The organism is Aromatoleum toluolicum (assembly GCF_012911005.2).
GTDB lineage: Bacteria > Pseudomonadota > Gammaproteobacteria > Burkholderiales > Rhodocyclaceae > Aromatoleum > Aromatoleum toluolicum.
The window spans coordinates 1-53,033 of sequence record NZ_WTVS01000041.1 but is presented as its reverse complement, the minus strand read 5'-3'; the positions used below and the strand labels follow the sequence as shown (position 1 = coordinate 53,033).

53 protein-coding genes and 3 pseudogenes are annotated in these 53,033 nt (G+C 64.3%); 28 read left to right on the top strand and 28 right to left on the bottom strand.

Features of this window, described 5'->3' with window-relative positions:
• The 4 genes from GPA27_RS18175 to GPA27_RS18160 form a co-directional block, all read right to left on the bottom strand.
• Positions 1-1,486: efflux RND transporter periplasmic adaptor subunit (locus tag GPA27_RS18175; RefSeq protein WP_169141901.1), on the bottom strand; the 1,486-nt coding region annotated here is incomplete at its 3' end.
• Between the two features lie 16 nt (positions 1,487-1,502).
• Positions 1,503-2,828 (bottom strand): TolC family protein, encoded by a 1,326-nt coding sequence (locus GPA27_RS18170; protein ID WP_169141904.1) that lies wholly within the window; start codon positions 2,826-2,828, stop codon positions 1,503-1,505.
• A 164-nt stretch (positions 2,829-2,992) separates the two neighbouring features.
• Positions 2,993-3,355 carry a hypothetical protein gene (locus GPA27_RS18165; RefSeq protein ID WP_169141900.1) on the bottom strand — a complete coding sequence of 121 codons (363 nt, stop codon included), beginning with the start codon at positions 3,353-3,355 and terminating at the stop codon, positions 2,993-2,995.
• Between the two features lie 162 nt (positions 3,356-3,517).
• Entirely contained in the window at positions 3,518-3,856 is a 339-nt protein-coding gene (locus GPA27_RS18160) for a DUF4148 domain-containing protein (protein WP_169141899.1), read from the bottom strand.
• A 167-nt stretch (positions 3,857-4,023) separates the two neighbouring features.
• Between GPA27_RS18160 and GPA27_RS18155 the strand changes: the two genes are divergently transcribed.
• The 15 genes from GPA27_RS18155 to GPA27_RS18085 all read left to right on the top strand — a co-directional run bounded on the left by GPA27_RS18155 (position 4,024) and on the right by GPA27_RS18085 (position 18,000).
• The gene (locus GPA27_RS18155; RefSeq protein ID WP_169141898.1) at positions 4,024-4,710 is read left to right on the top strand and encodes a heavy metal response regulator transcription factor; all 687 of its coding nucleotides are present in this window, start codon (positions 4,024-4,026) and stop codon (positions 4,708-4,710) included.
• A 2-nt stretch (positions 4,711-4,712) separates the two neighbouring features.
• Complete coding sequence (locus tag GPA27_RS18150; RefSeq protein WP_169141897.1) at positions 4,713-6,035, top strand: heavy metal sensor histidine kinase; 1,323 nt, start codon at positions 4,713-4,715, stop codon at positions 6,033-6,035.
• A gap of 169 nt (positions 6,036-6,204) precedes the next feature.
• Positions 6,205-6,705 carry a MerR family transcriptional regulator gene (locus GPA27_RS18145; RefSeq protein ID WP_169141896.1) on the top strand — a complete coding sequence of 167 codons (501 nt, stop codon included), beginning with the start codon at positions 6,205-6,207 and terminating at the stop codon, positions 6,703-6,705.
• A 29-nt stretch (positions 6,706-6,734) separates the two neighbouring features.
• A complete protein-coding gene (locus GPA27_RS18140) occupies positions 6,735-7,172 on the top strand; it encodes a hypothetical protein (RefSeq protein ID WP_169141895.1) in 438 nt (145 codons plus the stop codon).
• A gap of 135 nt (positions 7,173-7,307) precedes the next feature.
• Entirely contained in the window at positions 7,308-8,603 is a 1,296-nt protein-coding gene (locus GPA27_RS18135; RefSeq protein WP_169141894.1) for a TolC family protein, read from the top strand.
• A 24-nt stretch (positions 8,604-8,627) separates the two neighbouring features.
• Positions 8,628-10,193 carry an efflux RND transporter periplasmic adaptor subunit gene (locus GPA27_RS18130; protein ID WP_169141893.1) on the top strand — a complete coding sequence of 522 codons (1,566 nt, stop codon included), beginning with the start codon at positions 8,628-8,630 and terminating at the stop codon, positions 10,191-10,193.
• Positions 10,190-13,348: an efflux RND transporter permease subunit gene (locus GPA27_RS18125; protein WP_169141892.1), complete on the top strand. Its 3,159-nt coding sequence runs from the start codon at positions 10,190-10,192 to the stop codon at positions 13,346-13,348. Before GPA27_RS18130 ends, GPA27_RS18125 begins: the two co-directional genes overlap by 4 nt.
• A 56-nt stretch (positions 13,349-13,404) precedes the next feature.
• The gene (locus GPA27_RS18120; RefSeq protein ID WP_169141891.1) at positions 13,405-13,680 is read left to right on the top strand and encodes a CopK family periplasmic copper-binding protein; all 276 of its coding nucleotides are present in this window, start codon (positions 13,405-13,407) and stop codon (positions 13,678-13,680) included.
• 64 nt (positions 13,681-13,744) lie between these two features.
• Complete coding sequence (locus tag GPA27_RS18115) at positions 13,745-14,101, top strand: copper-binding protein (protein ID WP_169141890.1); 357 nt, start codon at positions 13,745-13,747, stop codon at positions 14,099-14,101.
• 69 nt (positions 14,102-14,170) lie between these two features.
• A complete protein-coding gene (locus GPA27_RS18110) occupies positions 14,171-14,875 on the top strand; it encodes a c-type cytochrome (protein ID WP_169141889.1) in 705 nt (234 codons plus the stop codon).
• A 25-nt stretch (positions 14,876-14,900) separates the two neighbouring features.
• Positions 14,901-15,785 carry a F510_1955 family glycosylhydrolase gene (locus tag GPA27_RS18105; protein WP_211165076.1) on the top strand — a complete coding sequence of 295 codons (885 nt, stop codon included), beginning with the start codon at positions 14,901-14,903 and terminating at the stop codon, positions 15,783-15,785.
• Between the two features lie 11 nt (positions 15,786-15,796).
• A complete protein-coding gene (gene petA / locus GPA27_RS18100) occupies positions 15,797-16,402 on the top strand; it encodes a ubiquinol-cytochrome c reductase iron-sulfur subunit (protein WP_169141888.1) in 606 nt (201 codons plus the stop codon).
• A gap of 39 nt (positions 16,403-16,441) precedes the next feature.
• On the top strand, positions 16,442-16,759 hold the full coding sequence (locus GPA27_RS18095) for a hypothetical protein (protein ID WP_169141852.1): 318 nt from the start codon (positions 16,442-16,444) through the stop codon (positions 16,757-16,759).
• A 16-nt stretch (positions 16,760-16,775) separates the two neighbouring features.
• Positions 16,776-17,057, top strand: coding sequence for a hypothetical protein (locus tag GPA27_RS18090; RefSeq protein ID WP_169141887.1), 282 nt, complete (start codon positions 16,776-16,778; stop codon positions 17,055-17,057).
• A gap of 472 nt (positions 17,058-17,529) precedes the next feature.
• Positions 17,530-18,000 (top strand): disulfide oxidoreductase, encoded by a 471-nt coding sequence (locus tag GPA27_RS18085; RefSeq protein WP_169141886.1) that lies wholly within the window; start codon positions 17,530-17,532, stop codon positions 17,998-18,000.
• 29 nt (positions 18,001-18,029) lie between these two features.
• On the opposite strand, the gene GPA27_RS29370 is transcribed toward GPA27_RS18085, so the two are convergent.
• From GPA27_RS29370 to merT, 3 genes are read right to left on the bottom strand one after another with little or no spacing between them, the layout of a single operon-like run.
• Positions 18,030-18,254: a GDCCVxC domain-containing (seleno)protein gene (locus GPA27_RS29370; RefSeq protein ID WP_169141885.1), complete on the bottom strand. Its 225-nt coding sequence runs from the start codon at positions 18,252-18,254 to the stop codon at positions 18,030-18,032.
• Positions 18,251-18,538 (bottom strand): mercury resistance system periplasmic binding protein MerP, encoded by a 288-nt coding sequence (merP, locus tag GPA27_RS18080; protein WP_444541844.1) that lies wholly within the window; start codon positions 18,536-18,538, stop codon positions 18,251-18,253. Before merP ends, GPA27_RS29370 begins: the two co-directional genes overlap by 4 nt.
• Positions 18,539-18,552: 14 nt before the next feature.
• Positions 18,553-18,933, bottom strand: a complete 381-nt coding sequence (gene merT, locus GPA27_RS18075; protein ID WP_169141884.1) for a mercuric ion transporter MerT — start codon at positions 18,931-18,933, stop codon at positions 18,553-18,555.
• A 237-nt stretch (positions 18,934-19,170) separates the two neighbouring features.
• Between merT and GPA27_RS18070 the strand changes: the two genes are divergently transcribed.
• The 3 genes from GPA27_RS18070 (at position 19,171) to GPA27_RS18060 (ending at position 20,999) form a co-directional block, all read left to right on the top strand.
• Entirely contained in the window at positions 19,171-19,977 is an 807-nt protein-coding gene (locus tag GPA27_RS18070) for a transporter (RefSeq protein WP_169141883.1), read from the top strand.
• A gap of 276 nt (positions 19,978-20,253) precedes the next feature.
• The gene (merR, locus tag GPA27_RS18065) at positions 20,254-20,664 is read left to right on the top strand and encodes a mercury resistance transcriptional regulator MerR (protein ID WP_169141882.1); all 411 of its coding nucleotides are present in this window, start codon (positions 20,254-20,256) and stop codon (positions 20,662-20,664) included.
• On the top strand, positions 20,661-20,999 hold the full coding sequence (locus GPA27_RS18060) for a YnfA family protein (RefSeq protein WP_169141881.1): 339 nt from the start codon (positions 20,661-20,663) through the stop codon (positions 20,997-20,999). Before merR ends, GPA27_RS18060 begins: the two co-directional genes overlap by 4 nt.
• Positions 21,000-21,150: 151 nt before the next feature.
• On the opposite strand, the gene GPA27_RS18055 is transcribed toward GPA27_RS18060, so the two are convergent.
• Entirely contained in the window at positions 21,151-21,669 is a 519-nt protein-coding gene (locus GPA27_RS18055; protein ID WP_169141880.1) for a hypothetical protein, read from the bottom strand.
• A gap of 47 nt (positions 21,670-21,716) precedes the next feature.
• Positions 21,717-24,119: a heavy metal translocating P-type ATPase gene (locus GPA27_RS18050; protein WP_169141879.1), complete on the bottom strand. Its 2,403-nt coding sequence runs from the start codon at positions 24,117-24,119 to the stop codon at positions 21,717-21,719.
• 110 nt (positions 24,120-24,229) lie between these two features.
• Between GPA27_RS18050 and cadR the strand changes: the two genes are divergently transcribed.
• Together cadR and GPA27_RS18040 are read left to right on the top strand one after the other, a co-directional pair.
• Entirely contained in the window at positions 24,230-24,700 is a 471-nt protein-coding gene (cadR, locus tag GPA27_RS18045; protein ID WP_169141878.1) for a Cd(II)/Pb(II)-responsive transcriptional regulator, read from the top strand.
• A 122-nt stretch (positions 24,701-24,822) separates the two neighbouring features.
• Positions 24,823-24,954, top strand: a complete 132-nt coding sequence (locus tag GPA27_RS18040; protein WP_256223024.1) for a hypothetical protein — start codon at positions 24,823-24,825, stop codon at positions 24,952-24,954.
• 271 nt (positions 24,955-25,225) lie between these two features.
• On the opposite strand, the gene GPA27_RS18035 is transcribed toward GPA27_RS18040, so the two are convergent.
• A complete protein-coding gene (locus GPA27_RS18035) occupies positions 25,226-25,858 on the bottom strand; it encodes a response regulator (RefSeq protein ID WP_169141877.1) in 633 nt (210 codons plus the stop codon).
• Positions 25,859-27,256: a sensor histidine kinase gene (locus tag GPA27_RS18030; RefSeq protein ID WP_256223023.1), complete on the bottom strand. Its 1,398-nt coding sequence runs from the start codon at positions 27,254-27,256 to the stop codon at positions 25,859-25,861.
• Between the two features lie 182 nt (positions 27,257-27,438).
• Here GPA27_RS18030 and GPA27_RS18025 point away from each other — a divergent pair, with 182 nt between their 5' ends.
• The gene (locus tag GPA27_RS18025) at positions 27,439-29,733 is read left to right on the top strand and encodes a TonB-dependent receptor (protein WP_169141875.1); all 2,295 of its coding nucleotides are present in this window, start codon (positions 27,439-27,441) and stop codon (positions 29,731-29,733) included.
• A gap of 1,368 nt (positions 29,734-31,101) precedes the next feature.
• On the opposite strand, the pseudogene GPA27_RS18020 reads toward GPA27_RS18025, so the two are convergent.
• Positions 31,102-31,404 (bottom strand): annotated as a pseudogene (locus GPA27_RS18020) (integration host factor subunit alpha); the annotation flags it as partial.
• A gap of 597 nt (positions 31,405-32,001) precedes the next feature.
• Here GPA27_RS18020 and sdhC point away from each other — a divergent pair.
• Genes sdhC through GPA27_RS18005 form a run of 3 tightly spaced genes read left to right on the top strand, consistent with a single transcriptional unit; the run spans position 32,002 to position 33,445 of the window.
• Complete coding sequence (sdhC, locus tag GPA27_RS18015) at positions 32,002-32,388, top strand: succinate dehydrogenase, cytochrome b556 subunit (protein ID WP_169141873.1); 387 nt, start codon at positions 32,002-32,004, stop codon at positions 32,386-32,388.
• Positions 32,385-32,729, top strand: coding sequence for a succinate dehydrogenase, hydrophobic membrane anchor protein (gene sdhD / locus GPA27_RS18010; protein WP_169141872.1), 345 nt, complete (start codon positions 32,385-32,387; stop codon positions 32,727-32,729). The genes sdhC and sdhD overlap by 4 nt, the downstream gene beginning before the upstream one ends.
• Positions 32,730-32,749: 20 nt before the next feature.
• The gene (locus tag GPA27_RS18005) at positions 32,750-33,445 is read left to right on the top strand and encodes a succinate dehydrogenase iron-sulfur subunit (RefSeq protein ID WP_169141871.1); all 696 of its coding nucleotides are present in this window, start codon (positions 32,750-32,752) and stop codon (positions 33,443-33,445) included.
• Positions 33,446-33,607: 162 nt separating this feature from the next.
• Here GPA27_RS18005 and GPA27_RS18000 read toward each other — a convergent pair.
• Positions 33,608-33,817: pseudogene (locus tag GPA27_RS18000) on the bottom strand (ferredoxin family protein); the annotation flags it as partial.
• A 224-nt stretch (positions 33,818-34,041) separates the two neighbouring features.
• Here GPA27_RS18000 and GPA27_RS17995 point away from each other — a divergent pair.
• A complete protein-coding gene (locus tag GPA27_RS17995) occupies positions 34,042-34,632 on the top strand; it encodes a hemerythrin domain-containing protein (protein WP_169141870.1) in 591 nt (196 codons plus the stop codon).
• A 351-nt stretch (positions 34,633-34,983) separates the two neighbouring features.
• On the opposite strand, the gene GPA27_RS17990 is transcribed toward GPA27_RS17995, so the two are convergent.
• The 13 genes from GPA27_RS17990 to GPA27_RS17930 all read right to left on the bottom strand — a co-directional run bounded on the left by GPA27_RS17990 (position 34,984) and on the right by GPA27_RS17930 (position 48,764).
• A complete protein-coding gene (locus GPA27_RS17990; protein WP_169141869.1) occupies positions 34,984-36,186 on the bottom strand; it encodes a hypothetical protein in 1,203 nt (400 codons plus the stop codon).
• A gap of 47 nt (positions 36,187-36,233) precedes the next feature.
• The gene (locus tag GPA27_RS17985; RefSeq protein ID WP_169141868.1) at positions 36,234-36,998 is read right to left on the bottom strand and encodes a metallophosphoesterase; all 765 of its coding nucleotides are present in this window, start codon (positions 36,996-36,998) and stop codon (positions 36,234-36,236) included.
• Between the two features lie 7 nt (positions 36,999-37,005).
• Entirely contained in the window at positions 37,006-37,401 is a 396-nt protein-coding gene (locus tag GPA27_RS17980; protein WP_169141867.1) for a c-type cytochrome, read from the bottom strand.
• Complete coding sequence (locus GPA27_RS17975; RefSeq protein ID WP_169141866.1) at positions 37,398-37,985, bottom strand: ferritin-like domain-containing protein; 588 nt, start codon at positions 37,983-37,985, stop codon at positions 37,398-37,400. Before GPA27_RS17975 ends, GPA27_RS17980 begins: the two co-directional genes overlap by 4 nt.
• On the bottom strand, positions 37,982-38,716 hold the full coding sequence (locus GPA27_RS17970; RefSeq protein ID WP_169141865.1) for an RNA polymerase sigma factor: 735 nt from the start codon (positions 38,714-38,716) through the stop codon (positions 37,982-37,984). Before GPA27_RS17970 ends, GPA27_RS17975 begins: the two co-directional genes overlap by 4 nt.
• A 243-nt stretch (positions 38,717-38,959) precedes the next feature.
• A complete protein-coding gene (gene mnhG, locus GPA27_RS17965) occupies positions 38,960-39,343 on the bottom strand; it encodes a monovalent cation/H(+) antiporter subunit G (protein ID WP_169141864.1) in 384 nt (127 codons plus the stop codon).
• Positions 39,340-39,624, bottom strand: coding sequence for a K+/H+ antiporter subunit F (locus tag GPA27_RS17960; protein WP_169141863.1), 285 nt, complete (start codon positions 39,622-39,624; stop codon positions 39,340-39,342). The genes mnhG and GPA27_RS17960 overlap by 4 nt, the downstream gene beginning before the upstream one ends.
• The gene (locus GPA27_RS17955; protein ID WP_169141862.1) at positions 39,621-40,145 is read right to left on the bottom strand and encodes a Na+/H+ antiporter subunit E; all 525 of its coding nucleotides are present in this window, start codon (positions 40,143-40,145) and stop codon (positions 39,621-39,623) included. The genes GPA27_RS17960 and GPA27_RS17955 overlap by 4 nt, the downstream gene beginning before the upstream one ends.
• Positions 40,142-41,776 carry a monovalent cation/H+ antiporter subunit D gene (locus tag GPA27_RS17950; protein WP_169141861.1) on the bottom strand — a complete coding sequence of 545 codons (1,635 nt, stop codon included), beginning with the start codon at positions 41,774-41,776 and terminating at the stop codon, positions 40,142-40,144. The genes GPA27_RS17955 and GPA27_RS17950 overlap by 4 nt, the downstream gene beginning before the upstream one ends.
• On the bottom strand, positions 41,773-42,114 hold the full coding sequence (locus GPA27_RS17945) for a Na+/H+ antiporter subunit C (protein ID WP_169141860.1): 342 nt from the start codon (positions 42,112-42,114) through the stop codon (positions 41,773-41,775). The genes GPA27_RS17950 and GPA27_RS17945 overlap by 4 nt, the downstream gene beginning before the upstream one ends.
• Positions 42,114-45,017: a monovalent cation/H+ antiporter subunit A gene (locus tag GPA27_RS17940; RefSeq protein ID WP_169141859.1), complete on the bottom strand. Its 2,904-nt coding sequence runs from the start codon at positions 45,015-45,017 to the stop codon at positions 42,114-42,116. Before GPA27_RS17940 ends, GPA27_RS17945 begins: the two co-directional genes overlap by 1 nt.
• A gap of 54 nt (positions 45,018-45,071) precedes the next feature.
• Complete coding sequence (locus GPA27_RS17935) at positions 45,072-46,010, bottom strand: universal stress protein (RefSeq protein WP_169141858.1); 939 nt, start codon at positions 46,008-46,010, stop codon at positions 45,072-45,074.
• A 27-nt stretch (positions 46,011-46,037) separates the two neighbouring features.
• A complete protein-coding gene (locus GPA27_RS17930) occupies positions 46,038-48,764 on the bottom strand; it encodes a cation-transporting P-type ATPase (RefSeq protein WP_169141857.1) in 2,727 nt (908 codons plus the stop codon).
• A 188-nt stretch (positions 48,765-48,952) separates the two neighbouring features.
• On the opposite strand from GPA27_RS17930, the gene GPA27_RS17925 reads away from it, so the two are divergent.
• A complete protein-coding gene (locus tag GPA27_RS17925; RefSeq protein ID WP_169141856.1) occupies positions 48,953-49,837 on the top strand; it encodes a universal stress protein in 885 nt (294 codons plus the stop codon).
• A 215-nt stretch (positions 49,838-50,052) separates the two neighbouring features.
• Here GPA27_RS17925 and rnk read toward each other — a convergent pair whose 3' ends face one another.
• Together rnk and GPA27_RS17915 are read right to left on the bottom strand one after the other, a co-directional pair.
• Positions 50,053-50,448: a nucleoside diphosphate kinase regulator gene (rnk, locus tag GPA27_RS17920; protein WP_169141855.1), complete on the bottom strand. Its 396-nt coding sequence runs from the start codon at positions 50,446-50,448 to the stop codon at positions 50,053-50,055.
• 389 nt (positions 50,449-50,837) lie between these two features.
• Positions 50,838-51,044 carry a hypothetical protein gene (locus GPA27_RS17915; RefSeq protein ID WP_169141854.1) on the bottom strand — a complete coding sequence of 69 codons (207 nt, stop codon included), beginning with the start codon at positions 51,042-51,044 and terminating at the stop codon, positions 50,838-50,840.
• 656 nt (positions 51,045-51,700) lie between these two features.
• Between GPA27_RS17915 and GPA27_RS17910 the strand changes: the two genes are divergently transcribed.
• Both GPA27_RS17910 and GPA27_RS17905 read left to right on the top strand, forming a co-directional pair.
• Positions 51,701-52,669, top strand: coding sequence for a universal stress protein (locus GPA27_RS17910; protein WP_169141853.1), 969 nt, complete (start codon positions 51,701-51,703; stop codon positions 52,667-52,669).
• A gap of 88 nt (positions 52,670-52,757) precedes the next feature.
• Positions 52,758-53,033 (top strand): annotated as a pseudogene (locus GPA27_RS17905) (hypothetical protein); the annotation flags it as partial.

Below are 53,033 nucleotides of genomic sequence, written 5' to 3'. Positions count from 1 at the left end.
CCCTGAGCCCGCCCAGGACCTCGACATGACGGCCGTCGCTGCGGCCCAGTTCGAGCGGTCGGGCTTCGAGCGCGTCGTCGTAACGACCGAACACCACCTTCCAGTCGCGCAGATCCTGGATCGCGTCGGCCGATACGGCCACCGGCACCTGCGTTTCGTCCGCCACCACCTCGACGGTGACCGGCAGGCCGGGTCGCCACAGTCCCTTGTCGTTGGTCACAACGATGCGCGCCACCGCGCTGCGCGTCTGCTCGCCCATCAGGGGGCTGACATACGCGATACGCCCCTCGGCTACGGCCTCGAACGCATTCGCCCGCACGGTCGCTTTCTGCCCCGTTGCAACCACTGCCAGATCCTGCACGGAGACGGGGGCTTCGACCCATACCGAGGACAGGTCGGACACGGTGAACAACGCGGCATCCTCCTTCACCGCCTCACCCACCGAGACCCGCTTGTCGGTCACGACGCCATCGATCGGTGCGCGCAACTCATAGCGCGTCAGGCTTCCGTCACCGCCCGGCACGCTGCCCAGCGCGGCCAGCTTCTGCCGCGCACTCAGCGCATCGATTTCGGCTTCCTGCATCGCGGCCCGCGCCTGCAACATGTCCTGTTCCGGGGAGATTTTCTCTTCCCACAAGGTCTTCTCACGTTCGTACGTGGTGCGTGCAAGGGCGAGACGGCGTTGCGCCGCGAGAAGCTCCGTGCGTTGATCGGCCAGAGCCTGGCTGCTCAGCACGGCCAGAACCTGGCCCTTGCGGACGCGGTCGCCGGCGTTGGCGGCCACGGACTCCACCAGCCCGGCCAGGCGGGGCACGACCTGCACGGTGCGGTCGCTGTTGTAGCGAACCTCACCCAGCAGGCGCACGGTGGTGCCGATCGTCGCCGGCCCCGCGGTGGCGAGCTCCACGCCCGCTCCCTGCAACTGCGCATCGGTCATCGCGACGCGGGCTTCCGCCTGTTCGTAGCCGAACTGGTAGGGCTTGCCGTCGTGCACCGCCCGTACCTTTACCGCGAAGGAATGCGGTTCGACCACCACGGCGTCGCCCTTGAGGTAGTCCTTCTCCTTTGCGAATTTGAACAGTTGCGCGGGTTGGCCCAGACGTTCGAGCGTGAGGTCGATCTGGCTCTGGTCGACATCGAGCGGCTTGCCGTCGAGATAGGTATACAGGCGGAACTGCGGCTCGACCCCCGTCTCGAAGATAGTCACTTCGACCGCGTAGCGTCCGTCACGCAACAACTTGCCGCCATGCGGACCTTTGGGCGGTTCGGCAGGCGTCTCAGCGTGCGCCTTGCCGTCTTCTTCGTCGTGCCCGTCGGCATGCTGGCCGCCCTTCTCGTCGTCATGGGTTGCCTCCTCGTGCCCGCCATGCCCGTCGCCGGCCGGGGCGGTTTTCTCGCTGGTCAGGATCGCAGCGCCGAGCAGGAATCCGACGGCGAGAACGGCGACAATCGCCAACATCTGCTTCTTGGGTTTCGGTTCATTCATAAAGATCTCCACGACTTCAACGGGTAGCGGGCGCAGATGCCGCGGGTTCCGCATCTCCGCTTCCCAGGATGCGATCCAGTTCGGCGCGGGCGCGATGGGCATCGGCCATCGCGCGCAGCGCCTGCACGCGCGCCTGCAGCAGGGTCCGCTGGGCGTCCAGAGCCTCAAGAAAACTGAACTTGCCAAGTTCGAATCCCTTGACCGCCGCTTCATAGGCGCTTTGCGCGCCGGGGAGCACCTGTGTGGCGAGCGATCCGACCTGCGTGCGGGCCGACTCCAGCCGTTCGCGCGCCTGCGCGGCATCCGCCGACACCTGCAGTTGCGCGGATCTCAGCTCCTCGCGGGCCTTGTCCTCGCGCTTCAGCGCCTCCAGCAGGTTGCCCTGGTTGCGATCGAACAGCGGCAGCGGGATCGAAACGCCGATGACGGCCTGGTTGCGGCCGAGCGCTTCCTCGCGCTTGGCTCCCAGGCTGACGGTGAGATCCGGGATGCGGCGAGCCTTCTCGAGTTCGGTGAGGGCCATGCGGCGCTCGATCTCCAGTCGCGCCCGCCGCAACGCGGGTGAGTTCTCCAGCTGTCTTTGCAGGTCTTCCAGCGTTGGCGCTGGCGGCAACGCGTCGAGACGGCCGTCGAGCACCCAAGCATGAGGCTGGCCCTGGCCGAGCAGCACAGCCAGTTGCGCCTGCGCACTGCGCCACTCGCTGCGCGCCTGATTCGCCTCCACCTGCACGCCGGCTTCGGCAACCCGCGCCTTGGTTTCCTCGATCGACGCCACCTTGCCGGCTTTCACGCGCAGAGCTGCCGCGCGCGTGGCGCGATCGGCCAATTCAAGGGCTTCGTCTGCCACGCGCACACGTTCCTGTGCGGCGAGGGCATCGAAATAGTTCGTCGTAACGGCTGCGCGCACCGCCAGTCGCCTTGCCACCAGATCCTCGGTGGCGATGGCGTAGCCGCGCTCGGCTGCAGCCAGCCGCGCGCCACGCTTGCCACCCAGTTCGATCGGCTGGTTCAGTTGCAGTGTCGCGGTGCGTGTTGCGCGCTGTGTGTCTTCCTGCAGGTAGGAAATTTCGGGGTTGGGGTATGCACCTGCCTGCTGGCGAATGCCTTCGTTGGCGCCTACTTCGAGGGAGGCGCCCGCAAGATCCGGGTTATGGGTGAGCGCAAGGTCGATGGCCTGATGCAGGGAGAGTCGTTGTGCGCCTGCCGCGGCGCTCGGGCTCGGCGCTTGGGCAGCTGTTGGCACAGACGCAGCCGCTACCGGCTCAAGGTTCGGAGACGCGGTCGCAGGGCGGTCCTGCGCCCATGCGGCGACGGAAAGACACAACGCCACACACAGCGCCACGCCGCTCCTCGGGGGTATTCTTCTCATGAAATCCTCGTCGGGAATGAGGCCGATCCGATCGGGCGACGGGCGCGACGAAACGGATCACGGAAAACCGACGAGGGGGCGTACGCGATCGATCGTCGATCGGCGCGTGAACGACACGGATTACCCTCGCCGGCTTGTCAGGCGAGGGGGCGTTGGGGCGGCCGCAGCAGGTTGTCGCGCGGAGCGTCGGGGACAAAAGCCCCGTAAGGGCTGTCGTCCGTACCGGATGCGAATATCTCGGGCAGGCGCGAGTCCTGAACGATGGCGTGGGTGCAATGGCTGTGCTCGTGGTCGGCACTGCAACTCGCGTCCCACGCCTTGCCTTGCTGCGCCCCTTTCGCTTTCAGGACACTGCTCTGATGCTCACTGTGATGTGCGTGATGACCGATATGCTCCATGGCACCCGGACCTTCTTCGTGCTGGCAATACGCCGCCACAACAGCGGTTCCCCACTGCAGCGGCAGAAACAACACGAAGAAAGCGATCAGGAGATTTCGCACGAGGCCGATTGTAGGGGACAGCAAAGCTTCCGTCACCTCGTGGATGCACGCGCAACGGGACGGAATGGTAAAACATGGGACGGGCGCCACAACTGGTCATCGGCCATGCAAGGTCGAACACCGGGAAGGCCGATGCTCTGTCCCGCCACCGCGGCGAGCCTGTCAATTATCACCATAGAGTTCGTCCATGCGCGCCCGCTCCTCGGGCGTCATGTTCACCAACTCCTTGATCACCTCTTCGCGGGTCTTGCCGGGTCCGACATCGCGGGAAGGCGGGGGCAGGCCGCGCAGCAGGTACGAGTAGCTGCCATCGGCTTTGGCCTCTTCGAGTTCCTTCAGCACTTCGGCACGCGTCTTGGTGCCTGTGGAATGGTCGGGATGAAAGGTGAAACCGGCCTCGTTGTCTGCGGGGTGCCACAGCGAACCGGCCAGGGCCGCGGCCGGCGCGGCGAGGACGGCGGCGAGCAAGGGTACGAGGGTGGCGGTACGGATCTTGGACATGATGGGCTTCCTTTCGTCGATGCAGGGGACGGTTCGGCTCGGGCAACGGCCGTTGCAGTCCGGCCGGACACGGGACGTACTGTAGAAAACCGTCCACGTCGAATCGCGAACAGCCCGATTACGAATTCGTAATGTCGCGGCACTGCGCTCTTCGCGATAATTCGCGCATGAAGATCCTGGTCGTCGAAGACGAGCCGAAGCTGGCCGAATACCTGCGCAAGGCGCTGACCGAGAGCAGCTACATCGTGGATGTCGCACACAGCGGCACCGAGGGTCGCTACCTGGCGGTCGAAGGGGGTTACGACCTCGTCCTGCTCGATGTCATGCTGCCGGGCCTGGACGGCTTCGCCGTCCTGCGCGAACTGCGGCGCGACAAGCACGTACCGGTGCTGATGCTCACCGCGCGGGACAAGGTGGAGGACCGCGTGAAGGGTCTGCAGGCGGGTGCGGACGACTATCTGGTAAAACCTTTCGCCCTGTCCGAGCTGCTCGCCCGCGTACAAGCGCTGTTGCGGCGCGGGGCCATTCCGACGGCCGGTCAGGATCTCACGATCCTCAGGCTGGCCGACCTCGAACTCGATCTGGTGCGCCGCAAGGCGTCGCGCTCCGGGCAGCGGCTCGATCTGACGGCCAAGGAATTCACGTTGCTGACCCTGCTGTTGCGCCGGCACGGGCAGGTGCTGTCGCGCACCACACTGGCCGAGCAGGTGTGGGACATGAACTTCGACAGCAATACGAATGTTGTTGAGGTGGCGGTGCGCCGCTTACGCAGCAAGCTCGATGATCCTTTCGCGAAGAAATTGCTGCACACCGTGCGCGGCATGGGCTACGTCCTCGAAGACCGGGAACCGTGAAGATGCGTAATCCGCGTTCGCTAGGCCGCTGGCTGTCGTGGTGGCTCGCAGTGCAGACCTTCATCGGGCTCGGATTCGTCTGCATCGTTGTGTATGTGGCCACCAACCACAACTTCTCGGCGAAGCAGACTGAGGAGCTGCGGCACAAGCAGGACGTGATCCGCCACCTTGTCCGCGAGATCGCGACGCCGGAGGAACTGCCGAGCCTACGTCACAAACTCGACGATTTTTTCATCGGCCATGCCGACCTCAAACTGCGGCTGACCGAGGACGCCGAGACGCTCCTCTACATGACGCCGCCGGCCCCCGAGCCCGCCGCGAACCTGCGACGGATTGAATTCGAGATCCCTTCGCCGTGGTCAGCCACGTCCGTGCTGCGTGCGGAATTGGCGCTCGACAGCAGTTCCGACGCCCGACTGCTGAGGCATCTGGCGTGGACGCTGCTGGCGAGTGCGCTGGCCGGCGCATTGGTCGTCTCCGCCGGCGGGGCGTGGCTTGTACGGCGCGCGCTGTTGCCCGTTCGCGACCTGGCTCGACAAGCCGCCACGCTGAATCCGGAAAACGTCGGGCAGCCGCTGGATGGCTCCGCGCAGGCGCAGGAACTGCAGCCGCTGGTCGCGCAGTTCAACGCGCTGCTCATGCGGCTGGACAACGCATACCGGCAACTGGAAGGCTTCAATGCGGACGTCGCCCACGAACTGCGCACGCCGCTGGCGACACTGATCGGCGAGACCGAACTCGCGCTGAGCCGCGAACGCGACATTCCCGAGTTGCGGGACGTGCTGGGATCGAACCTCGAGGACCTGCATCGCCTCGCGGGTCTCGTCAATGACATGCTGTTCCTGTCAAAGGCCGATCGCGGCGAGCGGGCGCGCCGAAGCCCTGTCGGCAGCCTCGCCGCCCTTGCGGCCGAGGTCGTCGAATTCCACGATGCAGCGCTACAGGAGGCCGGCGTCAGCGTTCGCGTTTGCGGGGACGGCGGCGGCGACTTCGATGCGGGTTTGTTGCGGCGCGCGATATCGAACCTCCTCGCCAACGCGACGCGATTTGCGGAGCGCGGGTCAATGATCGATCTGGACATCGAACCCGACAAATCTGGCGGCGTACGCTTGTCCGTCAGCAACGTCGGGCCGGAGATTCCTGCGGAACATCTTCCACGCCTGTTCGACCGCTTCTATCGGGAGGACACGGCGCGCGAACACGGGAGCACCAATCACGGACTCGGATTGTCGATCGTCGCAGCGATCGCGCGCATGCACGACGGGCAGACATTTGCGCGGTCGGTGGCCGGTCGGACCTCCATTGGGGTCACGTTGGGGATGTGACTGCTCTGCAGTGCGCGGACGGTAACAATGTGCCAAGTTCGCCTACGTTTGCATTTTCACGATATGCGCTTCCATCCAGCAGGAGAATCATCGCGTTTCCTTCGTAGACAAGTGAATTCGCCCACACTAAACTACGTTGTGTAAAACGGAGTTTAGGTCGGCTTTATTCATGCCCGCACGCGCCTTCACCATTCGCAAGCTTGCTGACGCAGCCGGTGTCGGGGTGGAGGCAGTCCGTTATTACCAGCGGCGCGGGTTGCTTGATGCGCCGCAGCGTGTGGAGGGTGGCTTCAGGGAATATTCGGCCGATGACGTGCAGCGTCTGCGTTTCATCAAGGGGGCACAGGAACTGGGGTTTTCGCTCGATGATGTCGCCGAACTGGTGTCATTGAGCGTCGAACGCGACAAGGTCCAGGTGCGCGAACTGACGAAGCGACGCGTCGCCGAGATTCGCGAGCGCATCGGTCGACTGGAAGCGATGGCTTCCGCGCTGGAGGGACTTGTTTCCTGCTGTGTTCGAGCGCCGCAGTCGCAGCCCTGTCCGATCATCGCCGCTTTGACAACGCCCACCGTCGCGCAAACCCCGAGCCGCGAACCGCGGCGGCCCTCTCGGACGACAGGCGCTGACGACCGCCCCCCTCAAACCGACGCGGTGGGGCATTCAACATGATCCGACGCGTGAAAAGATTGGTGTGCCGGATGTTGATCGGCATCCTGCTGTTCACGCAAATGGCGGTCGCGGCATACGCGTGCCCGCAATTGTTGTCGGCCGGAGTCAGCGATACGTCAGCCATGGCGACCATGGCTTCAAATGGCAGTCCAGTCGTCGGAGATCGTGCGACGGCCGTGACAGGACCAGAGACCGCAATGCCGGTCATGGACGTGATGTCCGGGTGCCCCGAGATGGGCCAGCCGGACCCCGATAATCCCAATCTCTGCGTCGAACACTTTCATTTCGGCCAGCAGAGCGATCAGACGCAGACCCCGACGCTGCCGGCGATCCTGCTGTCGAGCCTCTACACCCTTCCCCTGTTGCCGGAACCGGCGGCGCCGCCCCGGTCCGCCACCGCGTCGGCCGGCCTATTCGCTGCCGCCTCCCCGCCGCACGCCATCCTGCACTGCTGCTTCCGCATTTGATCCTCCAGACGACACTGCGCTGACGACCTGAGCGGTCGTACGGCGCAGCGGTTTTGCTCGTCCGTGCTTGCGGGTTTCGACTCGCCGGCACGCGGATTCATCCCGAGCAGATTCGTTTCCCTGTCTGGAGATCTGATGTTTTCCGACTCATTCCGCTTCACGCGGCGGCGTGTCGTCGCGCACGCCCTCGCCTTGGCCCTCGGCGTCACGACCCTCGCCGCTCATGCCGACAACGTACTGACTTTCGACCAGGCGCTGCGCCTGGCCCAAGACCGTTCGCGCCAACTCGCTGCCCAAGGCGCCGCCGCCACGTCCGCCCGCGAGATGGCGGTGGCGGCCGCCCAGTTGCCTGATCCCGTGCTCAAGGCCGGCATCAACAATCTGCCGATCGACGGCCCGGACCGGTTCAGTCTCGAGCGCGATTTCATGACCATGCGCTCGATCGGCGTGGCGCAGGAATTCACCCGCGAAGACAAGCGCAAGGCGGGGGCAGCGCGCTTCGAGCGCGAAGCCGAGGCCGCCCAGGCCGGTGGTGCGCTGGTGCTGTCCAACCTGCAGCGTGACACGGCACTGGCCTGGATGGAGCGTCACTACCTCGAACGCACGCGCGAGATCCTGCTTGGCCAGCGCGACGAGGCGCGACTGCAGATCGCGGCAGCCGAGGCCGCTTACCGCGGCGGAAAGGGATCGCAGGCCGATGTCTTCGCCGCACGTGCTGCCGTGGCGCAGATCGAAGACCGTATCGCCGAGGCGGAACGACAAGTCGCAACCGCCCGGATCCGGTTGGCGCGCTGGGTCGGCGACGACGCGAACCTGCCCTTGGGCGCGCCCCCGCCGACCGACGCCGTCCGCATGAGTGCCGCGGACCTCGATGCGCGCCTTGCCCACCACCCGCAGATCCTGGCGCTGAGCAAGCAGGAAGAAATCGCCGAGGCCGAGGCCCAACTCGCGCGCGCCAACAAGCAGGCGGACTGGACCGCGGAGCTGATGGTCAACCAGCGCGGTCCGGCCTTCTCCAACATGGTCTCGTTCAATGTCTCGATTCCGCTGCAGTGGGACCAGAAGCATCGCCAAGACCGCGAACTGGCCGCCAGGCTCGCCGTCGCCGAGCAGATGCGCGCCCAGCGCGAAGAAGCGTCGCGCGAACACCTCGCCGAGGCCCGCGCGATGCTGCAGGAGTGGCAGGGCAACCGGGAGCGCCTGACCCGCTACGACGGCGCGCTGATCCCGCTGGCCGCCGAGCGCACCCGTGCGGCCCTGGCCGGCTACCGCGGTGGCACGGTGACCCTCGCCGCCGTGCTCGATGCGCGCCGCAACGAAATCGACACCCGCCTGGACCGCCTGCGTCTCGATTTGGAGACCGCGCGCGTGTGGGCGCAACTCAACTACCTGATCCCGGCCGACCACGATGGGGCGACGTCCCGTCCTTGAGCCCAGCCCATGGAAAACCACCCTATGACACTCAAACCCCTCGTCACCGGCCTCCTCGTCGCCGGCGTGCTCGCTGCCGGCGGCTATGGCCTGTACGCCCTCGGCCTGCAACGCGGCATGGGTCAAGCGAACGGCGCCACAGTCGCCGCGTCCGGCACCGCCGGAGCGGCCGCTCCGATGAAAGCCGGTGACATCGATCCGTCCACCGGCAAGAAGGTGCTGTACTGGCACGACCCGATGGTGCCGGGGCAGAAGTTCGACAAGCCCGGCAAGTCGCCCTTCATGGACATGATGCTGGTGCCGGTCTATGCGGATGGCGATGGTGATGGCGACCAGAGCTGGATAATCGTGAGCCCGCGGGTGCAGCAGAACCTCGGGGTGCGTACCGCCGAAGTCATCCGCGGCACGCTCGCGCCACAGGTGGACGCCACCGGCAGCATCGCTTTCAACGAGCGCGACCAGGCGCTCGTGCAGGCGCGCGCCACCGGCTACATCGAGCGCCTCCACGTGCGCGCCACGCTGGACCGCGTGGGCAAGGGCCAGCCGCTGGCCGATCTCTACGTGCCGGACTGGGTCGCCGCCCAGGAGGAATTCCTGTCGGTGCGCCGTATGCAGGGCAGCGATCTGGCGGGGCTGATCGATGGCGCCCGCCAACGCATGCGCCAGGTTGGCATGAATGACGAGCAAATCCGCGTCGTTGAAACCAGCGGCACGGTGCAGCCGCGCATCACGCTGACGGCGCCCCTCGGCGGGGTCATCGTCGAGTTGCTGGCGCGCGAGGGCATGACGGTGATGCCCGGCGCGACGCTGTTCCGCATCAACGGGCTGTCCACCGTCTGGGCCAACGCCGAAATCCCCGAGAGCCAGGCGGGGCTGCTACGCCTGGGAGCCGGCGTGGAAGCGCGCTCGCCGGCCCTGCCGGGCACCGTGTTCAAGGGCACGGTGCAGGCGATCCTGCCCGAAGTTAACCCGGCCACGCGCACGCTCAAGGCGCGGGTCGAGTTAGTCAACCCCGTGGCCAACCCCGGCGCGCAACTGGCGCCGGGGATGTTCGTCAGCGTGACCGTGGGCGCGCGGACCGAGCAGGGGCTGATGGTGCCGAGCGAGGCCATCATCCAGACCGGCCGGCGCACGGTGGTGATGCTGGCCGAGGCCGACGGCAGGTTCCGCCCGGTCGACGTGGACATCGGCATCGAGGCGGGCGGCCAGACCGGCATTAAACGCGGCCTGGCCGCCGGCCAGCAGGTCGTGGTGTCGGGCCAGTTCCTGGTGGATTCCGAGGCCAGCCTCAAGGCGACGAGCACACGCATGGCGGACGGCGCCCCGGCGCCCGCGGCAACGATCGAGCACCGCGGCGAAGCCAGGATCGAAGCGGTCGGCAAGGACGCCGTGACCCTCTCCCACGGCCCCATTCCGTCGTTGCAGTGGGGCGCGATGACGATGGATTTCGGCGCACCGGCGACCGGTCTGCCGCCGGGATTGACGCCCGGTCAATCGGTGAGATTCGCCTTCACGATGAACCAGGATGGCCTCCCGGTGCTGACCCGCATTGAACCGGCGAACGGGACGGGCATGGAGCAGAAGCCATGATCGCCCGGCTCATTCGCTGGTCCATCGACAACCGCTTCCTGGTGCTGCTGGCCACCGCGATGGTGGCGGCCTGGGGCGTCTGGTCGGTCGGGAAGACCCCGCTCGACGCGCTGCCCGATCTCTCCGACGTGCAGGTCATCATCCGCACGACCTACCCGGGCCAGGCGCCGCAGATCGTCGAGAACCAGATCACCTACCCGCTCACCACCACCATGCTGTCGGTGCCGGGCGCCAAGGCGGTGCGCGGCTTCTCCTTCTTCGGCGACTCCTTCGTCTATGTGCTGTTCGACGACGGCACCGACCTCTACTGGGCGCGCTCGCGCGTCCTCGAATACCTGAACCAGGTGCAGTCGCGCCTGCCGGCCAGCGCCAAGGCCTCGCTCGGGCCGGATGCGACCGGCGTCGGCTGGGTCTACGAGTACGCGCTGGTCGATCGCACCGGCCAGCATGATCTGGCCCAGCTGCGCACTTTGCAGGACTGGTTCCTGAAGTACGAACTCAAGGCCGTGCCCAACGTCGCCGAGGTGGCTTCGATCGGCGGCATGGTCAAGCAGTACCAGGTGGTGCTCGACCCCGACAAGCTGCGTGCCTACAACCTGCCGCACGGCAAGGTCGTGGACGCGATCCAGAAGGCCAACCAGGAGAGCGGCGGCTCGGTGCTGGAACTCGGCGAGGCCGAGTACATGGTGCGCGCCTCGGGCTACCTGCAGTCGCCGGACGATTTCCGCAAGATTCCGCTGCTGAGCACCGATGCCGGCGTGTCGGTGCGCCTGGGCGACCTCGCCCGGGTGCAGGTCGGGCCGGAGATGCGCCGCGGCATCGGCGAGCTCGACGGCGAAGGCGAGGTCGCCGGTGGCGTCATCGTCATGCGCACCGGCAAGAACGCGCTGGAGACGATCAACGCGGTGAAAGCCAGCCTCGGGGCGCTGCAAGCGAGCCTGCCCGCAGGCGTGGAGATCGTGCCGGTCTACGACCGCTCCGGCCTGATCGAGCGCGCGGTGGACAACCTCACGCACAAGCTGGTCGAGGAGTTCATCGTCGTCGCGGTGGTTTGCTTCCTCTTTCTGTTCCACCTGCGGTCGGCCTTCGTCGCCATCGTGTCGCTGCCGCTCGGCATCCTCGCCGCCTTCATCGTCATGCGCTACCAGGGCGTGAACGCCAACATCATGTCGCTGGGCGGCATCGCGATCGCCGTCGGCGCGATGGTGGACGCGGCGGTGGTGATGATCGAGAACGCGCACAAGCATCTCGAGCAGTGGACACACGAACACCCGGGGCAAGAACTGGCTGGCGACGCGCACTGGCGGGTGGTCGGCGACTCGGCCGCCGAAGTCGGTCCGGCGCTGTTCTTCTCGCTGCTGATCATCACCCTGTCCTTCATCCCGGTGTTTACGCTGGAAGCGCAGGAGGGACGGCTGTTCTCGCCGCTGGCCTTCACCAAGACCTACGCCATGGCCGCCGCCGCCGGTTTGGCGGTGACCGTGATCCCGGTGCTGATGGGCTACCTGATCCGCGGCCGCATTCCGGACGAGCGGAGCAACCCGCTCAACCGCTTCCTGATCGCCGCCTATCAGCCGCTGCTGAATGCCGTGCTGCGCGTCCCCAAGACGACCCTGGTGGTTGCCGCACTGCTCCTGGTCGGGAGCCTGTGGCCGCTGCAGCACATCGGCGGCGAATTCATGCCGCCGCTCGACGAAGGGGATCTGCTCTACATGCCCTCGGCGCTGCCGGGGCTGTCGGCGGGCAAGGCGTCGGAGCTCTTGCAGCAGACCGACCGGCTGATCAGGACCGTGCCTGAGGTGGCGAGCGTGTTCGGCAAGGCCGGGCGCGCCGAGACGGCGACCGACCCGGCGCCGCTGGAGATGTTCGAGACCACCATCCAGTTCAAGCCGCGCGAGCAGTGGCGGCCCGGCATGACGCCGGACAAGCTGGTCGAGGAGCTCGACCGTATCGTCAAGGTGCCGGGCCTGGCCAACATCTGGGTGCCGCCGATCCGCAACCGCATCGACATGCTGGCGACCGGCATCAAGAGCCCGGTCGGCGTGAAGGTCGCGGGCACCGATCTGGCCGCGATCGACCGCATCACCGGCGAGATCGAGCGCGTGCTGAAGGACGTGCCCGGCGTCTCTTCGGCGCTCGCCGAGCGGCTCACCGGCGGCCGCTACATCGACGTGCGGATCGACCGCGACGCCGCCGCGCGCTTCGGCATGAACATCGCCGACGTGCAGTCGGTGATCTCTTCGGCCATCGGCGGCGAGAACATCGGTGAGACGGTCGAGGGCCTGTCGCGCTTTCCGATCAATGTGCGCTACCCGCGCGAGATCCGCGATTCGGTCGAGCGCATCCGCGCCTTGCCGATCGTCACCGAGCGCGGCGCACGCATCCTGCTCTCGGACGTGGCGCGGGTCGCGGTGGTGGACGGCCCGCCGATGTTGAAGAGCGAGAACGCGCGCCTGTCGGGCTGGGTGTACGTTGATATCCGCGGGCGCGACCTGCGTTCGGCGGTGCACGCCATGCAGCGGGCGGTCGCCGACCAGGTGAAGCTGCCGCCCGGCTATTCGATCTCCTGGTCCGGCCAGTTCGAGTTCCTGGAGCGCGCGACGGCCAAACTCCAGGTCGTGGTGCCGTTCACGCTGCTCATCATCTTCGTGCTGCTGTATCTGACCTTCAAACGCTTCGACGAAGCGCTGCTGATCATGGCGACGCTGCCCTTCGCGCTGGTCGGCGGCATCTGGCTGCTCTATCTGCTCGGCTACAACCTGTCGGTGGCCGGCGCCGTGGGCTTCATCGCGCTGGCCGGCGTCTCGGCCGAGTTCGGCGTGATCATGCTGCTCTATCTCAAGAATGCCTGGGAGGATGAGGAGAACGTCGACGAGCCCCACACCCGCGCCGCGCTCGAGGAGGCGATCCGCGAAGGCGCGGTGCTGCGCGTGCGGCCCAAGGCGATGACCGTCGCCGTCATTCTCGCCGGCCTGCTCCCCATCATGTGGGGGGGCGGCACGGGTTCCGAAGTCATGCAGCGCATCGCCGCCCCCATGGTGGGCGGCATGATCACCGCGCCGCTGCTGTCGATGTTCGTGATCCCGGCCGCCTATCTGCTGATGCGGCGGCGCCCTCTCAACCGCGAACCGAAAAAGGAGGTGGTCCCGATGTGATCGATCGACGCATGCGAGCACGTGCAATCCCCTGATTAATCGTAAGGAGAATGATCATGCGCAAGTTGCTGATACCGATGCTGCTGTCTCTCTCGCTGTCCGTTTTCGCCGCTGAAGAGCGGGTCCAGGCACAGATCATCGAGCTCAAGGATGGCGGCAAGGTCACCATGCAGAAAGATGGCACGATGGTTCATATCGATGCCGCCGGCAACCGCGTCAAGATGAAGAACGGCGTGAAGATGGAAGGCAAGGACGGGACCCAGTACGTGATGAAAAACGATGCCCTGTGGAAGACGATCACCGAGAAAGGCACCCTGAACCCGAAGTTCTAGCAGGATGGGGCTGCTTCGATCAGCCCCTGCATTTCACCCAAGCCCTTATGAAAGGAAGCAACTCATGAAAAAAACGATTCTGGCATCCCTTCTGGCCACCCTAATGCTGGCAGGCAGTGCCTTCGCGCAGGAGAAGATGGACGACATGAAAGGCATGGACATGAAGAACATGGACATGGGCAAGCCGTCCGCCCCGAGCGCGAAGACCCATAAGGCTGTCGGCGTCGTCAAGGCGCTCGATGCCAAAGCCGGCACCGTCACCGTCGCCCACGAAGCGGTCAAGAGCATGAACTGGCCAGCGATGAACATGACCTTCGCCGTCAAGGACAAGATGCTGTTTGACAAGCTCGCCGAGGGCAAGAAGGTCGAGTTCGACTTTGCTCAGGAGGGCAAGGGATACGTCGTGACGGGCGTGAAATGACCGGCAGGCCGGCGGGCCACCAAGCTGCGCCGGCCGGCTTTTTTAACGGGCGGATCTTGGAGGTCAGCCATGGCAAATGGAATCCGCTTCATCGCCGCAGCCCTGTGCGGCTGGATGCTCGCGGGCGGGAACGTGCCGGCCCGCGCGGAGGGTAATGTCCAGCGCGGCGCGGCGCTATTCGAGCAGTGCGCGGCCTGCCATTCCGTGGAACGCAGTCGCCATATGACCGGGCCGAGCCTGGCCGGCGTCTTTGGACGCAAGGCGGGCGCGGCCGAAGGCTTTCTCCGGTATTCCGATCCCCTCAAGCGCTCCGGCCTCCTCTGGAACGAGCAGAGCCTGGATCGATGGCTGAAAGATCCCCAGGCGCTGGTCCCCGGCAACGGTATGGCGTTCCGGGGCGTCGCCGACCACCGGGCGCGGGCCGATCTCGTCGCCTATCTCAAGGCCGTGTCCGAAGGGAAGGAAGCACCGGTTTCCCGTGGCGGAATGGGCATGATGGCTCAGGGAGCGAAGGCCAACCTGAAGCAAGCCGCCCAGGACAACCTGGTCACCGCAATCCGCTACTGCGGGGACACGTATCGCGCCATCACCGCGTCCGGCAAGACCGTCGCCTTCTGGGAATTCAACTTGCGCTTCAAGACCGACTCCAGCGCCGAGGGTCCGGATCGCGGCAAACCGGTGCTCCTGCCCGCGGGCATGATGGGAGACCGGGCCATCGTCGTGTTCGCAGGGCCGGAGGAGATGGCGACGTTCATCAAGCGGCAGTGCGACTGAGGAGTTTCACGAAGGAGAAACACCCATGAAGAAACTCATCGCAGGACTCGCAATCGTCGGCATGGCGCTTGCGGCGCCGGCGTCCACGGCGGCGGATACCACCCTGCATCACGTCCACGGACTCGCCTTTAGCGCCGACGGGGCCGCGATCTACGTGCCGAGCCATGACGGACTGGCAGTGTATCGGAACGGCAAATGGTCGAAGGCCCCCGGCCCCGAGCACGACTACATGGGCTTCGCGACAACCAAGCGCCACGTCTACAGCAGCGGCCACCCAGCGCGGGGCTCGGGCCTGACCAATCCGTTCGGCCTCATGAAGAGCCTGGACGGCGGAAAGACGTGGCAGCGGCTGGGCATGGAAGGCGAGGCGGACTTCCACCTGCTCGCGGCCGGCTTCGAAACCGATGCCGTGTTTGTGTACAGCGCGGCCCGCAACTCGCGCATGTCCGCGCCGGGGTACTACCACACAACCGACGATGGATTTGCCTGGGCGCGCGCCACGGCGGAAGGCCTGCGGGGCGAGCCCGCGGCCGTGGCCGCGCATCCGCGCGAACCCAGGACCGTGGCCGTCGCTACCCGCGCCGGCGCGTTCGTCTCGCGGGACGCCGGCGAACGCTTCGCACCCGTGGCGGAGGGCCAGAGCGTGTCCGTCTTCTTCGACCTCGAGGGCGCGCATCTATGGGTCGGCGGCTATGCCGGACGGGCCACCCTGACGCGGATTGCGCTGGCCGGCGGCCAGGCCGAGCCGGTCACCATTCCGGCCATCGCGGACGATGCGGTGGCCTACATCGCCCAGAATCCGGTCCGGCGGAGCGAGCTGGCGATCGCGACCTTCAAGCGCGACGTCTATCTCTCCGCCGATGGCGGTCGGACCTGGAAGCCGATCGCGCAGCAGGGCGTCGCACGCTGAAGGAGCGCCTCATGGATGATAAGAAGCCGTGGCCCAAGCCGACAAATCCCACGCGCCGCAAACTGGTCATCGCCACCTCCGCCGTGGGTGGGGTGGCCGCCATGGGGACGGCCATTCCCTTCATTCTCAGCATGTCGCCGAGTGAGCGGGCGCGCGCGGCGGGTGCGCCCGTGGAGGCCGATGTCGCCAAGCTCGGGGCTGGCGAGCTGATGACTGTCGAGTGGCGGGGCAAACCGGTATGGATCCTGCATCGCACGCCCGGGATGATCGAGCGGCTGAAGGCGAACGATCCGCTGCTGAGCGATCCCCGCTCGGAGAGGCCGCAGCAGCCGGAGTACGCCACGAACCCGCTGCGCTCGCGCAAGCCCGAGTACCTGGTGGCGGTCGGCCTCTGCACGCATCTCGGTTGCGTCCCCACCTTCCGCCCGGAAGTGGCCCCGTCCGACCTCGGACCAGCTTGGCCGGGCGGCTTCTACTGCCCCTGCCACGGCTCCCGGTTCGACCTCGCCGGCCGCGTATTCAAGAACGTACCAGCGCCCACGAACCTCGAGATTCCGCCGTATCGGTATCTGGGTGAGTCGGCGCTGCTGATCGGCGCCGATGAGGGCAGTGCCTGAGGATTGCCGTCGGTGTGGAGCACTTGAAGGAGATTAGCGATGGAAAAGTTAGAAACCGCCGGAGCTGATGCGAGGTCCGCGAATCGGAGTGTCTGTCCCTCGTCACATCAACGGCCGGCCGGCACAAAGATCCTGATCGCCGTAGCAATTGTCGGCGCGATTGCGGGCATCGTCCTGAACTGGGGCTGGCTCGTTGCGGCGGGCATCGCGCCCTTGATCCTGGCTGCCGTCCCCTGTCTCGCCATGTGCGCGCTCGGACTCTGCGCCGACAAGTTGCGGAACGGTCAGTCCTGCACTCCGGCGAAGACGGATTCCACGCGAGATCCAGGCGTGCTGCCTGAGCGGCCGAAACCCTGACTGAAAGGAGGAGCACATGGACGGCACGAAGAATACAGGCGCCGAGACGGCAACGCAGCATGGCCAGCGTTTCGCTCCGCAGCGCGGCCGGCTCAGTCTCGCAGGGATTGTCGCTCTGTTCATCGCGGCAGGCGCGGGAGGGGGACTGTACCTGAGCTGGGACTGGCTCGCGGCCACGGGATTGTTGACGGCGGTTCTGATCCTGCTCGCCTGCGGAGCGATGTGCACGACGAGATGGTGGTCCCGCTGGTTCGGCGGGGGGTACTCCGATTCGGGATCCCAAGGCGGTTCGAAATGACATATGAGTCAATGGAGTTATCATGAAAGACCGCAGTCTTCAACGACCTTGCTTCGCTGATGGTGTGAAAGCAGCCCCAACAGCTTCAGCACGCGCTCGAACTCAGTAGTCCTCATCACCGCCTCTCCGCGCCAACGGCTATATAAAAATATAGTTATCGAATGCGGTAGTTCAACACTTAACGGTGACAGAGCCTAAATTTTTGCCGCAAGTCTTGCCCCCTTGCTCAGCATGGGCGATTTGCTTTATTTCCCGTTCAACGTCTGGTTCGAGCCTGCGCACATGGAGTAATCTCCGATTCCTCGACCAAGTGCTCGTGCCGAGCGAGAAATTGCCCGCCGTGGGCAATCGCTGGCACCCTGCGACGTATTTCCACTCGACCGATTTCGTCCGAATCCGATATCGTCATGGCAACGCGAACCCATTCCTCTCCCGTCTGCGTACCTGCTCCTTGCCGCTGAGATCCGAGTCGATGAACATCCATAGACGCTCGACGGAGGAAGACCTCTTTGGTCTTACCTGGGCGCTGATCTTGATGTGCTGGTCGATTGCGGGCCTGTCAGTGATCGGTGCGCTTGCCCTGAGTGAAATGCTGCGCATTGTGCCCTGCGTCATCTGCTGGTACTTGCGCATCTTCATGTTCCCACTGGTCCCGATTCTGATGGTGGGAATCTTCCTGTTCGACCGAAAGGTCGTGTATTACGCACTTCCATTGGCGGGCGTCGGGTGGCTGGTCTCGGTCGTCCACCTTCTGTTGATCACTGCCGCTGCGCCGGGGGAGGCCGCCGCATGCACCCGGATCATGCCGTGCACCGAGACGCAGATCATGTGGTCGGGTTTCGCAGCGATTCCGCTGCTGTGGGTGGCCGCATTTTCGATAATCAATGTGCTCTTGCTCGCGGCGCACTTCAAGCGTCCAAGCGATCCTAAGTATGCTGGCTAGCGTCTGCTCGCGGTAGGGTGTGCATGCACCTATTCCTTCCAACAAGCGCACTGCTTCCCGTGCGCCTGGACCGGCGGACAAGGCACGGTACCGTACGAGCAAAACACGCAGCAGTCACCCGGCCGTGGCCTGAAGACGACGTGGCAATGCTCGCACTCATAGAACCACTGGCAGGCGTCCGTCGGCATCGTTTCGGTCTTGGTGTGACCGCACGCCGGACAGGACAGCGTCGATTCGAGAACGATCCCGCTCATGGCTTGCTGCCGACCAAGGTTGAAGGGTAACCAGCATCCCGCGTAGCCCGGGTCAGCGCCTCGACATTGGTCTTGACGTCGTCGAAGGTGACGGTCGCTTCGCGCCGGTCGAAGTTCACCGTGACCGCCTCAACCCCGGCAAGCTTGCCCAGCGCTTTCTTGACCGTGATCGGGCAGACCGGACAGTCCATCGTCGGCACCGACAACGTGACCGTCGTGGATGCCGCCCAAGTCGGCAGGGTGAACGTTGTCATCCATGCCACCGTCAGCAGATGTGTTCTCACTTTCGAATCTCCTCTCAGTAGAACCAGGGTGCAATGGTTGGGAAGATGAGCGCGATCAGCACCAGCACGGCCACGATCGCGAACAGCACCTCGTACAACCATTTGACCGACGGGACTGCACATCCCGCGCCAGGCGGGCACGTCACGACTGGTCGCCAGATTCGTCGCCAAGCCAGCAACAGCGAAACCACGGCCACCGCGATGAACACCGGGCGATAGGGTTCGAGGGCGGTCAGATTGCCGATCCATGCCCCTGAAAAACCGAGCGCAAGCAGTACCAGCGGCCCCAGGCAGCAGGTTGAAGCGAGGATGGCCGCCACGCCACCAGTGAGCAAGGCGCCGCGCCCATCACGGCGGGCGTGAGGGAAGTTCTCGATCGAGGTCTTCGATTGCATAGTATGAGCTTACTTCCGTACTTAAGTACGGAGTCAAGCGCGATGAAAACCCCATCCGACGGTTTCTCCATCGGTCTGCTGGCCGGTCGGCGTCGGCGTCCGGGTCGCTGTCAGCGCGACTCTTCCCGGCAAAGGCGAAACCAAGGAGAATTTCCGGTTGAAATGAGCAGGGTCGCCTCACGCGCCGCAGCGGTTGGGTGAGGCGCCGATGGATGCAATATCAAGGGAGAAAGACGAATGTCGATTCACCGTTATGCGCTGGCATTGGGCCTCGCCATGGGCCTGCCTGCACAAGCCACGGCCGAAAGCACCAAGAAGATTCAGGACAACTCCTTTCTGGTCGAGGAGGCTTACAACCAGGAGGCCGGGGTGGTGCAGCACATCCAGAGCTTCATGTACCTGCGCCAGTCGAAGGAATGGGCCTATGCCTTCACGCAGGAGTGGCCGCTCGGCGACGAGACCCACCAACTGTCCTATACGGTGCCCGTGGTGCGCATCGGCGATCCGGACCACACAACCGGTGTCGGCGACATCGCGCTCAACTACCGTTACCAGGCCATCGCCAAGGACCGCATCGCCTTTGCGCCCCGACTGTCGATCATCACCCCGACCGGGGATTACAAGAAAGGCCACGGCACCGGCGCCACCGGCATCCAGGTCAATCTGCCCCTAAGCGTCGAGTTGTCCGATTCGTGGGTGACCCACTGGAACCTGGGGGGAACCTTCACGCCGAAATCGAAGGAACCCGGCGGCGCGCGGGCCGACACGGTGGGTTCGAACTATGGCGCCAGCCTCATCTACCTTGCGTCGCCAAACTTCAATCTGATGCTGGAGGTGGCGGGGACGGACTTCGAAGCGGTCCTGCCGGACGGCAGCACGCAGCGCGAGAAGGCGCTGTTCATCAACCCCGGCTTCCGCTATGCGTCCAACTTCGATTCCGGGCTCCAGATCGTTTATGGGTTCTCCCGGCCGATCGGTGTGGGGTCGTCATCGGGAACGCAGGGGGTGTTGCTTTATCTCTCGCTTGAGCACCCCTTCAAATAGCGTTGCGTTCGGCCAATCTTCATGCTCATTGCCCATGCCGGCTCCTGGTTAGCCAGTTTATTCAGGTAGTCCCAGTGCGCATCCTGGTCGCTGCTGCGAAGGGGGATCTCGACTTGAACCTCTTGGCGCGGAAAGAACCTGCAAACCGTGGGTTTGACCAACCGAGACCTTCAAGGCGCTGCGCCCATCACGGCGGGGGCAAGGGAAGTTCTCGATCGAGGTCTTCGATTGCATGGTGTAAGCTTACTTCCGTACTTAAGTACGGAGTCAAGGACCATGAAAACCCCATCCGACGGCTTCTCCATCGGTCTTCTGGCCGAGGCGGCAGGCGTCGGCGTCGAGACCATCCGCTTCTACCAGCGCAAGCGCCTGCTTCCCGAACCTGAGCGTCCGCGCGGCAGCATTCGCCGCTACGCCGACGACGACCTTGCTCGTGTGCGCTTCATCAAGTCGGCACAACGGCTCGGTTTTTCGCTGGATGAAGTGAGCGAATTGCTGAAGCTGGAGGACGGCGCCCATTGTGACGAGGCGCGCAGCCTCGCCGAGCGCAAACTTGAGGACGTGCGGGTGAGACTCGCTGATCTGCTCACCATCGAGTCGGTGCTGAGCCAGCTTGTCGCCCGCTGTGGGGCGACACGCGGTGCGGTGACCTGTCCGCTCATCGCTTCGTTGCAGGGGCGCCCATGATCGAACTGGCAAGACTGAGCGCACTGTTCGCGGTAACGGCGCTGGCCGAGATCATCGGGTGCTATCTGCCCGGGCTGGTGCTTAAGCAGGGCAGGACCGCCCTGCTGTTGCTACCGGCCGCCGCGTCGCTGGCACTTTTCGCCTGGCTGCTGACCCTGCACCCGTCGGCGGCGGGCCGCACTTACGCGGCCTACGGTGGCATGTACATCGTGGTCGCCTTGCTGTGGCTGCGGGTCGTCGATGGCGTGGCGCTGACGCGCTGGGATCTGGCGGGTGCGGCCATTGCGCTGGTCGGAATGGCGGTCATCGCGTTGCAACCGTCCGCGAAAATCTGAGTACAGTCGACAGACCACGCGTCCCTGTGCGTGCAGGCGATAGGGAGGCCAAAGGCCCGGGCAACAGATCCCGTCTTCGGGGGACAAAGCCCAACCGGAAACGATCGGGCTCGAAGCCAAGGCCGGCAGACCTGGTACCGCTCCCGCATCCTCACCGAGGCGGCTGCATCCACATGTAATTCTGATGCTGCATCATGTGATCCATCATCTGCTGCTGCATGCCCATGTACCGATCCATCATGTACTGGCGCTGCTTCATCTGATCCGGGGTGAGTTTCGAGTAGTAATCCCCCATCCCGCGCCACCCCATCATGTGACCGCCCGTCATTCCCCCACCCATCATCGGGCCGCCTGCACAGCAGCCCATCATCCCCGGCCCCCACATGCCGTGCATCATTCCCATGCCGTTCTGCATCGTCGTCCAGTGCTCCTGAAGCAGCTTCTGTCGCTCCTGCGGGTCCTGGGTCTGGCGGATCTTCTCCATTTGCTCCTGCATCCGCTGCATGTTCTGCTGCATCTGCGCCATTTGCTTGTCGAACTCGGCGACGTCGGGCGCTTTCTGCTGCACTTGAGCGTCTTTCGCGGGCGGGGCCGCCGTCTGCTGGGCCATGCCCGGCGCCGCTGAAAACGCGGCCGCCACCAATGCCGTAATCAAAGTCGTCTTTTTCATTTCGCACTCTCCCATCGGTTGGAAAACACCTTCGGATTTCTTGACCCCTACCTCCGCAACAGGCGGAGTCCATTCGCCACCACCAACAGACTGGCCCCCATGTCGGCGAACACTGCCATCCACATCGTGGCGTCCCCAGTAAAGGTCAGCATCAGAAACACCGCCTTGATGCCGAGTGCAAGAACGATGTTCTGTGTCAGCACCACGGCGGTGGCGCGCGACAAGCGCACGAAGGCGGGAATTTTGCGCAGGTCGTCATCCATCAGCGCGATGTCCGCGGTCTCGATCGCAGTGTCCGTGCCGGCGGCACCCATCGCAAAGCCAATGTCCGCGCGGGCCAACGCAGGGGCGTCGTTGATGCCATCGCCCACCATGCCGACCTCGCCACGCTTCCCGTTCGTCATGAGCGATTCGATGGTCTTGAGTTTGTCTTCCGGCAACAGGTTACCCCTTGCCTCATCGATGCCCACCGCGCGGGCGATCGCTTCGGCCGTATGGGCATTATCGCCCGTGAGCATCAGCGTCTTCACGCCGAGCGAATGCAGATCGGCGATGGCCTGACGGCTCGTTTCGCGAACCGTGTCGGCGACTGCGAAGATGGCAAGTACTCCAGTCTGGTTGGTCAGCAGCACCGCCGTCTTGCCCTGGCGCTCCAGAGCGCCAAGCTTGTTCTCAAGTTCGGTTGAGCACAGCCCGAGTTCCTCGATCAACCGGTGGTTGCCGAGTTGATACAAGTGATCGTCAATGCTGCCCCGCACCCCTCGGCCAGGAATGGCGGCAAAATCGGCCACGTCGCGTAACACCCATCCCTGCTCGGTCGCGGCACGGGCGATCGCCAGTGAGACCGGATGATCCGAGCGCGCAGCGAGACTGCCCGCCAGAATGTGGGCTCGGTTGGCATCACCGCTCAGCACCATGAAGTCCGTCTGGGCGGGCTTGCCGTGGGTAATCGTGCCGGTCTTGTCGAGGGCCAGTGTGGCCAACTTGCGCCCCTCTTCGAGATACACGCCGCCTTTCACCAGAATGCCTTTGCGAGCCGCCGCAGCGAGACCGCTGACAATGGTGACAGGCGTCGAGATTACCAGTGCGCACGGACAGGCAATCACCAGCAGCACCAAGGCTTTGTAGATCCAGTCCATCCATGCGCCATCGAATGCCAGGGGTGGCACGATGGCCACCAAGAATGCGACGGCGAACACCGACGGTGTGTAAATCCGGGCGAACTGGTCGACAAAGCGTTGCGTCGGCGCGCGGCTACCCTGAGCCGATTCGACGGCGTGAATGATGCGGGCCAAGGTGGAATGACTTGCCGCGGCCGTCACCCGATATTCGAACGATCCCGCCTCGTTGATGGTGCCCGCGAACACGCTGTCGCCTTCGGCCTTATCCACCGGAAGGCTTTCGCCGGTGATCGGAGCCTGATTCACCGTTGACCGTCCGCTTGTCACCACGCCGTCGAGAGCGATCCGCTCACCGGGGCGCAGGCGTACCACCGCCCCCAACGGCACGACCTTGGCCGGCATTGCCACCCAACTGCCATCGCCCTGACGCACGGTCGCGGTTTCGGGCGCGAGATCCATCAGGCCGCGAATCGCGTTGCGCGCCCGGTCGAGCGATTTGGCTTCGATTACCTCGGCCAGCGCGAAGAGGAACATCACCATCGCCGCTTCCGGCCAGTGTCCGATGAGCATCGCGCCGGTCACGGCGATCGACATGAGCGCGTTGATGTTGAGATTGCGGTGCTTGAGCGCGATCCAGCCTTTCTTGTAGGTCGACACGCCGCCGCTGAGGATCGACGCCAGCGCCAGCACGACGACCGCCCAGTGGTCGCCGCCGTTGGCCCAGTACACGACCTCGGCCAGCGTCGCGGTGACCCCGGCAAGCGCCATCGTCCACCAATTGGTCTGGCGTGAGGATTTAGCTTGCTCGGCTGCGCTATCCGGACCCTCCGACTCGACCTTCGCCTTGAGACCAATGGCTTGCAGCGCGACCAGAACCGCGTCCAATGCGCCCGGACGGTGCGTCACGGTCAGGCGACGCTGTATCAGGTTGAAATCGAGCGTGGCCACACCGTCCATGCCGACGAGCTTGTTCCTGATCAACGCCTCCTCGGTCGGGCAGTCCATCCCGACGATCGAGAGCACCGTGCGTACATGGTCAGCGGGCGTATCGATGCGATGTGCCCACACGCCGGTGTCGTGCAAGGCCGCATCGACCGAGGTCGGCGAGTCGGGGTGATCGCTCGCGTCCAACGTGCGCCGCGTCAGCGCGAGATCGAGTCCCGTCACGCCGTCGAGGGGCTCCAGGTTGTTGCGGATCAGCGCCGCGTCGGTGGGGCAGTCGATGTCGTCGAGACGGGATGGCTTCCACTGGGGGTCGTTGGCGGAGAAGTCGCCCGGCGATCGCGGTACGGAGGCACAACCGCAGTCTTCGACGGTGCATTTGCTCATGCTCGGTTCCCTGGTCTGGTCTCAAGGTCATTTAACAATCTGTAGTCGCTATAGAGTCAAGCACCTAAGATGCAGGCACGACCTTTGTCGCGGCCTGGAGGGCAAGCAAGATGAAAATCGGTGAGCTGGCAAGAGTCACCGGCACCCCGGTGGAAACCATCCGCTATTACGAGCGTGAAGGGTTGCTGGCTGACCCTCCGCGTACGGAAGGAAACTTCCGCATTTACGACGAGAGTCACGTGGAGCGCTTGTCGTTTGTTCGCCATTGCCGATCGCTGGACATGGCATTGGACGAGGTTCGCATCCTGCTGCGCTTCAAGGATGCACCCGCAGAGAACTGTGGAGATGTGAATACGCTGCTGGACGCACACATCGGTCACGTCGCCGCCCGCATCCGCGAACTTCTCGCGCTGGAGCAACAGCTCACGAGCTTGCGCGAAAGGTGCCACGAGGCGCGGGACGCAGCCCACTGCGGCATCCTGAACGAGCTGTCACAGCCCCCGCGCCAGGGAGCGACTAACGAGGGTGGGCACGTGCACGGCGTGCATGGTGGTGCCCGAGCCCGCAATGCCGGAAAATGACTTCGGCATGGGCATGCCAAAATGAATGATACCGTGCCCTGCCGCCCGCAGACACTTCAATCCGAAACGTAGTCGGGTTGATCGGGGTGGCGTATGTTTCCTGCGCTGGGCGAGGCAGCTCCATGAAAGCCGGTGGCCATCGCGAATTGCATGGGGAAGAGCTGGAGGTCATGCAGGCGCGTCTCGATGACGCGCCCGACAGCTGGCGCATCGTCTGCCGTTATTTTACAGCTTCGGCCACAACCGGACCTTGATGTATCCTTCGAACAGCGGACAGCCGCCACACACTTGGCCGGCGTCGTCCTCGACCGTACGTCCTGGATGGCGTCGATGATGAGTGCATTCACCCTTCGCGCAGTGCGAAATTGCTTTTCCTGCGCTCGGGGTGCGCGTTACGGTGACCGACGGTCCGACGTTCTCTCTTCGGCGGACGAGTCCGCCGCAGTCCCGTGATCTTCTAGAAAGGGGCTGGACTGAAGCCCGCTGAATCAACCAGTAGTGAGTGGAAGGCAGGCGCATTTCGGCTCACTCAAGCAATGCGTGGGTCCGCGCATAGCGAAACATCTCCAGCGCGTTGCCGAGCCCGGTCTTCTGCCGGATGGCTGTCTGATAGTTGGCCACGGTCTTGGCGCTGACGCACAGCCGCCCCGCGATCTCGTCTACCGCCAGTCCGTGTGCGAGCAGGGTGAATACCTGGAATTCCCGTGGCGACAGCACCAGATGGGGCGCCAGGCTGTCGTTCCCGGCTTCGTTCAAGGCGCGTGCGGCCTCCTGCGACAACGGGTGTCCGCCCGCGCCGAGGTCCAGCACTGCCGAGATCAACGCTTCCGGCGCGCTGCTCTTGGTCAAATAGCCGTCGGCTCCTGCCTGCATCGCCTGACTGACCATCGCCGGCGCGCCATGCATGCTGAAGACGAGGATCTTCAACGTTGGCACTCTGGCTTTCAGCCGCCGCAACGTTTCGAGGCCGCCGCGGCCGGGCATGGAAAGATCGAGAACGAGAATATCGGCGCGATTGGCGCACAGCCACGTGTATGCCGTTTCGCAGTCGCCAAATTCCGCCACCACGGTGACATTCGGCTCGAGTTCCAACAACCGTCGAAAGCCGGTGCGCACCACGGCGTGATCGTCGGCAATTGCCACGCGCAGGCAGGTCATTCAGGTGGCCGCCAGTTCGTCGTTGCGCAAGCTCGGTGCGGCTGATGCGCGATCCGCTTCCGGCCAAGGAAAGCATGCGAGCAGACACAGCCCCGGTGCCGCGCCCGTCGGACCCCGATCCAGCATTTCCAGCTCGCCGCCATGGGCCCAGACCCGCTCGCGGACGCCGGCCAGGCCGTTGCCCTGCTGCAACGCCTCGTTGCAGGAGGCGATGCCGACGCCATCGTCACACACTGACCATTCGATGCCCTTTCCGGGGCGGGCGACGAGGCGGACCGCCGCCGTCTTGGCGTCAGCGTGGCGGGCCACGTTGGTCAGCGCCTCCTGGGTCATGCGGTACAGGGTCAGTGCCAGAGCTTGCGGGATATCGATGCCGCCGAGGTCGACCGTCAGCCGGTATTCGATCGTTTGGCCCGGACGGTTACGCCAGCTCTCGACCAGGGCCTCGACCAGCTCGTCGATCGGAATCGGCCCGCGGTTCGTCGCATCGCTTGGGCTCCCGAGCCACCCCAGCAGATTGCGGATGTCCTGCTGGACACGGGCGCATTGCTGCTCCAGTTCCGCGACGACGGCGTGCAGCTCCGGCTGCTGAGCGGTCCGCCGCAGCAGGTAGGTCGCGTCCGCACGCATCGCGGTGAGCGACTGGCCGAGTTCGTCATGCAGTTCGCGGGCGATGTGACTGCGCTCGTCCTCCTGCAGGGTCAGCAGCTTCAGGCTGAGCAGGCGCCGCTCCTCCTGTATCTGGCCCAGTGCCCCTGCCAAGTGGTTGAGCGCACGCGCGATCACATCCATTTCGCGGATGCGCATCGCCGGCAGGCGTGCCCGATAGTCCTGGCGTTCGAATGCACCGATGGTGTCGAGAATGCGGCGCAGCGGTGCGAAGGCATGACGGACCGCCCAGTACAGGGCCGCCAGCAGGCACAGGCTATAGAGGACCAGGACGCCGGTGACGCCGACGATGTCATCGAATGCCTCTCTTTGCTCGCTGAATGGATTCGTGGTCAGCGTGACCCGAAAGCTGCGGCCATCCGCGCGCTCGAGAAGCCAGGACGACTCCTCAGCGGCATGCGGGCGCGCAAAGAGGTTCAACAGCCACAGGAAGGGGCGCATCGCAAGCGGCGGCAACTCCTCCGCCTTCGACTGCGCCAGCACTTCACCGCTGCCCGCATCTTCGAGCCGGAAGTCGAGGTGGCGCAGATGCCCCGCTGCGCGCAGTGCCCCGATCTTCTCCTGGAGCCCGCTTTCCGCCACGTTCTGCAAAGCGGCGAGCTGGCTGCTCAGCTGGGCAAGCTGCCCTGCGCCCAGCCCCTCCCGACGCACGTCCGATCGCGCCTGCCACACCGCGAGCAGCAGGACGCAGAGCAGACAGGCAAGCGAAATCGCCGCTGCGCGGCGCAACAGTACGTAGGTTAGTTCCATGGGGGGGAGTATCACATCGGCCCGACAGGAGGCGCATCGAGAAAATCGGGAATTTTTCCTATGGAAGGCAGGGCCCAGCCTGCGTACGCTGCGTCGTGCATCCGGCGGGACCACGGCACAGGCGACCCGCCGACCAACACCAGCAGACTACGAGGATTTTCATGCAGCTCGACCGCCAGCCACCGATCCGCAAAGCACTCGCGATCCTGATCGCTTCCCTGGGGTCCGCCACGACGGTCGCGGCCGCCGAGACGGTCGAGCTCGCGCCGGTGGAGGTCGTCGGCACCACGCCGCTGCCCGGTATCGGCCTTCCAAAAGAACAGATCCCCGCCAATGTCCAGACCTTGAGCAGTGAGCAACTGCGCAAGGCGGGCGGTGTATCGCTCGCCGAGGACCTGCAGCGCAGCCTGCCCAGCGTCAATGTCAACGAGATTCAGGGCAATCCCTACCAGGCCGACGTCAATTACCGCGGCTTTTCCGCGTCGCCGCTGCTCGGAACGCCCCAGGGCCTGTCCGTGTTCCTCGACGGCGTGCGCGTCAACGAGCCGTTCGGCGACGTGGTCAATTGGGATCTGATCCCCCAGGCGGCGATCGCCTCGATGACGCTGGTGCCCGGCTCCAACCCGCTTTACGGTCTCAACACCCTCGGGGGCGCGCTGGCAATCCAGACCAAGCGCGGCGACACCCACCCGGGCGGCGCGATGGAGCTGTACGGCGGTTCCTTTAATCGCCGCGGCGGATCCGTGGAGCACGGCGGCAAGCGCGACGAACTCTCCTGGTTTGTCGCTGCCGAGGGGATGAAGGAGGACGGGTGGCGCGACCGTTCTCCATCCGAGGTCGGCCAGCTGTTCGGCAAGCTCGCATGGACCAAGGGGGAGACTGATCTTGCTCTGACCCTGGGTCACGCCAGCACCGACCTGATCGGCAATGGTCTGGTGCCGGAGAGCATGGAACGCCAGCGGCGTGAAGCGATTTTCACCCATCCCGACCAGACGAAGAACCAAAGCACGTTGTTGGCGCTCTCCGGGAGCCATTGGCTGAACGACAACGACCAGATCTCCGGCACGATCTACACGCGGCGCACCCGTACCCGGACGCTGAACGGAGACGGCAACGACGAATACAAGGACGAGTTCGAGGAATGGGCCGATGCCGGTTTCCCCGCCGGTGAGGGCCCGGAAAGCGGTGTGCTCAACCGCACCCGCACCGACCAGAACGCAGCGGGGCTGGCTCTTCAGTGGAGCCGCATCGCCGGTGCCCACCAGTTCGCCGTCGGCGTGTCCCATGACCGCAGCCGTGCCGGCTTCCGTCAGAGCGAGCAGGGCGGCGAACTCACCGGGAGCCGCGGCATCGCCGCCGCGGACGACGAGGAGCAGGTGAACAGCCTGCTCGGTCGCACCCGAACCACCAGCGTCTATGCCACCGACACCGTCATGTTGGCCCCCTCCGTGCATATGACCGGCTCGCTGCGTTTCAATCGCACCAGGGTGATCAACCGGGACCGCATGGGCGACGCCCTCAACGGCGACTTCACCTATCACAAGCTCAACCCCGCGCTGGGCCTCACCTGGGAAGCCGCGCCCGCTCTCACCGTGTACGGCGGTTTTTCCCAGGGTAACCGCGCGCCGACGCCGATCGAACTGGGCTGTGCGGATCCCGAGAATGCCTGCAGCCTGCCCAATGCGATGGCCGCTGACCCCTTCCTCGATCAGGTCGTCACCCGGACCTTCGAGCTGGGGGTGCGTGGCAAGCTCGCCGGAAACGTGCAGTGGAACGCAAGCGCCTTCCGCAGCACCAACCGCGACGACATCCTCTTCGTCGGTACGGGCGGCAGCCTCGGCTATTTCACCAATTTCGGGCGCACCCGCCGCGAGGGCATCGAACTGGGTCTGACCGGGGATAGCGGCGCCCTCGACTGGCGCGTGAACTACAGCTACCTCGAGGCCACTTTCCAGTCCTCCGCCTGCATCCTCGCCGAGAACAACAGCACGGAGGGTGACGGCTGTCCCGACGACGAAATCCGCGTTTCGCGCGGCGACCGGCTTCCGGGACTGCCACGACACAGCCTGAAGCTCGGACTCGACTGGCGCGCCAGCGACGCCCTTCGCCTCGGGGCCGACGTCCTCGCATACTCCGGCCAATATGTGCGCGGGAACGAGAACAACCGCCATGAACCCGACGGTGAGTTCGGAGGCCGCGGGAAGCTTCCCGGATATGCCGTCGTTAACGTGAGTGCCGACTATCGGTTCGCACGCGGCTGGACCCTGTTCGGCCGCATCGACAACCTCTTCGACAAGCGCTACGCGACCGCCGGCGCGCTGGCGGAGAATCCTTTCGTCGGTGCGGGCAACGCGTTTGCAGCGGATCCCGGCGAATGGCGCCAAGAACGGTTCGTCGCCCCCGGTACGCCGCGCAGCGCGTGGATCGGCGTGCGTTACGCCTGGAAGGGGAGCTAATCCGTTGCTGGCACTCGGCCCTCCACAAAGGAGCATGTGAAAGCCGTCGTTGGCCAGAAGTTTGCGTTCCGTAAGAATTCCTGAAGCCCGGTTGCGTGGAATGGCATCCGTTCAACGAATTCTCGAGGGCACATGGAGCCACGTAAACGTATTCAAGCGCGGATTGCTGGCGTGCCTATCCGTTGCATTCGCTCATGCAGCACGACGTGTCAGGGGCAAATCTCCATGTCGCTTGACAAGACGTTTTGAACGTTTGCTTGGCACTCGGCCGAACGAGCGGTCCTTGGGTCGGTTGCTGACATTCGGGGATAATGTCAAACCGACAAGGGCGAGGACTGCCGTGGTCCCGATCTGGTCAACGAAACGTGGGCGCTGGTGAGCATGGTTGGCGATGCTTAGTCGCGGCAGGCGGCCGCACAGAAACCCATGCTCGAACACAATTCGAACTTGCTCTGGCTCTGGCGCTGACCATACGGCCGAACTGATGGAGGCGGCCCACTTGTCGGACGCACCATGTGGAGTTTAAGGGCGCCGGATGTGGCATTCGATCGAGCCGATTGACTTCGTGTGGGATCCACGTTGTGCCCGAGGAAGGCCTGAAACCCTGCATGAGACTTGCGTGACTTCACGAAGCACCATGCTGCATGGTGCAATGCATTCGGAATAAATCAAGTTACGTCCAACGACTTTCAAAAGTCCTGCGTAGTTCTGTGCAGTTGCTGGCTTTGGCGCGACGTTGTTTTGAAAGAAAAGTGACGCAAGTGTTTGATTTTAAGTGTTAGGCCCCAGTCTTGTGGCTCCAGTTGTCACCGGTTCGATCCCGGTATGTCGCCCCAAATATTCAAGTACTTACGAGTTTTGTAGATGCTTTTGGCATCTTACGAAAATTACGAAATGCCTCGTAAGTGCTTGTTTTCGCTGTGTTGAGCACTGGACTGTAACTACCCGGATATGGCGATGCAACGGTGGGTTTCAGTCTCGCAGCGCTGTAGGAAACCTGAGAGTGGTTGGGGGCAGGCGCCACGTGTTAGGCGCAGTTTGTTTCTTAGGGTAGCTCGGAAGCATAGAGGCATCACCCGGTGGACAACGCTCGAATCCAGCAAACTTTGTAAGATCACCGGACCGACTGAGCGGTGTCGCTAAGGTCGGTGTGAGTTCGCGAAGCGCATATGCCGACGCGAGACTCAGCGGCGCCGGAATCACGGGCAGAGGGCGCGTAATCATGTGACCGTTGGCAGCCGAATGGTGCGTGCGACGAAGCCCCGGGTTGGCCAGCCTGCCAACGCCCGACCCGGCCGCTCAGACCGGCTCGGTTATTCGCCAGCGCTGAACTTCGTAGGACCCCCCGACTGCATTGTCGGCTTGGCGCGGCTCCTGACGCTTGCCTGCAAATTCACTGACCTTCAGTTTGAGTTTCTGGCTAGGGTGAAAAGTCACGACGCGGCGCGCGGTTACCCGCGCCGTCTCACCGGTCTTCGGGTTGCGGCCCGGACGCTCGGGCTTCTCGCGCAGTTGAAATCCGCCGAAGCCCGACAGCTTGACGTCCTCACCAGCTTCGAGCGAAGTGCTGATTTCCTCGAAAAAAGCCTCGACCATCTCCAACGCTTCCCGCTTGTTCAGTCCTACGTTGTCGACGACGACTTGGACGAGTTCTGCTTTTGTTAGCGTCATGTTCTCTTATCCCTGAGCCTGATCGCGGCGGCTGGGCGGTTGTCGCCTAGAGTGCCACTGCAGCGAACTCGGGCTGATATAGCACTTTTCACGCAGGGAGGTAAACCATCTGGCAGTTCGACAACGAAGGGGCGTTTCCCTGGTGGCGCTGGGACTCATGGTGGCGGCGATTATCGGAGATCGATGACGATTATCGAGGATCAGTGGATTAGGGCGGTAATGTCAAACTCCTATCCCGTATGTGTGGTGAAGATTCTGAAACTATGCACTCAGCGGTCCGAGTGTCATTGGCCGGCGACTGCCCATCCTTGAGCCGGGTCTCCATGAACCGAAATCGCTGAATGCATCCTAGTTCGAAGCCATCGCCCGCTGCAAAGCGCCCGGCGATTCCGGGGTTAGATTTAAAGATGCATTGGAGTTGATTCTTTTGCGGCTCCCGCTATATTGAAGCGGATGGCGTTCATCGCTGCGCAGATCTGCCGTGTCCTGCGAGCCGGCGCATCGAGGCGCACCGCGACGGGGTAGGGTCTATGAGGTGATCCGGATCGCCACGGAGATGCTTGTCGTCGGGGCATTGAATCGGCTTGGGAGTCCAGCATGCGTGCACGCTCGGCTAGTGCGCCGAAATTTCTGAAGCTGTCGCAGATCCGCTTTCCAATCGGTGCGATCGCGTCAATCGGACACCGGGTTTCGGGCGTACTGCTCGTGGTGAGCCTGCCGCTTCTGGCGTTCGCGCTCGACCGCTCGCTTCGCAGCGAGTCGGAGTTCGAGGCTCTGCGCGACCTGGTATCCGAGCCCTGGCGGGCACTGCTCCTTGTCATTCTCGTTTGGGCCGCCGCACATCACGTACTCGCCGGTGTGCGCCACCTGTTGATGGATATCGGCGTCGGGAGCCGTCTCTCACAGGCACGCACCAGCGCCTGGGCTGCGATCCTCGCGGCGGGGATCATTGCAGTTGCGGCCGCGGTAAGGTGGCTGTCGTGAGGCTCTTTCTCGGGCAACGGGCCTGGGTACTGCAGCGCGTGACGGCGCTGATGCTGCTGATCCTGCTTGCGCTGGGGGCTGCGACGCTGCTGACGGGGCCGTCGCGCAGCTATGAAAGCTGGCACGCGCTGGCGACGAGCACGCATGGCGCAGTGCTGATCGTCGTGTTCTTCGCCGCGCTGTGCCTGCACGGCTGGATCGGCGTGCGTGACATCGTCCTCGACTACATCCACGCGCCGGCGCTGCGGTTGCCCTTGCTAGCGCTGATCGCGGTGATCCTGTTTGCGATCTTCATTCGCGTCGTGCTGACGATGGCGGCGCACTTTGCCCGCGGTGCTTAAGAGTGGCGGAGGAGAGAACATTGCGACTCAGCATCTACCGCTTCAACCCCGAAACCGACGCGAAGCCGCGTATGCAGGATTACGACGTCGCGCCCGAGGCGGGCGACAAGAAGCTGCTCGACGTGCTGATGCGGCTCAAGACGATGGACGACAGCCTCTCATTCCGCCGTTCCTGTCGTGAAGGCGTGTGCGGATCGGATGCGATGAATATCAACGGTCGCAACGGACTGGCGTGCCTCACGTCGCTGCCGGGCCTGAAGGAGCCGGTCGTGCTGCGGCCGTTGCCGGGTTTTCCCGTGATCCGCGACCTCATCGTCGACATGACGCAGTTCTTCGCGCATTACCACTCGATCAAGCCCTACCTCATCAATAACGAGGTCCCTCCCGAGCGCGAGCGCCTGCAGTCGCCCGCAGAGCGCGAAAAGTTGAACGGCCTGTACGAATGCATCCTGTGCGCGTGCTGCAGCGCCTTCTGTCCCTCCTTCTGGTGGAATCCGGACAAGTTCATCGGTCCGGCGGGCCTGCTACAGGCGTACCGCTTCATCGCCGACTCCCGCGACACGGCGACCGCGGAGCGGCTCGCCTACCTCGACGACGTGTATCGCCTGTACCGCTGCCGTACGATCATGAACTGCACCGAGGTTTGCCCCAAGGGGCTGAGTCCGTCGCATGCGATCGAACGCATCCGGCGCGCGCTCGTGCGTGAGTCTTCGTAGCGGGTGCGCCTGCCAGATATCCACGGGAACGTCATGGGTCATTCGCCACCATTGTCGATGTTGCATCCGGCCAGCCCCTCGGTCGAAGGGCGGTGGAGCGTTGTTGCCGATACGCCGGCCGGGCGGCTCGGCGCGCACGAACTGTTCTCGCGACTGGAGTATCCACACCTTCGCCAGTTCCTCGTTGAGCGGGATGAATTGTCGCTGGTCAGCCGGCACGTCGTCCTCGGCGAAGATCGCGTCGACGGGGCATTCGGCCACGCACAGCGTGCAGTCGATGCATTCCCGCGGGTCGATCACGAGGAAATTGGGGCCTTCGCGGAAGGCGTCGACGGGACAGACATCGACGCAATCGGTGTGTTTGCACTTGATGCAGGCTTCGGTGACTACCTATGTCATCGCTCATCTCTCATCGGGTGTGCGGTTCGGGCCGCAGTGCCAGAGAAATTTAGGCCAGGCGCGCCGGCCCCTGATGACAAAAGTCATTTCCGGCGCCTGGGGGACTCCCTAGGATGAAGTCGCGCAGAACAGACCGGTGCCGGCAGCCGCGGCATGCGGGATGTCGGTATCGCCCCCAACGAACGCTGGAGATCGTCATGTCCGGACACACGCTGAAATGGCAAGCCGAGCACGCCAATTACCACAAGCTGCTCGATCTGCTCCAATCCCAGACGGAACTCTTCGTCCACGGCGAGCAGCCGGATTACGAGCTCATGTCGGACATCGTGTACTACATGACGCAGTATCCCGACCGTTTCCATCACCCGCGCGAGGATGTCGCATTCCGGCAATTGCTTGCCCGTGATCCGACGATGGAAAGCGTCGTCTCGGAACTCGCTGGCCAGCATCGGCGGATTTCGGAGAGCGGCGTAATCCTTGCTGCGGACCTCAACGCGGCCGCCGCCGGAGCGATGATGTCGCGTGCGACGCTCGAAGCCGATGTCCGAAAATACGTTGCCTTCCTGAAAGATCACATGAACATCGAGGAGCGCGAGATATTCCCGCGCCTCGCCGAGTTGTTGGCGGAGACTGACTGGTTCCTCGTCGATTCCGCAATCCACTTCGCCGCCGATCCGATCTTCGGCGATAGCGTTCAGGAGCGCTTCAGGACGATCCACCGCCAGATCGCGAACCAGGCCGGTTGCGGTTGCAAGGAACCGGCCGAGCGGGTGTGCTGCCTGGAATGAGGCTGCGTCTGTGCGGCAGTGAGTCGGGCGATTTTGCCTCGGCGGGCTCGACTGGCGTCCCGGGATGCCTTCTGTCGCCCGGCAGACTGATGATCGCCTCGCGTCGAGCCTCCAGGGTGGCCAGGCGAACGAACAGACTCCACCACGCCACGGAACGTGACGACAGTTGCCGGCGTTGCAGGTCGTGCGTGGTGAAGCCGCCCAGCACCACTGACTCTTCAACTCGTCAAAGGTGTTTTCGGCATCGGCCCAGACGTCCCCCCCGGGCTCATGGTGCAAGTGGGGGCGCAACTCGGCGCCCCCAGAACTGGCATGTCATATCGTCGGAGGCATCCGGTCGGTATTCGCGGCTCATAGCGACTTGAGGAATTCGACGAGATCGAATTTCTCCGCGGGGCTCAAGCCCAGGGCGAAGTGGGCATCGTAGTGATTGACGACGTCTAGCAGGGTAGCCGCGCTACCGTCGTGAAAATACGGCGGATGCTGCCAAAGGCCGCGCAAGGGGGTCGTCCGGTACTTCTGCGTGGCGCTGCGCTGCGCGTAGACTGGCTCCATTCCCGTCGCCGCCGGCTCATGCAATAAGGGAGTGTCGGCGTTCGGGCCGTTTTGCACATCAGTGTAGGTGGGCGAGATGTGGCACGTGCCGCAGCGGGCGGGCCCTTCGAATAGGGCCTGACCTCGTTGGGCGGCCGTCGGGTTCACCACGTCCGCTGGCGGCGGCGGGACTGGAAGACTCAGCTGGTAGGCGAGGAGTGCCGGCAGTTTCGGCGCTACGAGGTCCGGCGTCTGAACGATGTTGATGCCCAGACGTGGGTCAGAAAAACTTCCGTGCCCACCCATCTGTGTGACCGCGACATAATTGTTCCAATAGGAAATCTTCCCGTCGCCGGTGAAGGTCTCAAAAGGCACGTCCCGCAGTCCATATGCAGGTGGAATGACGACCGGGCGGTTGATGCCGTCGATATTGAAGCGCGGGTCGTAGCGGCCGGGCCCCCACGAGTTGTATGCCGCTTTCTGCGCCTCCGTGAGTGCGGGCGAAAGTGCGATGATCGCCCCTGGATTGAGGTCGAGATTCGGCCAGCCGTCGAGCCGCTCCCCGATACCTGGGGCGACCGAATTGTTTACCGTCGAGTGGCAGATCGCGCAGGTGGTGCCGAGCGACGTGAGTCGCCCATCCTCGACCTTTCCCACGAGACCCACCACGGCGTTGCGCCGGATCAACTCGACGGTGGTTGCCGGATCGTCGAGGTTGTTCTTGGTCAGGAAATTCGGCGGAAGCGCCGTCGCATCCACCTTCAGACCAACCGAAAGAGCGGTTCGCGGGCTGACGGACGACTGGATGATCTCGTGGAGGCGCAGCGTGTCGGTCCATAGGGCCTCGTCGCCAAAGGTGTCGAAACGGAAGATGAACTGTCCGGAGTGCTTGTTTCCCCCCGGCTGTCCGGCCGAAACTGCCGGGAGGTTGGATAGAGCCACCGCAATCATGGCAACCGAGAGCGCGGCGAAAAGTGTGAGGCGTTTTTTGATGCGGATGTGTGCGATACGTTGCAGCATGATCGTTCTCCGGTAGAAGTTGCGGACGACTTCGTCGCCCTTGGAGTTCAGCCCACCTGTACCGTCAAAGCGGGCTCGAAATCCCGGTTTTCAGGCGTGCCATCGAGCACATAGCCGCGTGGATTGGCCACCACGCGCGTGCCGCCAAGCCGATAGTCGAAGCTGTCGTGAGTGTGGCCGTGTATCCACAGCACTGCGCCGCTGCCCGCGACCAGCGCTTCGAGATCGGAGACGAAGCAGGCGTTGAGCGGCGACCCGGCGAAGCGCGGCGCGATGCTGTCGGGCGACGGAGCAAAATGGGTCACCACCACGGTGATACCTTCGAATGGTTGCGCGAGCCGCGCTTCGAGCCAACGTACGTGCCGTTCAAAAAGGGCTACGCAATGGTGCGGCGTGAAGAGCTCTTTCTGGTCTTCGTCTACGGCGATACGGCTGAAATCGCGGCTGAAGCGAATAGCGTCGTTCATCGCCTGCTCGCGGGCCGCCTTGTCTCCTGCAATACGGAAATCCGTCCACAGTGTTGCGCCGAGAATGCGCACATTACCGATGCGCTTTTCGGCACAGTCGAGCACCGTCACCATGCTGTCGCGACTGAGTTCGCGTAGCAGTCGGCTCGTCGCGGGGATGCTTGAGCCGTAATACTCGTGGTTGCCCGGCACATAGATAGCCGGTCTCCCCAGCGCCCTGGCCCACTGGAGCGCTTCTCGCGGACGGTGGACGTCACCGGCAAGAATCAACAGGTCCGCGCCGGTGTCAGGAAGCTCACAGGGTGCTAGTCCGAGGTGAAGATCCGAGACGATCTGGAGTTTCATACCTGCCTCACGGCGGACATTCGATGGGCGACGCGCTTGCCTGTCGCAGCCACGCGATCAGGTCCGCCCGTTCCTGCCGATCGGCAATGCCTGCATAGCCCATGGCCGTGCCCGGCATCATGCCGGTCGGGTTGGCGAGAAAACGGTCCAGCGTATTCGCGTCCCAGACGACATCGGCTTGCGCCATGGCCGGCGAATAGCGGAAGCCCGGCACGCCGCCGGCACGGCGTCCAAACAGGCCACAATGCTTCGGCCCGGTACGATCGTAGCCGAGTGCGTGGCAGGCCTGGCAGCGGGCGTAGATGGCCTCGCCGCGGACCGGATCGCCCGGTGCGATGGCGCCGGCGGGCAGCGAGACGAAAGCCGCCAGCACCAGCACGGCGGTGGCGGAGCGATGTTTCATGACATAAAGGCCGTGGGCACCGGGTCCTGGCCCAGCGCTTGGCGCAGGATGGCCCAGTGCATGGCCTCGTCGCCCAGGATGCTGGCCGCAGCGCTCGCCAGTTCTCGTCCGCGGAACAGCGGTACTGCGCCTAGGTAGGCGCTCACCGCGCCGCGCTCGAGCCCGGCCGCGAAGCCCAGCACATCATTCTGGGTCTTGAGTCCGTCGGTGGGAAACTGGTAACGCTCGCGCGCTTCAACCGGCGTGCCGCCCAGGTTGCGGATCGTCTTCGCTAGCACTTCGGCATGCTCCTTGTGGTGCCCCTGGAACTGCACCGCCAGATCCAGTACGGGTTTCTGCAGCAGGCCGCTGCCGGCGCCCACTGCATAGGCAGCGATGGCCTCCAGTTCAGCGCCGAGCGCGGTGTTGAGAATGCGCACGTCCGTCTCCAGATTGTCATCCTTGCTGCCCTGACCGGCGGCCAGCGCCGGACGTCCTGCCATCAGGGCGACCGCCGCGGCGGACAGCGTCGCGCCCGTGCCGACCAAAAAGCGGCGCCGGCCAAGGTCTTGGAGGGCGGAAAAGGGATTGATTCGGGCAATCATGATGAACTCCTCGGAGTGGTGGGTGAAAGCAGCGCGCCGGGACCAGAGACGGCTACGGTCGGAAGCCCAAGGCGGGCGCAGACTTGCGACACGATGCGGTCGCAGCGCTGGCCGTCGAACGCGAAGACGTTCTCCAGCAGCGGACCGAGGCGCTGCCCCAGGGACTCGCGCAGGCGGGCCCTGGCGCGCAACAGGCGGACCTTGGTATTCGCCTCGGATATACCAAGCGAGGTGGCGGTCTCTTCGACGCTCAAGCCCTCCACGGCACGCAGGACGAAGACGCTGCGATATGCCTCGGGCAAGTCGTCGATCGAGTGCTCGATAAGGCGCCGCAGGTCATTGCGCATCGCCAGGGTCTCGGGCGTTTCCGGTACGCCCTCCACGCCGATTTCGATGACAGCTTCGCCCTCGACTTGCGCGTCAGACTCGTTGTGGAACCGCTGCCTGCGCTCGAGAGCCTGGTTGACGATGATCCTCGTCAACCAGGTCGATAGACGCGCATCGCCGCGGAAGCCGGTCATCGCGCGATGGGCCTTGATGTAGCCTTCCTGCAGGGCATCCTCGGCCTCGGCATCGTCTCGCAGGATGCTCCGTGCAACCCTGAACAGGCGACGATTGTGTTGGCGCATCAACCGTTCGAAGGCGCCTGCCTCGCCGATCACGATGCTGTGTGCAAGCGCAGCGTCTGAAACCGGCACGCGGTCTTCTGCTGCTTCGCCGGATATGCTCATGACGGTCTCCTGTTGTTGCCCATTGGATGGGAGCCGCGGGGGAAAGGTTACAGTCGGTGAGAAAACAGGTCCGGCGTGGCTGGACATCCCGTCGGAAGGGCGGGGTGAATGCGCGGCGGGGCACGACAGTCGTCTTGGCTGCTCGCTCGCTGCTCGAACGACAACTATTGTGGCTCGGGACTCTATCGGGCCAAGGTAGTGTGCAAGAGCTGAACGGGCTTGAAGGCAGTGGTGGTCCGGCCCTCACCCATCCTGATTGTCGCTTGGCGGTTGCGCCTCGGTGGTGTCGCGCGCTACCCGCGCGGCGCCGCCGGTGCGCGGGTCACGGTATATCGCAGCGCGCATGATCAGCATGGAGACGACCGGGGCGGTCATCAGCACGAATGCGCCGATCAGGATCTCGTGGATCACCGGTCGGGATTGGATTACGGTGAAATACACCATGGACGCGATCAGGATGCAGCCGGTCCCCAGCGTGATCGTGATTGCGGGACCGTGAATGCGCTGGTAAAAGGTCTTGAGCCGCAGCAATCCCACGGTGCCGAGGAGGGTGATCAGGCCGCCGAGCACGAGCAGGAACGCGACCGTCACGGCAGCCCACCACGGCAGTGCATCGATGGCGTTCATTCGATCACCTCGCCGCGCATCAGGAACTTGGCCAGCGCAATGGTCGAGACGAAGCCGAGCAGGGCGATCACCAGGGCGGCTTCGAAGTAGATCTGGCTGGCGTAGCGGATCCCGAGCATCAGGGCGAGCAGCATCGTGCACATCCACAGCGTATCGAGTGCAAGCACGCGATCCTGCGCCGACGGCCCGATGATCAGGCGCAGGGTGCACAGCATCATGGCCAGCACGACGCAGACGAGCGCAAAGCCGATTGCCAGCGACAGCAGGGTGCCAACGGTCACGCTTTTCCTCCTTGGCCGGTGGCTGGCGGCGCTTCGAACAGTTCGATGATCGGCCGCTCGTAGCGCGTCTTGATGGTTTCGACCCACCAGCGCTCGTCGTGCAGGTCGAAGACGTGCAACAGCAGTTCGTGACGGTCGGGCAGCAGATCGACCCACACCGTGCCCGGCGTCATGTTGATCAGGCAGGACAGCAGTGCCAGCCCGTGCGGGCTGTGCAGATCGAGCGGTATCCGGATGAACTGCGAGTTGACGCCGTCCGCTCTGCGGAAGAGGATGATCTGGCTGACGTTGAAGCACGAGCGCACGATCTCGATCGCCGACATCCCCAGCAGGCGGAACAGGGCCAGCGGCCGCGCGATGCGCGCATAGCCGTGCGGCTGGAGGGGGCGCGCCAGAACGGGGGCCACGATCGCCAGCACCCCGCCCAGCATCCAGTGCGCCAGTGCGAGGCTCTGGTTCAGCATTAGCCACATCAGCAGCAGTCCGATCGACAACATCGGCGACGGGAACCAGCGTCTCATCGTGATCCCCCCGCGGGCGGCGCACGAGTGACCGGAGACTGGCCCAGCACGCGTTCGCTGTAGTCGCCGACGCGCTTCAGGCCATCCACCGTCCGGTTCAGGTAGTCGAAAGCCGTGCCCGCATGAATCGTGAGAGCCACGCACAGCACGACCAAGGCCGTCACCGGCGCCACCTCGGACGCGAGAAGACTGGGCGGAGTCACGGCCCCCGAGGCCCAGAACGTGCGCACACCGAGCCGCATCAGCGCGACGATCGACGCCAGGCCTGCGAGGACGACCATCGCGATCAGCAGCCAGGTGGTTGGCGTCACGCCGCCTGATCCGGGCGGTGAGGCGTCGAGCAGTGCATGAAACAGGCTGAACTTGGCAACGAAGCCCGAGAGCGGCGGCATGCCGCTGATGACCAGCGCACATCCCACGAAGCTCAGGCCGAGGATTGCAAGGGTGCCGGGAATGACGACGCCCACTGGATCCTCGGGTTTGTCGTCGATCGCAAACGCCTCCATCGTCACGGCCAGCAGGGATGCGCCCGGCGGGCGTATGCGCTCGGTGAGTTCGAGCAGGAGCATGAAGGCGGACATCGCCAGCGTCGCACCCACCAGGTAATACAGCCCCGCTGCGAGCACGGCGCCGCCGGACTGCCCGATCACGGCCAGCAACGTGCCCGAGGAGATGATCGCGCCGTATCCGGCCATGCGCGCGCCGTCCTGACTGGCAAGCATGCCGATGGTGCCGAACACGAGCGTGGCCATGCCGCCGACGGTGAGCGCCACCAGGCCGAAACCGGCGAGCGCGCCGGCCGAATCGCCGAACACGGCCAGCCACACCCGCAGCACCGCATACACGCCGACCTTGGTCATCACCACCAGCAGCGCGGCAACTGGCGGACACGCCGACGCGTAGGTGCTTGGCAGCCAGAAGCCGAGCGGCCACATCGCCCCCTTGGTCAGGAAGGCCAGCGCCAGCACGCTCGCTCCGATGCCCAGCAGATAGGAATCCTCCGGTCGCAGCACGGGCACCCGGGTCGCGAGGTCGGGGATGTTGAGCGTGCCGGTCGCGGCGTAGATCAGTGCCACGCCGATCAGGAACATGAAGGAGGCGACCAGGTTCACGGCGATGTACTGCAGGCCGGCCCGGATGCGGTTCAGGTTGTAGCCATGCAGGACCAGGCCGTACGAGGCGGCGAGCATCACTTCGAAGAAGACGAACAGGTTGAACAGGTCGTTGGTCAGGAAGGCGCCGTTGAGCCCCATCAGCAGGAAGAGGAACAGGGAATGGAAATGCACGCCGACCCGGCCCCAACGCTGCGCGGAGAAGACCAGCACGGCCAGGGCGATGGTCGACGTCAGCACCAGCATGAGCGCGGCGAGCCGGTCCACCATCAGCGCAATCCCGAATGGGGCGGCCCAGTTGGCAGCCAGATAGACGCCGATCCCCTTCGGCCAGTGCTCGCCATCGACCAGCAGCAACAGAGCCACCGCCATCACCCACAGCAGCACGCTGACCAGGGTCGCACACCCGAACTTGAGCCGATGGTGTTTCTGGTTGACCGGGATCAGCAGCGCCCCTGTGACCAAGGGCATCACGACCGGCAGTACGATCAGATGGTCCCACCACGACATCGCGCTCATTCGCGGGGCTCCTCGCCATCGACGTGGTCACTGCCGGTGAGGCCGCGCGCACCGATCATCATCACCAAGTACAGCGCGGTGGTCGCAAAGCCGATCACGATCGCCGTCAGCACTAGCCCTTGCGGCAGCGGGTCGGCAAACTGCAAGGGGTCGATAGAAGCGTTTGGCGTGATCGGCGGCCGATCCACCCACAGGCGACCCATGCCGAAAATGAACAGATTGACCGCATAGGACATCAGCAGCAGACCGGTGATTAGCTGGAACGTCCGTGGCCGCAGGATCAGCCAGATGCCGGAACCGAAGGTCACGCCCACGGCGATGGCGAACACGATTTCCATCAGATGTCCCTCCCGTCCGCGATCCCGTAGTCCTGCGCACCATCGCCCGGCAAACGGCGCGCGCGCAACGACTGGTGAGCCAGCGCGACCAGCATCAGCATCGTCGTGCCGACCACGACGGCGAACACGCCCAGATCGAACACGAAGGCGCTGGGCAGATGCAGTTCGCCCAGCAGCGGCCAATCGACATGTGCCGTATGGGTCGTGAGAAAGGGGTGGCCGAACGCCCATGCGCCCAGGCCCGTCGTACACGCCAGCAGCAGCCCGAACCCAAGCCAGCGGTGCGGCCGCAATTGAAGGTGGCTCTCCACCCACACCGTACCGGCCAGCATGTATTGCACGAGGATCGCCACTGCGAAGATCAGGCCCGCAACGAAGCCGCCACCCGGCAGGTTGTGTCCGCGCATGAAGAAGTAGGCCGCGATCACGCCGATGAACGGCAACAGCATGCGCAGGTAGATCCCGGCGACCAGCAGGTATCCGCTGTTGGCCTGTTCGCCCGCGGTCTGTTTGCTTGCGGGATCGGCCGTGTTCCTTTGCTGCGCGGGCACGCTGGCGCTGTCCGCTGCGGGGCGGAAACGTCGCAGCAGCGCGTATACCGTGAGCGCGACGACCGACAGCACCGTGATTTCGCCCAGCGTATCGAAGCTGCGGAAATCGACCAGGAGCACGTTCACGACGTTGCTCCCGCCGCCTTCGCTCAAAGCGCGCAGGAGGAAGAAGTCGGCAATCGTCGCGGGGGCGGGATGCACCAGTACCGCGTAGGTCAGCAGCGCCATGGCGAGGCCGCCCACGACCGCTACGACCATGTCGCGCGAGCGCCGCATCCAGACGCTGCGCGGGATCGTGAGATGGAGCACTTTTGGTTCGATGCGCGGCGGCAGCCAGCGCAGCCCGAGCAGGATCAGCACGGTCGTGACCGTTTCCACCATCAGCTGTGTGAGCGCCAGATCGGGCGCCGAGAGCCACAGGAACGTGGCCGCAGTCACGATGCCCGTTCCGCCGATGAGGATGAGGGCCGCCAGCCGGTGATATTTCGCCATCCACGCCCCCGCCAGCGCACAGGCGCAGCCGATGACCCAGATGCCTGCGAACAGCGGGTCGGGTTCGTGCAGCGGAATCTCGGTCCACACTCGCGGCGTGCCGACGAGCAGCGGGGGAGTCACCAGCATCGCGAGCATCATCATCAGCAATTGCGGTTGCAGGCGCGCGGTGCCCAGGTGCTGCAGCAGCCATTGTGCCGAGCGCGTCAGGAACATCATCGAGCTTTCGTAGGCCTGTGCCCCGTTGAAGCGGTAGATGAGCGGAACCTGTTCGCGCTGCTGCAGATTGAAGTAGCGGCGCAGGACGACGTAGAGCACCACTCCGCCGCTGAGGGCAATCACGCTCATCAGCAGGGGCAGGTTGAACCCGTGCCAAGGGGCGAGATCGTACTCCGGCGTATTCGCGCCAAGTGTCGCGGTGACGGCCAGATGCAGGATGGGCCCGATGCTCACGCTCGGCATGATGCCGACCACCAGGCACACGACCACCAGCAGCTCCACCGGGAACCGCATCGAGCGCGGCGGCTCGTGGGGTTCGCGCGGGAATGCGACGCTAGGCTTGCCGAAGAAGATCGAGATGAAGCGCAGCGAATATGCGACGCTGAACATGCCCATCGCCACGGCCGCAATGGACATCCACCAGTGCTCGTCGCCGCCCACCAGCGCCGTTTCCGCGAAGAACATCTCCTTGGACAGGAAGCCGTTCAACAGCGGCACCCCAGCCATGGCGGCGCTGGAGACGATGGCCAAGGCCGCGGTGACTGGCAGCTGATGACGCAGTCCGCGCAGGACGCGCAGATCGCGGGTCCCGGTTTCGTGGTCGATGATGCCGGTGGTCATGAACAGCGAAGCCTTGAAGGTGGCGTGATTGAGGATGTGGAAGATCGCCGCGACGATCGCCAGGGGCGTGCCGATGCCGATCAGCACGGTGATCAGCCCGAGATGGCTGATCGTCGAGTAGGCGAGCAGGCCCTTGAGATCGTGCTGGAAGATCGCGATGAAAGCGCCGATCAGCAACGTGCACACCCCGGCACCGCCGATGATCCAGTTCCATTCCGCGGTTCCCGCCAGCGCCGGCCACAGCCGCACGAGCAGGAATACGCCCGCCTTCACCATCGTCGCGGAGTGGAGATAGGACGATACGGGCGTGGGTGCGGCCATGGCATGCGGCAGCCAGAAGTGGAACGGGAACTGGGCGCTTTTGGTCAGCGCCCCCAGCGCAATCAACACCAGCGCGACCCGGTACAACTCGTGCGCACGAATGCGGTCCCCAGCAGCCAGCACCTCGTCCAGATCGTAGCTGCCGACGATGTGACCGAGCACCAGCACGCCGGCAAGCAGGCACAATCCGCCGGTAGCGGTCACCGTGAACGCCATCCGTGCGCCACGCCTGGCGTCGGCGCGGTGATGCCAGTAGCCGATCAGCAGGAACGAGGTCAGGCTGGTGAGCTCCCAGAACACCACCAGTTGCACGAGGTTGCCCGACAGGACCACCCCCAGCATCGACCCCATGAAGGCCAGCAGAAAGGAGAAGAAGCGCGGTACCGGGTCTTTCGGCGACATGTAGTAGCGCGCGTACAGCACCACCAGCAGGCCGATGACGAGGACCAGCATGGTGAATACCCAGGCCAGGCCATCCACGCGCAGCACGAGATCGAGCCCGTGCGAGGGCAGCCAGGCGAACTCCTCGCGTAGCACCTTGCCGGCGGAAACGGCAGGGTAGAGCAGGCCGGCGACGAGCAGCCCGCAGGCCGTGACGGCGAACGCCAGCCATGCCTCACGGTTACGGGCATTCTCCGGCATCAGTGCCGCCAGCAGACTGCCGGCGAACGGAACAAGGATCAGTGAAGCAAGCAGCATCAGATATGGTCAGGGCGTGGTGGTAGCCAGTCTGCGCGGGGCGGCGGAGTGGCGCTACCGGTCCTCCATCCGCATTGTGTGCAGGACCGGCTCAATCTGCACTGTGGAGCGATGTGACGGCACCAGCAGCGTGTCGCAGGGCAGGCTCGCCAGCAACCTCTCGGCTGTGCTGCCCAGGAGCAAGCTTATGAAGCCGGTGTGGCCATGGCCGCCCAGCACCACGAGATCGACGTCATTCTCGCGTACGTAACGCGCCAGCGTCGTCGCGATCGTGCCGCATTCGACTACAGGATGCATGAGGGTGCCCTCGGGAAGTCGAGTTCCTTGAATGAAGGCCCCACACTCCGCGTGCGCGATCTGCGGGGCAGCTCCCGCATTCGGCGGAGTCATGCTCAGGCCGGCCATGGGTGGGGAGTAAGCGTGATATAGCGTCAAATCACGACCGGGAAAGAACGCAACGGCCGTGAGCAGCGCGTGGCGGGACGCTGCGGAAAAGTCCGTTGCCACCACGATCCGCCGGTAAGGGCCATGCGCCCGACCATGCACGACCAGCAAGGGTTGCCCCAGAGAGCGGGCCAGGCGTTCGTTGGTCGACCCCAGCAGGGCGCGCCCAAAGGTCTCCTGACGGGCGACCGCGGTGACGACGAGATCGACGGCGGTGGCGATGACAATGTCCTGGATAGCCGTTTCCGGCTCCGGGCCCCGCACAATCCGGACGTGTACCGGCATCCTCATCCCGGCGAGGTCGCGGACAAGCTGCCGTTGGGCAACGTTCATCAGTTGTTCGTCAGTGGCTCCGCTGATCCAGGCGAGCGTCTGATCCGCATTCGCCGACGGATCGAGGACGTTCACGGCAATGACCTCCGCCTGCCACTCATTGGCCAGCTGGCGTGTCCGATCCAGTGCCCGATCACAGCGCGCGCCGAGGTCGGTCGCCAGCAACAGACGAGTGGGCGGGCGGTCCGGGGGATGAATCGTGCTTGCATGCGTCACTTCAGGTCTCCTTGGGCTGATGCCCGCTCACGCGTGACTCAGGCGGGCTGCGAGGCCGGTACGGCGGATGACGAACTTCTCCAGTTCCGCGGCGGCAAACACCAGCAGGCCAGCCGCCGTTACCTTGCCCCATTCCAATAGCGTGAGATCGGTCGAATCAAAAATGGCATGCATGAATCCGGCATGGGTATAGGCGATCTGCAAGGGGATGCAGGCGGCGATGGCGACGATGACGTAACGATTGCCGGTCAGCCCTTCCCGGTTCGTGACGGGCGCGAGGATGTAGCGGCTATTGATCAGGTAGAACATTTCGGCCACAACGACCGCATTGACCGCCATCGTGCGCGCTGTTTCCAGGCTCGTGCCGACGGCCAGTTCCCACAGGAAGAGGCCCAGCGCGCCGGTCATCATCAGCACGGAGACCATCAATACCCGCCAGATGAAGAAGCCGGACAACAGCGCTTGGCGCGGCGGCCGCGGGCGGCGTTTCATGATGTCGCCCTCGGCCGGCTCGAAGGCCAGCGCCAGCCCCAGCGTCGAGGAGGTGACCATGTTGATCCACAACACCTGTGCCGGCGTCAGCGGCAGCGCCAGCTCGAACAGGATGGCCGCAATCACGATGAGCGCCTCGCCGCCGTTGGTGGGCAGCATGAACAGGATGAATTTCTTCAGGTTGTCATAAACCGCACGGCCTTCCCGAACTGCCGTCGCGATCGTGGCGAAGTTGTCATCGGCGAGCACCATGTCGGACGCCTCCTTGGCCGCCTCGGTGCCTTTGAGGCCCATCGCCACACCGACATCGGCCCGCTTCAGCGCCGGGGCGTCGTTGACTCCGTCCCCAGTCATCGCGACCACCTGGCCGTCGTCCTGCAAGGCTTGCACCAGCCGCAACTTGTGTTCGGGGCTCGCGCGCGCGAACACATCGACTTCCATCGCCACCCGCCGCAACGCGGCGTCATCCATCATCGCAACTTCCGCCCCGGTTACGTACGGTTTTCCGACGCCAATGGCCAGTTGGGCGCCGATGGCGCGCGCCGTCTCGCCGTGGTCGCCCGTGATCATCTTGACGCGGATGCCCGCGCGGTGGCACTCGCTCACCGCTTCGATGGCTTCCTCGCGCGGGGGATCGATGATGCCGACCAGTGCGAGCAGTATGAATCCCTGCTCGACGTCGGCAAATTCCAGGCAGTCTGTTGTCGGTGCGCCGCGCTTGCAAGCGACCGCGAGGAGCCGCAAACCCTGTGCTGCCGTGTCGGTCGCCATCCGGCGCCAATAGTCGACATCCAGCGGCCGCTTTCCGTCATGGTTCAGCTGGAATTCGCACATGTCGAGAATGCGCTCGGGCGCCCCTTTGACAAAGAGCCAGGAGTCTCCGTCCGGATCGCGGTGCCAGGTCGCCATGAAGCGATGCTGCGATTCGAACGGGATGGAATCCATTCGCGGCCAAGCGGTATCCCCGGCATGCTGCGAAAATCCCGCCTTGCGTCCGGCCACGAGCAGTGCGCCTTCGGTCGGATCGCCTTCCACCCGCCACACGTCATTGTCTTCGCGCAGACGTGCGTCGTTGCAAAGCACTCCTGCGCGGATCGCCATCGACAGCGCAGGGTAGTGGGCGACATCGACGATGCGACCGTCGATGCTGAAATTCCCCACCGGGGCGTAACCGACGCCGCCGACGTCGAACACGTGGCCCGCACACACGAAGCGTTGCACGGTCATCTCGTTGCGCGTCAGCGTGCCGGTCTTGTCGGAGCAGATCACCGTCACCGCGCCCAGCGTTTCCACGGCCGGAAGGCGGCGAATGATGGCGTTGCGCCGGGCCATGCGCTGCACCCCCAGCGCCAGGGTCACGGTCATGATCGCCGGCAAGCCCTCGGGAATTGCCGAGGCCGCGAGCGCGACGACCATCATGAACATTTCAGCAGGCGCGTGATCACGCCACAGCGTGCCGAGCACGAAGGTCGCCGCCGACACGCCGATGATGGTCAGTGCCAGCACGCGGCCGAAATGGTCGATCTGGCGCAGCAGCGGCGTCGACATCCTCTGGATGTCGGCGAGCATCTGATTGATCCGGCCCAGTTCCGTCGCGCCGCCAGTGGCCACGACGATGCCGGTCGCCTGACCGTAGACCACGAAGGTGCCCGAATAGGCCATGCCGTACCGATCGCCGAGCGGGGCGTCGGCATAAACTGCATCCGTGCCCTTCTCGATTGGCAAGGATTCGCCCGTCAGCGCGGCTTCCTCGATCCGCAATTCCCGTACGGAAATCAGCCGCAGGTCCGCCGGAATGCGGTCGCCGGAGGTCAGGATCACCCAGTCGCCGGGGACCAGGTCGGCAGCGTCGAGCTCGCGTCGATGGCCGTCACGTATCACCGTCGCATGCGGAGACAACATCGCGCGGATCGCGTCGAGCGCGGCTTCGGCCTTGCCCTCCTGGATGAAGCCGATGATCGCGTTGATCACCACCGCGGCGAGCAATACCCCGGTATCGACCCAATGACCGAGCACCGCCGTGATGACCACCGCGCCGAGCATCACGTACAGCAGGATGTTGTGGAACTGCATGACCAGCCGCAGGAGGGGGCCGCGTCGCGCCGGGGGAGTGAGCCGATTAGAGCCGTATTGCACGCGTCGACGGCGTGCTTCATCCTCCGTCAGGCCATCCGGCCCGGTTTGCAGGACCTGTTCCACGTCGTCCTTGGACAGCGCATGCCAGCTTGGGGGCCGGACATGATCCCTGTGGCGGTCGCTCATCGATGCGTAGCCTCCAAGTATTCCCCCGTACTGCCTGCTTGCCGGGGATATACGTGAAAGCGGAGAACTTTTGTAGCAATATTATACCGAAGCATGCATAGACCTCCTAACCACGCGGGATACACACCCGCCAGGATCGATGCCACCGTGTCGACGCGAACAGCATCCGAATGGAAAGGAAAACGACCATGTTGAAACTGAACCGCCTGCTTGCCGCTACCGATCTTTCCGCACCGGCGCGCCATGCCGTCGAGCGTGCAGCCCTGGTGAGCCGGGAAACGGGTGCCCCGCTGGACGTGTTGCATGTGGCCGATCTTGCCCCGCTGGACAAGCTCCGCCACCTCATGGGCAGCTCGACGGACGAGTTGAGACAGCAGGTGCTCAAGAGCGCACAGGAAAAGTTGCATGATCTTGTCGCCATTCTCAAAAACCACTACGGCGTGTCCGCGGGTGCTCATGTTGCGTTTGGCTCCTTGCTTGCAGAGCTGGACAAGGCCGTGGATGCGTCGGCAGCAGGTCTGATCGTTTGTGGTGCTCGCGGCGAGAGTTTCTTGCGGCATATCCTGCTGGGCTCGACCGCGGAACGGATGCTCAGTCGGGCGAAATGTCCGATGCTGGTGGTCAAACAGGCTGCGCATGAACCCTATCGAACGGTGCTCGTGCCGGTGGATTTCTCGCCTTCGTCGCTGCGCGCGATCACCAATGCGCGGCTTGTCGCTCCACAGGCAGAAATCGTCCTGCTGCATGCATTCGATGTGCCGTTCGAGGGGCATCTGCGATACGCCGGTGTAGAGGAAGAAGTGATCCGGGGCTATCGCACGCTTGCCCGGCAGGAAGCGGTTCAGAATCTGCATACCTTGAGCGTGCAAGCCGGATTGCCGCCCTACGAGGCACGGCTTGTCGTGCTGCAAGGCCTTCCGTCAACGCACATCATCGAGCAGGAACAGGAAGCGGACTGCGACCTGATCGTGATGGGCAAACACGGTGAAAGCATGCTCGACGAACTGTTCCTCGGCAGCGTCACCAAGCATGTCCTGGCCGAATCCCAGTGCGACGTGCTCGTGTCCGTGTGAGCAGTCCTCGCCTGCGGATCAAAGCACGTGCGGGAACGGGGCGCGCCGGGTTGGCCTGCGTCGCCACAGGCTGGCCAGGCAAGCCATCAACCGGAGGACGCGCGGCGAAGGCCCTGCACGTCCGGCGACGCTATCCTGTTTGGCGGGGAGGCGGACAGGCGCCGCCGGTACGCGATCGCACCCGGCAAGTCCGGTTGCAGCATCGTGAGCGACCTTCAATGCCGTCGATCTGCACCCGCTGGGCTCGTGTTGCCGGACTGATCGACCGCGATGACCGTCAAGCGGCGCTCGGTGCCGTCGGGAAAATCCCAGTCGATCGCCTGACCCACGCTGAGGCCAATCAGGGCTGCGCCGACCGGCGCCAGGATGGAAATCTTCCCCAGCGCAATGTCGGCCTCGTCCGGGAACACGATTTGCACCTCACGATCGAGGCCGGTCTTCTCATCGCGATAGTGAACCCGCGCGTTCATCGTGACGATGTTCGTCTGGATTGATTCCACGGGAATTACAATTGCCCGTTCGAGTTCTGCACGCAGGGGCGGTGACGGTTGAATCGCCATCAAGCGCACAAAATCGACCTCGCTAACGATGATGTTAGTCTCTTGCATCATTTCTCTCGACTCCAGGGGACGCAGCGGCGCCTTCCGCCGATGGTGACCCCATGATATGGGTCGGGCCGAGCCTTGATTAGCCCTTCGGCAGGCACAGTATTGTTTCCAGAATGGAAACTGTGAGGTGGTCGCTCGTACGACGTCAGGGACACACGTCGTGTTCGCCCAGATGCTCAAGGCGACAAGCTTTTCCGACGCGGCGAAGCGCCTGAGGCTCGAAATCGCTGGTGAGCAAATCGGTCAGTCGTGTCGAAGCCAGGCTGGGCGTGCGTCTGCCGCAACGACGCACACGTCGCCAAATGCTGACCGAGGTAGGGGAGACGTATGAGGGCTCGTCGACGAGATCGTCAGCCAGGACTAGCGACCCCAATGGTGCCGACACCACCGCGTCATGCCGCGTCGGCCGGGACGCCCTCCGGTGTCGTGCCCCTTTCGGGCGGCGGCGTTGGGACGAGAACCTGCGGATCGCGGCCCGGGTACAGCACCATCAGGCTGCCGATGCCCCCGAGCCGGTGAAAGCGCGCGCTCGGCCTCACGGCGACCAGCACGAGGCGACTGTCGTCCTCGGGGGGGCAATCCCGATTCTGCTCTCTCATCGACGTTCTCCTTCAGTCCGTAGCCGTCGTCATCGGATCAGGCCGTCATCGGCCGCTTTACCCACACCCCGGGCGGCCGGCGCAGTAGCGCCGCCGGCTTGTCCGTGGAGTCGGTCTCGCCGTTCCGGTCAGGACCCGGTCCGCGCGGGCCTTCCAGGAGTACCCCGCGCGGCTCGCCGCGACGGGCTGTCGCATCAGGCTCGACCCGAAGGTGCTCCATTGTCTCGTGTGCGGTTTCGATGGACGCCCCGCGCGCGATGTCAGCCGAATTCGTTGTCATGTCGCCCTCCTTTGCCCTCGCGTCGTCTTCGGCGGGGGGCCGCAACCCGTCATCGGGCCACTCCTATGGTAGGGGGCGGGAGCCGGCGGGATAAGCCTGCGCCGCGGAACGTCGCTGTTGTCGTCCGCTCTACAATGAGGCCCTCCAAACGCGCATCCAACGGGGCATGACGCCGCAATTGTGTCTTGCAAGGATACAAGCTGATGCCTCGCCGGTGGCTTATCGGCCCATTGCGAGTGGCATAGGATTCCCTCAGGCGTGCAATGCGCAGCCCTGCCGACGATGGGGCCGCTTCGGGCGGTCATGGGGCTGTCGTATTGCCGGAATCGATCGAGCAACAGCTTGAACGAACCCGTTTCAGTCGATAGGCGGCGATATGGAAGTGACAACCGATTTCATGAATTGGGAAATGGTCGAACGCGATCAGTTCGGGCGCGTGGTCGGCCTTGCGGCGCAAGTCGGGGGCGAGATGCGCCGCCTTCCGGTCTATCGCGTCCTTGCTGCGGTCGACGGTTCCCCCGCCTCGTTGGCGGCGCTGGGCGTCGCTGCCACCATGGCCGGCCGCTCGGCTGAATCGGCCCTCCACGTGTTGAATGTGCAGCCCATTATCGGCAACACGAGTGACGACGATACGCTGATGCACGCCGGACTTGCCGATACGGAGGCTGCGCGCCGGATTCTCGGCGAGGCAGATTGGCGCTATCACCTGCAGCTCACGGCGGGCAATCCCGCCGAGGCGATCCTCGCCTACGCCCGCCGGCAGCGCATCACGGAAATCGTCATGGGCGCGGATGGCGCCGGCAGCGTGGCGTGCGCACTGCTCGGTTCGGTCGCGCTGGACGTGCTGGAGAACACGGACATTGCGGTGACCTTGGTCAAATCGCGACACCGTGCGAGGCAATTCGGCGCGGGAATGGGTGACCTGCTGGTTGTCTGTGATGGGTCAGCTGGTTCCCTGCGGGCGCTGCATCACGCACTCGAACATACGGACAAGCTGACTGATGGGCCGCGAATTCATCTGCTCAATGTGCACAGGGCCGATGACGGACCGTTCCGCGGCCGACCGACGGCAAGGAATGCGGACGCTCGCTCCGGCGACCGTGAGCGCGCGCTTCAGGCTTGTGACGCCGCGCTGCGCACACTCGACGCAGCCCGAGCCGACTATGAGGTCCATGTCGCATCGGGAGACCCCGTGGACAGGATTCTCGAGCTTGCAACGAGCATCAACTGCGGCCGCATTGTCATGGCCTCGCACGGTCTCGGCTGGTTCGCGGGCCTCCTGGCCGGCTCGATTTCGTGGAGCGTGCTGTACCGCACGGTCATCCCGATCACGCTGGTCAAGTAGCGATGCGAGACCGCCCCGAAAACTCAGTTTGCGATGGTCTCGAACGACTGGGCAATGAATGTCGGATACCCGCAAACGGAACTCAAGCATGGATCTGACCCGAGATTTTGTTCGCGCCAAGAGCCCCTGTACCAATGGCTTCCGTTGGTTCCTGCGTCACTATGGGGACGGTGGAAACTATCAGGAACTGCTCGATGCGCTAGTTGCCGACAATCGTGCGGCTGACGCGTGCTGGCTGATGGAGCAGTTCGGTCCGACGGATGCGGTGCTGGTCGTCGACAGCATCGATGCCAACGCCCTCGTGTATCCAGGCACGATCGAGGTGCGCGGCAATATCGACGTGGGTGACGTACTGCATGTCGGG

Bases quoted from the DNA above. Each gene is read 5' to 3' on its own strand.
- GPA27_RS17985 (WP_169141868.1), bottom strand. From the start codon at position 36,998: ATGAAACTCCAGATCGTCTCGGATCTTCACCTCGGACTAGCACCCTGT.
- GPA27_RS17970 (WP_169141865.1), bottom strand. From the start codon at position 38,716: ATGAGCATATCCGGCGAAGCAGCAGAAGACCGCGTGCCGGTTTCAGAC.
- GPA27_RS18055 (WP_169141880.1), bottom strand. From the start codon at position 21,669: ATGAAAAAGACGACTTTGATTACGGCATTGGTGGCGGCCGCGTTTTCA.
- GPA27_RS17925 (WP_169141856.1), top strand. From the start codon at position 48,953: ATGTTGAAACTGAACCGCCTGCTTGCCGCTACCGATCTTTCCGCACCG.
- GPA27_RS18070 (WP_169141883.1), top strand. From the start codon at position 19,171: ATGTCGATTCACCGTTATGCGCTGGCATTGGGCCTCGCCATGGGCCTG.
- rnk (WP_169141855.1), bottom strand. From the start codon at position 50,448: ATGATGCAAGAGACTAACATCATCGTTAGCGAGGTCGATTTTGTGCGC.
- GPA27_RS17915 (WP_169141854.1), bottom strand. From the start codon at position 51,044: ATGAGAGAGCAGAATCGGGATTGCCCCCCCGAGGACGACAGTCGCCTC.
- GPA27_RS18110 (WP_169141889.1), top strand. From the start codon at position 14,171: ATGGCAAATGGAATCCGCTTCATCGCCGCAGCCCTGTGCGGCTGGATG.
- merR (WP_169141882.1), top strand. From the start codon at position 20,254: ATGAAAACCCCATCCGACGGCTTCTCCATCGGTCTTCTGGCCGAGGCG.
- merT (WP_169141884.1), bottom strand. From the start codon at position 18,933: ATGCAATCGAAGACCTCGATCGAGAACTTCCCTCACGCCCGCCGTGAT.
- GPA27_RS18025 (WP_169141875.1), top strand. From the start codon at position 27,439: ATGCAGCTCGACCGCCAGCCACCGATCCGCAAAGCACTCGCGATCCTG.
- GPA27_RS17955 (WP_169141862.1), bottom strand. From the start codon at position 40,145: ATGAGACGCTGGTTCCCGTCGCCGATGTTGTCGATCGGACTGCTGCTG.
- GPA27_RS17910 (WP_169141853.1), top strand. From the start codon at position 51,701: ATGGAAGTGACAACCGATTTCATGAATTGGGAAATGGTCGAACGCGAT.
- GPA27_RS29370 (WP_169141885.1), bottom strand. From the start codon at position 18,254: ATGAGCGGGATCGTTCTCGAATCGACGCTGTCCTGTCCGGCGTGCGGT.
- GPA27_RS17975 (WP_169141866.1), bottom strand. From the start codon at position 37,985: ATGATTGCCCGAATCAATCCCTTTTCCGCCCTCCAAGACCTTGGCCGG.
- GPA27_RS18040 (WP_256223024.1), top strand. From the start codon at position 24,823: ATGAAAGCCGGTGGCCATCGCGAATTGCATGGGGAAGAGCTGGAGGTC.
- GPA27_RS17980 (WP_169141867.1), bottom strand. From the start codon at position 37,401: ATGAAACATCGCTCCGCCACCGCCGTGCTGGTGCTGGCGGCTTTCGTC.
- GPA27_RS18135 (WP_169141894.1), top strand. From the start codon at position 7,308: ATGTTTTCCGACTCATTCCGCTTCACGCGGCGGCGTGTCGTCGCGCAC.
- GPA27_RS18085 (WP_169141886.1), top strand. From the start codon at position 17,530: ATGAACATCCATAGACGCTCGACGGAGGAAGACCTCTTTGGTCTTACC.
- GPA27_RS18145 (WP_169141896.1), top strand. From the start codon at position 6,205: ATGCCCGCACGCGCCTTCACCATTCGCAAGCTTGCTGACGCAGCCGGT.
- GPA27_RS17995 (WP_169141870.1), top strand. From the start codon at position 34,042: ATGTCCGGACACACGCTGAAATGGCAAGCCGAGCACGCCAATTACCAC.
- GPA27_RS18050 (WP_169141879.1), bottom strand. From the start codon at position 24,119: ATGAGCAAATGCACCGTCGAAGACTGCGGTTGTGCCTCCGTACCGCGA.
- GPA27_RS18155 (WP_169141898.1), top strand. From the start codon at position 4,024: ATGAAGATCCTGGTCGTCGAAGACGAGCCGAAGCTGGCCGAATACCTG.
- GPA27_RS18035 (WP_169141877.1), bottom strand. From the start codon at position 25,858: ATGACCTGCCTGCGCGTGGCAATTGCCGACGATCACGCCGTGGTGCGC.
- GPA27_RS18120 (WP_169141891.1), top strand. From the start codon at position 13,405: ATGCGCAAGTTGCTGATACCGATGCTGCTGTCTCTCTCGCTGTCCGTT.
- GPA27_RS17945 (WP_169141860.1), bottom strand. From the start codon at position 42,114: ATGGAAATCGTGTTCGCCATCGCCGTGGGCGTGACCTTCGGTTCCGGC.
- GPA27_RS18160 (WP_169141899.1), bottom strand. From the start codon at position 3,856: ATGTCCAAGATCCGTACCGCCACCCTCGTACCCTTGCTCGCCGCCGTC.
- GPA27_RS18090 (WP_169141887.1), top strand. From the start codon at position 16,776: ATGGACGGCACGAAGAATACAGGCGCCGAGACGGCAACGCAGCATGGC.
- GPA27_RS18105 (WP_211165076.1), top strand. From the start codon at position 14,901: ATGAAGAAACTCATCGCAGGACTCGCAATCGTCGGCATGGCGCTTGCG.
- GPA27_RS17990 (WP_169141869.1), bottom strand. From the start codon at position 36,186: ATGCTGCAACGTATCGCACACATCCGCATCAAAAAACGCCTCACACTT.
- GPA27_RS17940 (WP_169141859.1), bottom strand. From the start codon at position 45,017: ATGCTGCTTGCTTCACTGATCCTTGTTCCGTTCGCCGGCAGTCTGCTG.
- mnhG (WP_169141864.1), bottom strand. From the start codon at position 39,343: ATGAACGCCATCGATGCACTGCCGTGGTGGGCTGCCGTGACGGTCGCG.
- GPA27_RS18130 (WP_169141893.1), top strand. From the start codon at position 8,628: ATGACACTCAAACCCCTCGTCACCGGCCTCCTCGTCGCCGGCGTGCTC.
- GPA27_RS18095 (WP_169141852.1), top strand. From the start codon at position 16,442: ATGGAAAAGTTAGAAACCGCCGGAGCTGATGCGAGGTCCGCGAATCGG.
- petA (WP_169141888.1), top strand. From the start codon at position 15,797: ATGGATGATAAGAAGCCGTGGCCCAAGCCGACAAATCCCACGCGCCGC.
- GPA27_RS18125 (WP_169141892.1), top strand. From the start codon at position 10,190: ATGATCGCCCGGCTCATTCGCTGGTCCATCGACAACCGCTTCCTGGTG.
- GPA27_RS18115 (WP_169141890.1), top strand. From the start codon at position 13,745: ATGAAAAAAACGATTCTGGCATCCCTTCTGGCCACCCTAATGCTGGCA.
- GPA27_RS18060 (WP_169141881.1), top strand. From the start codon at position 20,661: ATGATCGAACTGGCAAGACTGAGCGCACTGTTCGCGGTAACGGCGCTG.
- GPA27_RS18150 (WP_169141897.1), top strand. From the start codon at position 4,713: ATGCGTAATCCGCGTTCGCTAGGCCGCTGGCTGTCGTGGTGGCTCGCA.
- GPA27_RS17950 (WP_169141861.1), bottom strand. From the start codon at position 41,776: ATGAGCGCGATGTCGTGGTGGGACCATCTGATCGTACTGCCGGTCGTG.
- sdhC (WP_169141873.1), top strand. From the start codon at position 32,002: ATGCGTGCACGCTCGGCTAGTGCGCCGAAATTTCTGAAGCTGTCGCAG.
- GPA27_RS17930 (WP_169141857.1), bottom strand. From the start codon at position 48,764: ATGAGCGACCGCCACAGGGATCATGTCCGGCCCCCAAGCTGGCATGCG.
- cadR (WP_169141878.1), top strand. From the start codon at position 24,230: ATGAAAATCGGTGAGCTGGCAAGAGTCACCGGCACCCCGGTGGAAACC.
- GPA27_RS18140 (WP_169141895.1), top strand. From the start codon at position 6,735: ATGTTGATCGGCATCCTGCTGTTCACGCAAATGGCGGTCGCGGCATAC.